The sequence below is a fragment of the Solitalea koreensis genome, from assembly GCF_900182575.1.
GTDB classification, from domain to species: Bacteria; Bacteroidota; Bacteroidia; order Sphingobacteriales; family Sphingobacteriaceae; genus Solitalea; species Solitalea koreensis.
Genome location: NZ_FXSZ01000012.1, coordinates 1 through 53,016, shown reverse-complemented (window position 1 = coordinate 53,016; position 53,016 = coordinate 1). Strand labels below are relative to the sequence as shown.

The following is a 53,016-nucleotide window of genomic DNA, read 5'->3' as shown; positions in this document are numbered from 1 at the left end:
CTGTAATCTTTTTGAGTCTTTCTTTGATAACCCTTAAATTCCTGATCTTTCATATAGTTAACACGTCTTGTGTCAACTTATTTCAGGACGCTACAAACAAGTAAATAAAAAAAGGAACCAAAACTACATTGGTTCCTTTTTTTATTTCTATCTATTTTATTATTAACTGATTTTCAATATCTTCAAAAGAAATAATTCAATCTATGGAAATTAAAATTTCAACTACTACTACAATTGAGGAGATAAAATCTTGGTTTTCGGCACAATTCCAACAGCTCAAAATTGAATTTTTTCTTGATGAAGATCACGATGGAAGATTCAGCTCGGAGGATATGATAATGGATAACAATGTTGAGATCGGAAGCATTCGAGAAACAGGATCGGATGGAGTTTTGAAAATCAGTCGCAAAACCACAGTATCTGCATTGGAAAGATTATTTCAAGAAAGCTTCGGCGTAAACGTGGAAGTTTTTCGCAGATCAGGTAACTTATGGTTACTAACCATTGCTACTGATAATTTAAGCTTAAGCGAACAAAATGAATTGGCTGCTGCTAGCTTAAAAAAACCAATCCATGAATCCCAAATCGACTATATCGATTTAAATGAATTAGAATAAATAATTTTCGCTCTCTAATAAACAAGAAGCCTGCAAGACAGTATCATCTGCAGGCTTTCGCATTTATTTTAATCTGGTAATTTACGCAAACCAAGCTTTTACTTCATCAATACTCGGATTCTTAAGATCCAATTTCATTTTCTTTTTCATTCCACCCAAATCGTTGAATACTTTATTTGGATTTGCAGCTTTCAGATCATCAACCATATTAAAGCCCATTTTACGAACAACCTGTACCCATTCTGCCGGAATACCAATTGCCATAAAGTCTTCATCGGTACTCATTTCCACCTTCTTCTCAGGACGCATTTGAGGGAAGAATAATACCTCTTGAATAGTGCTTTGATTGGTCATCAACATGGTTAAACGATCAATACCAATACCCAAACCCGAAGTTGGTGGCATTCCATATTCAATGGCGCGTAAAAAGTCTTCATCCATGGCCATTGCTTCATCATCTCCACGCGCAGCTAATTTGAGCTGTTCTTCAAAACGCTCACGCTGATCAATCGGGTCATTCAACTCTGAATAGGCATTGGCAATTTCTTTACCGTTAACAAACAGTTCAAAACGCTCTACAAGCCCTTCTTCAGTACGATGCTTTTTAGCCAAAGGAGTCATCTCAATTGGATAATCAGTAATGAACGTAGGCTGAATAAGATTATGTTCTACCTTTTCACCAAAAATAGCATCCACCAATTTGCCTTTACCCATGGTGCTGTCTACATCTACGTTTAATTGTTTACACACTTCACGTAGTTGAATTTCGTCCATTTTGGAAACATCAATGCCGGTGTATTTTTGAATAGAACCATACATGCTTAAACGCTCGTACGGGCCTTTAAAATCAATTTCATTTCCCCAAGCCTGAATTTTGGTAGTTCCGTGTAAGGTCATCGCAATTTTCTCAATCACCTCTTCCGTCATTTTCATCATCCAGATATAATCTTTGTAAGCAACATAGATCTCCATTGATGTAAACTCCGGGTTGTGAGTGCGGTCCATACCTTCATTGCGGAACATTTTACCAAACTCGTACACGCCATCAAACCCAGCCACAATTAAACGTTTCAGGTATAATTCGTTCGCAATACGCAAGAACAATGGCATATCCAAGGTGTTATGATGCGTATTAAACGGACGCGCCGCCGCGCCGCCATGTACTGCTTGCAATACCGGGGTTTCTACTTCCAACCAACCGTGAGCATCAAAATACTGACGCATAGTGCTGATCAGTTTTGAACGGGTAATGAATATATTTTTAAACTCAGGATTTACTGTTAAATCAACATAACGCTGACGGTAACGCAATTCAGGATCTGTAAATCCATCGTAAACATGCCCTTCTTCATCGCGTTTTACCACAGGAAGTGGCTTCAATGATTTAGAAAGAACTTTCAATTCTTTAATATGAACAGAAATTTCACCTGTTTTGGTCAGAAACACAAAGCCTTTGATTCCGATGAAATCACCGATATCCAGAATCTTTTTGAAAACAGTATTGTAAAGCGTTTTATCCTCTCCCGGAGAAATATCATCGCGGTTAACATATACCTGAATTCTTCCGGTTGAATCTTGCAGTTCGGCAAAAGATGCACTACCCATTATACGACGGCTCATTATTCGACCGGCTAATGCCACTTCTTGAAAATTGCCTTTTTCAACACTAAACTCCTTTTTAATTTGTTCAGCATGTGCATTAACAATAAACTCTTCAGCAGGATAAGGATTAATGCCTAGATTTCTCAGTTCTTTCATCGCCTCACGGCGTAAAATTTCCTGTTCGTTTAACATATTTATTATGAAGCTTATTTAATATTATAACAAAACCTTCCATTTTATTGAGAAGGTTTGCAAAGTTAAAATTTTTATCGGGAATGAAATTGGCTTAATGCTATATCTAAAATCTGGCTTGAATTGTTAAATAGAAACTCCTACCGTCAGATGGTAAAATACCAGGGCCAGGATAACCTGTTGCTCTGCGGGTATAATATATTTGGTTGGCAAGATTATTCACGCTTCCTTCAAATCGAAGAAACTTATAATCATAAGAAGCTGAAAAATCCATAATATAATACTTAGGAATGACACCAATTGTACCCGTATTGGGATCAGGTATTAAAGCATTAGTTGCATCAGTAAATTGTTCGGATAAATATGAGTATTGGAAAGAGGTTTTAAATCCTTTATAACCAAATGACATACCCGTTTTAAGATTCATATCAGGTACAAATTCAACTTCTTTGCCTTTCACTCCAGGAAGTTGGCTTTCAGTATATTCTGATTTTATAAAAGCTAAATTCCCAAACACACTCCACTTCAAATTTTCATTCTGGCTCTTAACTACTTGCATTAAATTTAATTCAGAATATGACTCTACTCCTACTATTAATGCATTGCCGATATTAGCACGTTTACGCTTTACAAATTTACCATCATCAAACTGAACCTCTCCTATCCTATCTCCATACTTCATTGCAAAAGCACTAATATCATAGTTTACAAACCTGCCTTTATTCCCCCGAATTCCAATATCGGCTGAATATCCATTCTCATCTTTAATATTAGGATCAATAGTAAATGAAGGGTTAACTATTCGAATATCATTGAAAGTAATTGAACGGTAGTTTTGAGAAGCATTCGCATACAACTCTAAGTAATCCTTTGGTTTATAACTAGCCCCCAATCCCAAAAGCATAAAGCTTCTTGGTCTGTTTTGGGTTTCGTTGATTTGCTCATTCAAAATAACATTGCCTGCCAAATCAGTCGCAATGTTTCTGTAGTAGCCATCAGAAATTGTTCTTATATATTCAAAGCGAAAGCCAGGTGTAATAGAAAACTTTGAACTTAAGTTGAAGACGTTTTCTCCAAAAAGAGCTATATTTTTATTGGGGAAACGATAATCAGAAAGCAACTCATCTTCTTTATTAACAAACTTAAAATCTGCATCAGAACCATCGCTGCCAGCACCTTGTTTGCTTCTGTTTAACCCTTCATAATAACGTGTTCCTAAAAGCAAAACAGATGGCAGCTCTTTAATCATATAACGATTTAAAAAACGCGTTTCAATACCCCAGTTAGTAAATTTTCCGTCGATCAAATCGCGCGGACCGCCATTATCAGGTGTAGCTGGACGATTGGGCCTGAAACCTAATGATTCACGCGACGCAACAAGTCCGAATCCCTGTACCGCAATTTTACTACGTTCGGATAATTTATGTTCCAATTCCAGATCAAACAAATTCCAATTCACGTTGAACCAATTACGTTCGCGATTTGATTGAAGAGGATCAGCATAAAACATTTTATCGGTTAACCCACCAGCCTGCTGAGCTAAATAGTTCATATGCGTATACTGTCCGTTAACAGAAGTATTCTCTGTAACTTGGTATTTCAGATTGATATAACCGGTATAAGCATTAAAATTAGAGTTTGGACGGAAGCCATCTCCTTGTTTGTATTGGAAAAATGCGTAATACCCTAATTTGCCGGTAGTTCCTGAGATACTGTTAAATGAATTAAAAAAACCAAATGAGCCGCCAGATTGGCGTGTAACAACTTCAATTGGTTTATCTTCAACAGGCTTTTTCATGATAAAATTGAGCAAGCCTCCAAACTGAGTTCCGTATTGTAAAGAAGCTGCACCTCTAACAATTTGAATGCGATCAATTGCTTCAACCGGCGGCGTATAATAACTTTCAGGATAACCTAAAGCATCAGCGCTGATATCATAACCATTTTGACGAACATTAAAATTAGCCGTACGATTTGGGTCCAAACCTCGCCCTCCAATGCTTAACTGTAAGCCAGCTCCATCATTTTCATAGATATTTAAACCCGCAACTCGCGAATATAGCTGACGAGCATTGTTTGTAGCCAAATTTACGGTCATATTTTCAGGGATAATCAATTCAGATTTTTTGCCTGCAAAAATGGCCATGTTTTCTACTGATCGTAAACGACCAATGCCGAATTCATTATTCTTGTCTTTTATCTGTACTTCTTCAAGATCTTTTTGAATCTCTGACAGGCTAAGATCAAGTTGTATATCTTTACCAGAAATAACTACCTGTTTTGAAAACTGGGAATATCCAAGTAAACTAAAAACGAAATCATAAGTTCCATCAGAAAGATTGTTGACGATGAACCTTCCTTCTTTATCGCTTTTTGATACCACTTTTGAAGGAGCATTTTTGGGCTTTAAAACCACCACAACATTTGGCAAAACCTCTTTAGTAACAGCATCGTTCACCTTACCCAAAACTTTTACCTGTGCAGCTGAGTGAAGTGCTAAAAAGGTAAAAAATAATATACTAAAAGCCTTTAATCGTATCATTAAATGGTAATATCCAGTTTTTATGTTTAAAAGAATCTTCTTGCGTTGCCAGATCAACGTGCGGGTCAATGAACTGAGCATTTTTTCTGCCATTAAGTGTTACGAACACATCCGCAAATACTTTGGGATTTTTAAATCCTAATGCCACATAATGATTTTTAAGGAAATGGGCGTATTGCAGAATCATATCGGTTTGCGTAGACATCATTTTTTCCTGCAAAGGAGTTAAAAATTCATAATTATTAACAATTACCTTTTTGTCCGAAGCCGAATCGTGAACATAAAAAGTTGCATATCCATTTTTCTCCATGAGCATTACTCTCCAAGAAAAACGATAGCCCTCTTCAGTCCAAAACAATTCTCCGGGATATAATAAATACCTAAACGGTACTAATAATTGAACAACAATGAGAACCGAAAATATGGTTAGAATTACTCTATTTGTGGCCGGAGTATAATTAAACGATTTATTAGGCGCTGTAAAGCTGTGGCCTAACTTCAACATTTTCCCAATTTTATTGATAAGCTTTTGATGAAAATCAGCTGAGAAAAAAATTAATGTTGCAACGATCATCACGTAAGGAAACATGCCTATTTGAAACAGCAATGCCGTTAATCCATGAAAAACAATAACTGTTACATAAGCAAATAGCCTTGTTTTTCGATACGATAAAAAGAATACAATGGTAAGATCATAAGCAGCTCCGAACCAACTAAAAACATAAGGAATCCAAGCAGTGCTTAATAAAGGGCCAATAACTGGTAAATCATTTTTTGTAGGAAGCCAAAATTTTAACGGCATAGCATTCAAAAGCCAATCAGAGTTGAGTTTTGCTAATCCGGCATAAATATAAACTGTAGCTAATAACAGTTTTAAAATATCAACGGTCCAGGCAGGAACCTTATCAGCTAAAATTTCTCTGTTTTTCCAGGCATCGGCAGAAAAGCAAACGTTAGCCGGAAGAAAAATCATTACCAAACATGTTAAACTCACAAAATAATAGTGGTTCAAATAGGTGGTTTTATCCATGAGTTCTATGTAGGTAAAACTCAAAAAAAGCGTAATGATCGATATTCTATATTTCCAACCCATAGCAACCAACAACGCCGAAAGCCCACAAATGAAAAAAAGCAAATAGGTGGATGTTCCGATTGGCTTTATCCAATCAAAACCATAATAAGAAAAGAAAATATGCGGCTTTATGTATAACTCTTCAATCCAATTATTTAACCAGAAACGAAGAATACTTATACACAACATCAGCCCGAAAGCAATTCGAAAAACTGCTAAAGGGGCCGATGATGATTGCTTCATAAAATATTGACGTAGCGACAAAGCCATAACTCTTAAATCAAAAAATCAGAATCGGGTTCTGAAAAACTTGGCTCATTTTAGTCGCCATCATTATCTGTATAAGTAATTACAATACCCATAGCGGATGTCATGTCAAGTTTCATATAACGAACGGCGAGTTGCATTTCATCAAATGTAATCGTCATTTTTGTTCGGTCAGTTTGAATCTGTTGCATAAAATACGGTGATAAATCATTCAACTTAGCCAATGCTTTAACAAACTGTTCATCTAATACATCGGCCAATAACTTTCCGTTGTTATCCTTGGTATTTAAAGCTGCGAAATAGCTTTTAATCGAAGGTCCGGTTGTACTTGAATTAAACGCTTTTCCTCTATAGAAATCCAATACTGCTTGTTGCGCTATTAAAGCCAAGTCTTTTGATAAATCTTTTTTGTAATACGCTTCAATTTTTTCAGGAGATGGAGTTATTAAAGTTGAACCCATTATTCCGGAAGGAATTCCTATTTTCCCGGAACGTACGTATCGCTCATAGTTTAAGATGTAACCATTTAGTAAAACAGCTAATGATGAACTGGCATCTGTTCCAGATTTGCGAATAAACTCATCACGGTAGCCGGTTGTCCAAGGGGTATATACCTTGTTAAAAATGACATTCATTTGAGCGGTAAGCTTTTTTAAATAAGCAATGCGTTTGGCGGCATCACTTGCTGTAGTATAAAAAGCCACAATATCAGCATCACTTCCGGCTAAACCATTTATTAAATAATCCAAAGCAGGAAATCCTTGCTGGGAGTAGGTTACAGGCAAATCAAAATTGATTGTACCGTTAGCTATATTAGCATTTATTGCCTCTACATTAGTGGGGTAAATGTTAAAAAAAGATCGTATGGTTTGAGCCTGCGAAGGACCAACATCTATCATCTCAATTTTTTGCCATTCTTTATAAGCATCTACCCAGGCTGTTCTAAAATCTGCTAAAGAGGTGACAGTTGGAGCAGCTGTAAAAGCATCGCATTTACTCACCATTAAATCCAATTTAATCTTAAAACCCGCATAAGAAGGAATGATAATATTATCAGCAAGATTGGTTAATAAAGCTTTTCGATCAAAACTCGGGTTGAGATCCACAGGTTCAGAATTATCTTTTTTTGAACAAGCATAAATGCTTAACATTATTAAGCAAACCATCCCTATTTGTTTAATATTTAATATTCTCATCTGGCGGAGTATTTTCACCTATTAACGATAGAGGTGGGTTACTATTCCTATAGAATCAGCAACCCACTTATTTAATTTTAAATCTTTTAATTAAAGCGCAAATTTAGCTCTTATTGCAGCATCTGCAGCATTTATTTTATCATTGGTTAAATCCCAGTAACCACCAGAAGATCCAACTAAAGCACTAAGGATATCATCAGAGAATTTTGCATTAGCGCCATGAATGGTTGCAAAACGTAAAGAATAAATAAATCCTAAGCCTTCTCCAATGGCATGAGCACGGGTACCTTCATCTGTACCTGTTTTCCATTTACCTAAATAACCCAAAGCTGCAGCCGCAATAGCTTTTTCCATTTGAGTTCTGATAAATAATGCCTGTGCTTTCAATTCAGTTTTGTCATTATTAACAATGGCAGCGCGACCTTTTAAGAAAGCTGGATAAATTTTAGCATAATTAGCTTTGTTGTACTCCCAAATGTATGAACCTAGAAATGATTCAGCAGTACCTTTTTGCGAATCAGTTGAACCTGCCAAATAGATCGGATTAAGCGTTAATGAACCGTAAGCTTCATCCCAATTTTGCTCTAATTGGGTGTAATTTTTACCAGCAACTAACGTGTAATTATCAGCATCTAAGCCTTTATTTAACAATACATTTGAAATATAATCTAAGCTAAATGCACCGATTAATCCTTTTTGAATAATCTGAGTAGTTTCAAAGCCTTTTGTATCTACTAATGTTTTAGCATTAGATGCATTTAATACATAACCGGCAACACCCCTTACTGCAGGAATATTAGCTGAAATGCTTATTGTAGCGAGTGTAGTAAAATCTGACTCTATTTTTGTGCGAACTGCTTCTGCATCAGTAGCAGATAATGATGCGGCAGTTACATTACGTAATTGTACACCCGAAGCGTTTAACGCAGTATAATCAGCAGGAGCTGGGTTTGTTGTTGCAGTAAATGGATTATCAGTGTTAGCAAACATCTTTTTTAACACGTTAGCATCTACTGTTTGAGTTTTCCAAGTATTTGCATAGGTATTAATACCCTGAAATACTCTGTAACGGAAGTTTCCTGTGGAAACATCAACAGTTGAGGCTCCGGCAGCGTCAACAAATAAAGTATTAGTATTGTCGTACTTGGTATCCTCTACCAATTTAGTATATACAACCGCCGGACGTAAAGACGGTTTTACATCATCCTTTTTGCAAGATGTAAAACCGGCCAGTAGTAATGCAGAAGTAGCCCCTAATAGGTAAACGTTATTCCTTTTCATACAATGTAAATATTAAGATTTTTATTTAAACTGATTTTAAATTGCAGGGCAAAGATAACTCTATTTATAATAAGTCCAAATAAGATGAAAAAAAGTAAGGTTCTATTTACGTTGATGAAGGAAGGTTTTTATTAATTTTAACAGATGGAAGAAATAAAAAAACACAAATCGTTTGATGAGTTTTATCTTTTTTATCTTACCGAACACAGCAATCCTATAAGCAGAAGATTACATTTTATAGGTACCGGATTGGTTTTACTTTTATTACCTGCAGCAGTACTTTTTCACGCCCCTAAACTATTGTTACTGATTCCTGTGGTGGGTTATGGATTTGCCTGGATTGGTCATCTCTTCTTTGAAAAGAACAGACCTGCAACTTTCAAATATCCATTATGGAGCTTAGCAAGCGACTTTAAGTTATTTTTTGAGATTTTGTCAGGCAAACAGAAAATTTAACGAAGACCAAAAAAATGTTGGATGGACATTAATTTGCCCATCCAACGTAGTTAATAATTCAATAATATCAGCTACTAACGATACTCCGAAGCTTCTTTTTTCAGATCGATTAAATTATCCTCCAGATCTTTGTATTGAGCCTGCAATTTTTTATAAGCATCTTCTAAACCGATTTGATCTGCCCGTACCGCTTGGCGTTTCTCTCCGGGAATATCCACATCATCTACCACACTTTTATGATCCGTAACCAATTTACCCATTGAATCAATAACAATCTTTTGGCGTGCCATATACCCACGAATACGACCTCGAAGTTCATTGTAAGCACTATCGTTCCTACTCTTTGCTAAGACCATCAACGAGTCTTTTTGAGTAATTGTTTTTACTTGATTATTTATAAGTTGATTATAAACAGAATCCATTGCCGCTATATCAAATAATGATTTTGCATGAGCGTCTTCTAGTTTCTTTTCTTTCTCAGCATTGGTACATGCCGCAGCTACAAAAATGGAAACAGGTATTAGAATGGAAAATAATTTTTTCATAATGATTAGCAGTTTGTTATCTAAATATAATTTAAATTTTACTAATCTAAAACAATCAAAAAAGAAGCCATTCCTTTTGAGAATGGCTTCTTAAAAACTAAACACAGCATTATTATTTTCTTCTTTTCAACTCTTTAATGATCAAGCCCAACTCTCGGCCCATTTGACCCGCAATAGCCGTATTTTCTTGAGCTCTACGGAACAAATAAGGCAAAACAGCTTTCACAGGACCATAAGGAACATATTTGGTTACATTAAACCCGGCATTAGAAAGATTGAAACTTAAGTTATCACTCATTCCTAATAATTGTGAAAAGTACACTGATGGATTTTTTGATTCAATACCCTGCTCTCTCATCATGTTTACCAGTTTCATACAACTGTTTTCATTATGGGTTCCAGCAACAAAAGCAACAGCTTTTAAATTATCCATGCAAAACTTGACTGCATCGTCATAATCACGATCAGAAGCTTCTTTATTAGGTTGAATTGGCGACTCATACCCCATTTCCAAAGCTCGTTTGCGCTCTTTTTCCATATACGCACCACGCACTAATTTGGCCCCAACTGCATACTGGCCTTTTTGTCCGTCCTGAACATTTTTCTTTAAAAATGCCAATCGATCGTGTCGGTACAGTTGGTACGTATTATACACAATAGGATCAATACGATTGTATTTCTGCATCATGTCAATTGCTAAATAATCAATTGTATCCTGGATCCAGCTTTCTTCGGCATCAATCATAACAGGAATCCCTGCTTGATAAGCAGCATGACAAATATTCTCAACACGTGTTTTCACACGCTCCCATTCTTTCTCCTCTTTTTCAGTTAGTTTTTCCTCTTTCTGAATCTTCTCCAATAACTCAAAACGACCTACGCCTGTAACTTTGAATACCGAAAAAGGAACTTTTTGATCTTTCGTAGCACGATTAATGGTTGAAATAACTTCATGAGCTGTTTCAACGAAAGCTTTTTCGCTATTCTCTCCTTCTACCGAATAATCAAGAATAGTACCTACGCGATACTTCGCAAGGTTATTAATTGTGCTTTCGCAATCTTTAATTGTTTCTCCCCCGCAGAAATGACTAAAGATGGTATTGCGAATGATACCTGTAATCGGCAAACCGATTTTCATAGCAAAATTGGTCATAGGAGGACCAATTTTCACTAAGAAATTCACATTAATTACTTTAAACAGCCAATAGGCTTTTTTCAGCACTGGGTCCGACATGTGAGAAAAAGCAACTTCAGTATTGTCGAATGATAGCGCTGACGGTTTATTGATGATTGGATCGTCTATCATGCTGCAAAGATATGTTTTTGACCCACGCTCTTCAAACATTTCCACTCAACTAGCCTCAAAAACATATTATTTTCATGAAAGAACAAAAAATGAATGCTATGGTTTACTCCAATTAACCGATGGTATTTAATCAGAAATTGTAATTTTGGAAACTATGACTCTAAATTCTATTAAAAGCACTGGATATGAAGTAGTTTTTGGTGATGCATCAGAACTATTGATTGATTTCTTGAACAAGAATAGCTATTCCAAAATATTTTTCCTGGTTGACAGCAACACTTCTGAACATTGCTATCCGATTATTGCTATGAATTTAGCCGGAGATGTTGAATACGACATTATTGAAATTGATGCGGGCGAAGAAAGTAAGAACATTGACATCTGCATTGGAATTTGGAAAATGCTGCTTGATTTTGGTGCAGACCGCAAAGGATTGATGATAAACTTAGGCGGAGGCGTTACTACCGATATGGGAAGTTTTGCGGCCGCCACTTATAAGCGAGGCATTGATTTTTTACAAATCCCTACTACCCTACTTTCGCAAGTAGATGCTTCAGTTGGGGGGAAAACAGGAATTGATATTGATAACATCAAAAATATCATCGGCACATTCAGCAATCCCCAAAAAGTGATCATCGACACTGCCTTTCTCGAAACTTTACCTAAACGTCAACTGGTTTCTGGTTTTGCCGAAATCATTAAACACGGCTTGATTATGGACAAAGCTTATTTTGAAAAGACAAAGGCGGCAGGAATTGAAAAAATTGATGATGAACTTATTCATCGTTCGGTAGAAATAAAGAATGAGATCGTAACGGAAGATCCGCATGAAAAAAATATCCGCAAGAAATTAAATTTCGGGCATACGATCGGTCATGCAGTTGAAAGCTACTCTTTGCAAACAGATGAAAATCCGTTATCTCATGGTGAAGCTATTGCAATCGGCATGATATGCGAAAGCTGGCTATCAGTTAAACATTCAGGATTAAGTCAGGAGGAGTTTAAAGAAATTTACGATTATATTCTTTCGGTATATCCGGCTTATAAAGTGAATGAAATGGCATTTGCCGAGATCATGGCCTACATGAAAAATGACAAGAAAAACGAAAGCGACAAAATCAATTTCACCCTGCTAAACAGCATCGGCACATCCTCTATAAATTTCTATTGCGAAGAAGATGAGATCGTGGAATCAATAAAATTTTATAACGGATTGATCAAATAGCTTTTCTTAGAAAAATCAGTATTCCAAATTGTGAGCGGATATACGACTTCAAGTCGTGTATCCGCTGAGCTAAGGCGAGAGCTGGACAGTGCAGGTTTTCTAAAAACTGCTCAACTTCAACTTAAGAAGACAATCATTTTGACATATATAAACTCATCACAAAACCTCAAAATCATTAAGACAATTACCAAACAAATGCTAAATAATTAGCAAATCAACAACAAAACACACAAAAGCATTTATTTTTATTATTTATTATTGAAAAACTTTTGTTTTTAAGAAAAATAAGTATAGGTTTGTATTAATCGAAAAACAAAAAATGAGATCACACAACGCATATTGGTTTGGTTACTTTTACTTTTTTAGTGAGAGCCGGGACTAGTATGTAGGTACACATAAGATACACACATAAAAAAGTCCCGGCGCAAACGCCGGGACTTTTTTATTTACAAAGCAATTATGAACACACCCAGAGTAGCAATACAAGGAATTAAGGCTTCTTTTCACGAAGAAGCCGCATTAAAATATTTTGGTGATAACGTGGAGGTTGTAGAGTGTACAACCTTCAAACAAACCTGCGAAGCCTTAAAAAACAATAAGGCAGATTTTGCAGTCATGGCCATCGAAAATTCAATTGCAGGAAGTTTGTTACCTAATTATAATCTTTTACGTGAATACAACTTTCCAATTGTTGGTGAAGTGTATTTACACATTCAGCTACATTTACTGGCATTACCCGGAGTAAAATTTGAAGATGTGAAATATGTTCATTCACATCCTATTGCCATCCGTCAATGCGGGGAGTTTTTTGAAGAGTTTCCAAATTTGGAAGTACTGGAAAAAAGTGATACCGCCGCTTGTGCTCGCAACATTCGCGAAAACAACTTATTAGACACAGTGGCCATTGCTAATCTTTCTGCGGCAAAACTTTATGATCTTGAGGTTTTAGAAAGGAGAATAGAGTCCAATAAAAAGAACTTCACTCGTTTCCTCATTTTGGCTAAAGATCAACAGGATATTGCAGGAGTAAACAAATCTTCCATTTGCTTTCAAGTTGGACACACAATTGGCTCATTAGCAAAAGTTTTAAACATTTTCTCTGAAAACCATATTAACTTAACTAAGATTCAATCAATGCCAATTATTGGCAAACCGAGTGAATATAATTTCTATGTGGATTTGGAATGGGAAGAAGAAAAGCAATACGACCATTGCATGCGAAAGTTACTTAAGGCAGTTACGAATCTGGCGGTAATGGGAGAATATAAAAAGAATCCCATGAAATAGGAATTCAGACTTGAAGGTTAAAAGATGAAAGTTAGAGTTGAATGGCCGATAGGGAAAGATAAACCCAACAACAACTCGTAACTCGTAACTCGTAACCCATAACCCAAATTTAAAATTAATTACACACAACCCGTAATCATATAATAAAGCCCACACACATTATGAAAGTATTCGACATCACCCCAATTAACGAATGGTTCCCATCGGTAGGCAACCCTCTCCTGATCGCCGGCCCTTGTAGCGCTGAAAGCGAAGAACAGGTTTTAGCTACTGCAAAAGAGTTAAAACGAACCGGAAAAGTAAGCGTTTATCGCGCTGGCGTTTGGAAACCGCGTACTCGTCCGGGTGAGTTCGAAGGCCATGGCACGATTGCTCTTGAATGGTTAAAAAAAGTAAAAGCAGAAACAGGCATGCCTGTAACCTGCGAAGTTGCAACTGCCAAACACGTAGAAGAAGCATTGGAAGCCGGGGTGGACATGTTATGGGTTGGTGCACGAACTACGGTAAATCCTTTTTCAGTACAAGAAATTGCTGATGCCTTGAAAGGCGTTGACATTCCGATGTTGGTTAAAAACCCTGTAAACCCTGATCTTTCATTATGGATTGGCGGCATTGAGCGCCTCTACAATGCAGGTATTAGAAAAATTGCAGCCATTCACCGTGGATTTTCTTCATTCGAAAAATCAGCTTTCCGCAATGAACCAATGTGGGAAATGGCAATTGCCTTGAAAACTCAGCATCCTGAATTACCAATCATTGTTGACCCAAGTCATATTTGCGGCAATCGTGAGTTAATTTCATACATCTCACAAAAAGCGATGGATCTTGACATGCAAGGCTTAATGATCGAAAGTCATATAAACCCTGCAGCAGCATGGACCGATGCCAAACAACAGGTAACTCCTGAAGCGTTATCAAAACTGATTGGCAATTTAACCCTGCGTAAAGCTGAATCAGAAAACATTGAATTTGTAAGTAAACTAGAGCAGCTACGTCAGAACATTGACAAGTTAGATGATTTAATCATTCAGAAAATGGCTGAACGTATGCAAATCGTTGAAAAAATTGGGGAGTACAAACGTGATAATGACGTAACGATTCTACAGGTTAATCGTTGGGAAGAAATCATTGCAAAACGCACCGCATTTGCACAAGCATTAAACTTAAGCGAAAATTTCACTCACCGTTTATTGGATCTAATCCACAGCGAATCAATTCGTCGCCAAACGGATATCATGAATGAAAAACCGGTAGAGCAATAGAGTTAATAGTCCATGGTCAATAGTCCATGGAATTTAAAAAATAAAACGATTTATTTCCATGGACTATGAGCAATGGTCCATGGACATTATACTATGAACACAAGCATCCTCGTAAGCAAATCGGACAAAATTATTAAAGGCGAAATCTCATTGCCTGGCTCAAAAAGTGAAAGCAATCGTGCGCTTATTATGCAAGCCTTATGCAAAAAACCTTTTGAGATAAGAAATCTGTCGATAGCTGATGATACCGTTACTTTATCAAAAATCCTGAACGTTGATATTAAAACTCAACAAACAACAATTGATGTAGGTCCTGCGGGTACAGCCATGCGATTTCTTACTGCTTTTTTATCGGTTACTCCAGGAGAATGGATCTTAACCGGAACTCATCGCATGCTGGAGCGCCCGGTCAAGTTATTAGTTGATGCCTTACGATTATTAGGTGCTGATATTGAATATGCAGGGAACGAAGGCTTTCCTCCTTTGCGCATCCGAGGTAAAAACCTTGAACTCACCAATGAAATTTCGATTGATGGAAGTGTAAGCAGTCAGTATATTTCTGCTTTGCTCATGATTGCTCCTACACTACCAAAAGGTTTAATTCTGAATCTAATAGGAGGTGTTGCCTCTCGTCCGTACATTGAAATGACCTTAGCAATGATGGCTGAATTGGGCATTAAACACGATTGGACCGGAAATACAATTAGTATTAGCAAGCAGGAATATCAACCTAATGATTTATACATTGAACCCGATTGGAGCGGCGCTTCGTATTGGTATTCAATGGTTGCCTTAGCTGATGAAGCTGACATTAAGCTTATCGGTTTAAAAGGCCATAGTTTACAAGGAGACAGTGTAGCGGCAAAAATCATGGAAAACTTTGGAGTGAGTACCGAGTTTCTAAAAGATGGAATACGACTAACAAAGGAAAACAGACCGATTTCTGTTGACTTTATCGACTTTGAACACTGCCCGGATATTGCTCAAACATTGGCTGTAACCTGTGCGGCTTTGAAGCATAACTGTACGTTCACCGGCTTGGAAAGTTTAAAGATTAAAGAAACCGACCGGGTTTTAGCCTTACAAAATGAACTAGCCAAGTTTGGCGTGTCGATGACTCAAGATGAACTCAGCTATCACATAGATTGCGATAGTATTCAAATCAAAAGTGACAGCATGGCTTTTATCAATACTTACCACGATCATCGTATGGCAATGGCTTTTGCTCCCTTAGCGATCACCAATGGAAGTCTTGAAATTGAAGATCCTGCTGTAACAGGTAAATCCTATCCTTCTTTCTGGGAAGATTTAACAAAAGTAGGGTTTGAGTGTAAGGAGCTAGAAACTGAAATAAGGAACTGAAACTAACTTAATTGGATTAAGAATTATTATTTTTGTTAGAAAGAGTTAAGAGATGAATATTCAAGCGGAAAAAATAGAACTAGCAAAATTGGTATTAAACACCAACGACCCTAAGATTATTCAGTCAATTAAACAAATCTTCAAAAAAGAAAAAACAACTGATCTTTGGGACGAGTTGACTCCAATCCAACAAAAAGAGATCAAAGAAGCTTCTCAGGAAATAGACCAAGGAAAAACTACCGACTACGAAACCTTTATGGCAAAACATAGATAATGGGTAGAAAAGTAGTTATTTCAAAATTAGCTGAAAATAAATTAGAAAACTTATTCAATTATCTGATCGAAAACTGGTCATTAAAAGCCAAGCGTGATTTTGTAAAAAAAATTGATCAATTTATTGACGTTATTAAAGAACACCCCGAAAGTTTTCCTGAGTCACAAATTGAACGAGGTTTACATAAATGTGTGATAACTAAACAGACAACCTTATATTACCGATTTGACTCCAAGCAAATTAAAGTAGTTACCATTTTTGACACCCGACAAAATCCCCAAAAAATAAAAAAGGATTTATAACGTACAAATCAAGACAACACTCCCAACTGAAACCTGATTTCTAAATACTCAAATATCCCAATACTAAAAAATGGCTGGAAATACATTCGGACAAGCATTTAAAATAAGCACTTTTGGTGAATCACATGGAGTTGCAATCGGAGTCATTATTGATGGCTGTCCGGCAGGCTTGAATATTGACTTAAATCAAGTTCAATCAGATCTTGATCGCCGTAAACCCGGCCAATCAAAGATCACGACCCAACGCAAAGAGTCGGATACAGCACAAATTCTATCCGGAACATTTGAAGGAAAATCAACGGGTACGCCTATTACTTTTTTGATTCCGAATGAAGATCAACGCTCAAAAGATTACGACCATAACGTTGGCGCTTTCCGTCCTTCGCATGCCGATTATACCTATCAGGCTAAATACGGCATTCGCGACCATCGCGGTGGCGGACGGTCATCTGCCCGCGAAACGGCCGCTCGCGTAGCAGCCGGTGCGGTAGCCAAAATGTTCTTAAAGCAAGTAGCCGGTATTGAAATTAACGCCTATGTTAGTCGTGTAGGAAAAATGAAACTCGACAAGACTTATCAAGAGCTTGATTTAGCATCTGCCGAAAACAACATTCTGCGTTGCGCTGACCCTGAAATGGCCGAGCAAATGATTCAATACATTGATCAGGTGCGTAAAGCCGGAGATACCGTTGGCGGAGTGATTACCTGCGTGGCTAAAAAAGTTCCGGTTGGATTAGGTGAACCGGTTTTTGATAAGCTCCATGCCGATTTGGGCAAAGCCATGCTTAGCATCAATGCTGTACATGGTTTCGAATACGGATCTGGGTTCGATGGCGCCAGCATGCTAGGTTCTGAACACAATGATCTTTTTGAAACCGATTTTTCTACCAAAACTAATTACTCAGGAGGTATTCAGGGAGGAATCTCCAACGGACAGGATATTTTTTTCAATGTCGCTTTTAAACCGGTGGCCACCATTATGCAAGGTCAGGCTACGGTCGATAAAGATGGCAATGCGGTTGAACTGCATGGCAAAGGCCGGCATGATCCATGCGTAGTCCCTAGAGCGGTTCCTATCGTGGAGGCCATGACGGCACTCGTTTTAGCCGATCATTGGTTACGCAATAAGAATTCAAAAATTTAAACAGTAGGCTGTTTCTCAAAAGTATCATGGAAACCATCAAAGTGACGCGAAAAGCTTAACACTTTGGAGATCCAGTGTTTTTTAAGCGAAAGGTAAAAATCTATAGTGAGTTTTTTAGGACAACCTGCTTTTATTACTATTTAACGCAACATCCAAATAGATATGGACATCCCTAAGTTTGACGAAACATTTTTACCAATACTGGAAACTTTAAAGACAGGTAAAATCTATAAAACCCGTGACCTAATAGACGAAGTAAAGGCAAGATTTTACTCTGAACTATCCGAGGAACAACTGAGACAAGAAACAAAATCAGGTGATTTGCTTATCGACAATAGAATAGCTTGGGGGAAATCCTATTTAAAAAAGGGTGGTTATGTTTTTTTTCCTGAAAGAGGTTATGTGCAAACAACAGAAAAGGGCAAAAACCATTCTGCGAGTTTGAATGTAAGAGACTTGGAAAATGAATCTTCGCTTTTTGACTTTTATAAACAAGAAACTGCAAAATCTAACACAAATACAATTTCTGAAACTAACGTTTCATCTCCACAGGACTTAATTGACGAAGGTTTCAAGAGAATTGACGATGATGTAAAAACTGAATTATTAGCTAAACTCAAGGGAACTAACCCATACTTTTTCGAAAAGGTTGTTTTAAGGCTTCTTAAAAAAATGGGATATGGAGAATTCATTGAAACAGCCAAATCAGGAGACGGCGGAATAGATGGAATTATTAATGAAGACCAACTAGGCTTGGATAAAATTTATATTCAGGCTAAAAGATTTAATGATGGTAAAGTAAGAGAGACCGATATTAGGAATTTCATTGGAGCGATGAGTGGCGACACTAATAAAGGGGTGTTTGTCACTACTTCAGATTTTGATAATAAGGCTTTGGAGAAAGCTCGCTCTGCACATCACAAAATCATTTGCATTGATGGAAAAAAGTTGGTTGACTTAATGCATCAATTTAATGTTGGAATACAAGTAAAAACGACTTACGAAATTAAACAGGTTGACGAAGATTTTTTTGATGAGCAATAACCCCCCGTTCTACGAAGTCTTCCACAGGGTGACTTCGTAGTTCTGAATAAAGCTTAGCTTGAGTCAGCCTCACTATTCTTTGTTTTTTATTGAACTTACTTTATGGAAACCATCATCTCAATTTTACGAGGCATCAATGTAAGCGGGCATAAAAAAGTTCCGATGGCAGAGTTAAAAGCTTTGTACGAGGATTTAAATTTCAAAACCGTTCAAACTTACATTCAAAGCGGAAACGTCGTTTTTAAAAGCGAGCAGAGCAATGACCTCTCGATGCGGATTGAACAAAAGATTTTTGAACAATTTGATTTTCATGTGCCGGTATTAACACTAACGGTGAGTGAACTTCAGAAAGTAGTAGAAGAAAATCCTTTTCTTAATCAGAAAGATGTCGATCCGGATAAACTCCACGTTACGTTCCTAACTGAACAGCCCAAATCAGACAATTTGGAAAAGCTAAAGAATATCAATTATGAACCCGATCGGTTTATTATTTCGGGTAAAACAGTTTACCTATCGTGCCCGGAGGGTTACGGGAACACTAAATTAAACAACACCTTTTTTGAAAACAAACTGAAGGTGACCGCTACCACCCGCAACTGGAAAACAGTGAATAAACTTTACGAGATTGCTCAAACTATATAAATGAAATCGTGCTTAGGCAGTTTTTAAGTCCTTTTTCAATAATATCACGGCGCAGTTTTTTACCGATAAAAACTATTTTGCTGGTTCGAACCATGCCATCCTGCCAATCCGTTCCTAAGGTAATCGCCGCGTTATTTCTCACCGATTGAACAATACAGCGCTCATCCATTCCTTCGAAATTCAACACGCCTTTCACCCTGTAAAAACTTTCTCCCTGAATCATCAACAGAACATTTAACCAGTGTCTGAATTTAAGCAGATCAAAGGGCTGTTCGAATGTAAAACTGTGCGAAACGATTTCATTGTGCACATTTTCGTGATTCATGGCCACAAAACGCATTCTATTTTCCACTTCGCGCACTTTGTACGAACCAAGATTAAGAAGATCATATTGGGTTTGGGCGCCAAATTCAGCTTGCACACAATCAGCAAAAGGGTTAACTTTTTTTATGGTCGCAACAATCGATTGAAGTTGATCTTCTGTTGCGGTATCCGCTTTATTAATAACAATCAAATCCGAAAAAGCGATCTGTTTACTCCCTTCTTCCCTATCCTTCAACATAGCTTCAACATTTTGCACATCCACCAAACAGATTACACTATCCAGCCTGAAATTCGATTGAATCAGATTATCGCCTATAAATGCAGCGGCAACAGCAGCAGGATCAGCAATGCCGGTAGTTTCTATCACCAAATGATCGAACTTTTTATCCATTTGCATCAAACGCTGAAGCACCTCACCGAACTCCCCATTCATTGAACAGCAAATGCAACCGTTGGAAAGTTCAAAAATATCATCGCTGGTACTCGTTACCAGTTCACTGTCAATACCGATTTCTCCGAACTCATTCTCCAGAATCGCAATTTTAACTTCAGGATTTTGTTTGATGAGATGATTAAGCAAAGTAGTTTTTCCGGCGCCTAAAAAGCCCGTGAGTATAGTAACAGGAATGGGATGGTGATCATTTAACATGAGGGGCAAAATTAGAAAAATACTTTGACGATACAGCTTCGACTCACTCAGTATGGCACAATTGAGCGTCACGGTCGTCAGCCTGAAAACTATTTAACCGCGGACTGAGTGGAATCAAAAGTATGGAAATTAGAATAAAACAGTAAATAATAAAACACAGCCGTTGCAAAAAAGCAGGGCTGTGTTTTATCTGATTTACTTATTAAAAACTAAGCTTAGCCCCTCCGTTTACCACAAAACCATCTAAAGGTGCGTAAACATCTGCAAAAACAGGAGCATCAGGCGTTCCTGAATAAACCGTACTAAATTTAGTCTGGCGGATATCGGTAAAGTTTTCGAAGTTGATAAATAAACCAAAATGTGAGAATTTCTTTTCGGCCATAAAACCGCAAACCCAATAAGGTTGCCCTTTATTACCATTGTTGAGTAACTGCTCACTGAAATAATAAGCTTCTAAACCCATTCTGAAGCTCCCTTCTTTTTCATACATCAAAACAGTATTAATGCGATGTTTTGGGGTAAGCTTTTTTATTACTTGAATAGCATTAAAATGATCTTTTGCATCTGTAAAACTATAGCCTAAAAACAATTTCAACTCATTGTAACCCAATTTTAAATTTGTTTCGAAACCACGACTATCAATATGTCCGTTGGCATTAGCATATGAAAAAGAGCCAATTCCTGATGAATCAGAAAGAACTAATGGATTATTTAGATAGGTATAATAGAACAATTGGTTGAGCGATACAGTGATCTTATCAGCAATAATACCTCGATAATTAAAATCACAGTTCAATCCATAGGAGTGTTCGGATTTGACTTTTGACGGATCAATTGGATTGAGATTTCTGAATCCAATTTTTTCAGCATCTTCAGTAAATATAGTTGGTGTTTTATAACCTAAACCACCGCCTAACCTTGATGTTAAATATTGAGCCATACGGAAAAAAGCAGAAACTCTTGGCAGTACAAAAACTTCGGTGCGTTGTTCATGATAAATGCTTCTCCAGTTCACTACATCCGTACGCAAGCCTCCTTCTAAACTAAACCAATCTTTAAACTTTATAGTATTCTGAACAAAACCCCCAGTCGAAATCTGATGCATATTAAGTTTTGAACCTGATTGTATTTTTTGCTGATTGAATTTTTCGGTTGATAAGTTCAAACCTGTTACCCAATCCATACCCTTGGTGGTTCCCGCTAAAGTCAATTCCGAAAAACTTAACAACTGATTGCCATAAAACTGATGATCACGATAGTCGATACTGCGATCAAACCAACTAAAAGCATTTTTGATTTGAAGATGGGTATTTCCTTTTAGCGAATTATCGTAACATAATTGACTCCCTATCCGTTTTGACAGATTACGTTCATAATAACTGCTCTCATTCCTATCTCCGGAAATATAATTCATATAACCACCCAGGCGATTTTCTGTAGAAGCATCGATCCCCACCATTAGTTTCTGGTTAGACGATAAGCGTTGGTAAAGCCTTGGGTTAATTGTAAAACGGCTGAATTGGGGAATAGCAGAAAATCCGGTATTTGATGGATCATACGCTTTTTGAAGATTAACGGCCGCATAGGTTGTAACACCGGTTTTACCATATTGACTCGCATAAAACCCGCTTGCGTCAAAACCTTTAGCCGAAGTTCCGTTAAACATAAAACTATATTCAGGTTCAGCTTCTGGCCGTCGGCTGATCATATTCACCAAACCTGCAATGGCTCCGCCGCCATACAAGGTTGAAGCCGATCCTTTTATTACTTCCACCTGACTAAGGTCGAGTGGTGGAATTTGCATTATGCTTAACCCGCTGGCAAACCCTGAGTAAACCGGAAAACCGTCTTTAAGTAATTGCGTATATCGGCCGTCCATACCCTGAATTCTGATGGTTGCATTAGCCGAAGTAGCAGAAGTTTGTTGCACCTGGATACCTGTACTCTCAGCCAACAACATTTGAATACTTCCCGGCTTCATATTGGCCTTTTCAGCGAGCTCCTCACCACTAATTGCCTCTACACGTGTAGGCAAGTCAGAGATACTACGGCTGCGTCGCGTTGTGCTTACAACGACTTCTTCAATTTCTTCCTGCTCTGGATTAAGTACTACTTTATGTTCGGTAGTTTTATTTTCTGAAACAACAACGGTGTCGATTTTTGATTTGAAGCCTAATAATTTGAACTCCAGTATTTGTTTGCCGGAGGGGACGTTTTTCAAGATTAATATACCTTCATGATCTGAATATGCAGAACGATTTAAACCTTTAATCAAAGTTGTCACTCCTGCCAATGGTTCGTTCTTTTCAGCTGAGCGTATAGTAATTCTCAGAGAATTTTGCGCGTAAAGTAAATTGCTCATGCCCATGAGCAGCAATAAAATAAATATCTTCCTCATAAAATGAAAAGTTAAAACGATAGAATTGATCCAATGGATCTTAGAAATTAAACTATGGAATTAGCTTAATTGAGGTGGTTGCCAGATGGGATTAGAACGTTGAAGACTGTAATGGTTAATGTATTTCACTAAAAGAGGTACCGGATTAATGGAAGGCAGCTCAATTATAATACTTACAGCGGCATTAGTTACAAAACCACTACACGATGAACAGGCGAAAAATGGAGAACAAGTTCCTTTGCCTGTTTCGTCATTGGTGTGAGATTTTTTATCATTTCCTTTAATAGTCGTCACAGTATCCTCAGAATCACAATGATCCCAAGCACAACAAGGAGTAACTGATAAAACCATTACCCAAAAAGTCCATATGTACAACAGGTACTTCACCGTGCAAATGTAAAAACCTTTTCCTTAAATAATCACTTTACCTTGGTCCAAACCGTAATTCATTTTGTACTCACAATCAATATATAAGTGGCCCATTAATTGATTCATTTGTACAATTGCATTTATTACATTATTTTCAGCATGAAAAACCCGAAGACCGAAACTCGGCCACGGGCGTGAACGTTAATGGCGTCCCGATAATTATCGGAATTGATAGGCATTAAAAAGCAAAATGCAAAACATTCATGACTGCCTTTTAAAGCTATTAACTCACGAATAATTACTTCAGAAAAAAGGTCTAAATTAAGCATGAGAAATAGTACACTTCTTGTTTTACTAATTGTTACAACAGGTTGTACATCTTATCAAATTTCAACCGACAAACACCTAAAAGCTGATTTTTCTACTTATAAAAGCTATGCATGGCTCCCCCCTACTGATACCATCAAAAACTCTGCTATCGACAGAAAAAAGTTGATTAAGTCTGTGTTTGTTTATTCCAACACGCAGCTTAATGCTCACGGGATGATGATCGATACTCAAAATCCCGATTTGTTGATTCGCTGTTACACCATGGTTCAAAATAAAAATGGGTATAAATACAACAGCCCAATAAAAAGAGGCATTGATTTTAATAAAAGGTATAAGAAAAATGACTTTCCAGGTATGTATATAAATGTGAGTCCTGAATACTCTGCGTTAGCCGATCATTCAGTTGAGTATGAGGAAGGCACTTTATTAATTGAAACCATTGATTTACAAACCCGTAAGATTATTTGGTCTGGAAAATCAGGAAATGCGCTTGCAAAAACCAGAAAATTAGATGAACGCTTACAAAAAGCGATTGAAAAAATTTTCAAGCATTTTCCGGCAAAACCACGTAAAAAATAATTCCAGTTTCACCTTAGACTCCCTTTGCTCTTCTTTTTTATTTTTGATAATACAGCACAACAACATGATTACCCCTATAAAAACCGGACTTTGTTCATTTGGCTCTTCAGGCGAAGTATTTCATGCACCCTTAATCTCATGCTCAGAAGGGTTTGAGCTTCATGCTGTGGTTGAACGTCATTCTGATCGGGCTATTGCAAAATATCCGTCAATTAAACATTATAAGGATGTACAGGAGCTCTTTGATGATCCGGAATTGGAACTTATTGTTGTAAATACACCCAACAATACCCATTTCGATTTTGCAGCAAGAGCATTAAAAGCGGGTAAACATGTACTTATTGAAAAACCATTTTCAAATTCTGTAGAAGAAGGAAATGAGCTTATTAATTTGGCCAAAGTACGGCATAAAGTTCTCACCGTATTTCATAACCGACGCTGGGACGGTGATTTTAAAATAATCAAAGAGGTTATCGACAATGGAGTTTTGGGCCGTTTAGTTGATGCTGAATTTCGTTTTGAACGATACCGCCGTACGCTTAATGTAAAAAAACACAAGGAATTAATCGGACCGGGATCAGGTTTACTTTATGAATTAGGCACTCATATTTTTGACCAGGCACTTGTATTGTTTGGAAAGCCGGAAACCGTTTTCGCTGATATTCGAACAACCCGAGACAACTCATTAATTGATGATTATTTTGATGTTCTGTTCTTTTATCCTCGCTTCCGTTTAAGGCTTCGAAGCAGTATGCTGGTAAAAGAAGAAGGGCCCGGATATGTGCTTAATGGAACGATGGGTTCTTTCCGTAAAAACAGAATGAACCTACAAGAAGATTCCCTAAAAGCTGGCATGTTACCTACTGACGAAGGTTATGGTATTGAGCCCAAAAAGCAATGGGGATTATTAAACGCTGAAATCAACGGAAAACAAGTTCGCAAACACCTCAAAACTCCTCCCTCAAATTATATGGACTTTTATAATGCTTTATATGAGTCAATTCGGGAAGGCAAAAAAGCACCTATTGAACCTCAAGATGCATTACTTGGGATAGAGCTTATTGAAGCCTGTTATCAAAGTCAGCATGAAAAGAGAATTATAGCTATTAGATAGCAACCTTTTATACATTAAAATTAAACATGACAAAACAATCAGAATACGGAATAGGTGTAGATATTGGTGGTTCACATATTACAAGCGCAGCAATTAACTTGGAAACAGGGGAAATATTCCCGGAAAGTCTATTCCGAATGCGTGTAAATTCACAAGGCAAGGCTGAGCATATTTTATTGGTATGGACAGAATGCATACAAGCTTCTATGAATACGGTCGGGAAAGAAAATGTGAAAGGCTTAGGTGTTGCCATGCCGGGACCATTTGATTATGAAAATGGGATTAGCCTTATTAACGATGAGAATCAGAAGAAATATATTTCTCTCTATCAATTAAACCTTCGTGAGCACTTAGCACAACGACTCAACATTCAGCCCGGCCAACTATTTTTCAAGAATGACGCTGCTTGTTTTTTGCTAGGAGAAGTATTTAACGGCGCAGCAAAAGGCACCCATAATTCAATCGGAATCACGTTAGGAACAGGACTCGGTTCTGCCATAATGATCAATGATGATTCGAAAGATGCTGAACTATGGTGTTCTCCTTTTCGTAACGGAGTTGCCGAAGACTACATTTCAACACGTTGGTTTTTAAAAAGATATTATGATTTATCCGGCCGTAATGTAGCCGATGTAAAAGAATTAAGTTCTTTAATTCAAATTGACAAAACGGCAAAACTGGTTTTTGACGAATTTGGATCAGCTTTAGGCGAATTTCTAAAACCTTTGGTTCTGAAATATAATCCAGAGGTCATCGTTATTGGTGGTAATATCGCCAATGCCTGGCCGCTATTTATTGATCCTGCGACTAAAGAAATCGAAAGTGTTTCAAAGGACATTAAAATCCAAAAAGCTATCCTTGGCGAAGAAGCAGCATTAATTGGAGCCGCCAGTCTTTTAGCTTAATTGAGTAATAAAATCCCCTTATTCTTACTTTAACAAAAAGTTAGAATCGAAAACTGTATTAAAATGGCCCTATCAAGCCTGAAATACAGTTTTAGATTTTTTTGCTCACTTTTTGCGCCATTTTTTAGAATAAAACTTGGCGTTATGAAAAAGCTATTTTTTTTATTGGCCATACTAACGATGGCAACATGTAAAAAGGATAGTATCGATACGGATGCTATAAATCCAACAGATACAGTTGTAACAACAAAGCCAACTGATACTGCAACAAATCCAATTGATACTACGATAAATCCAATTGACACTACAATAAATCCAATTGACACCACCTATACACTCATCGTATCAACTCTTGCAACAGGCCTTGATACTCCCTGGGAAATGGCGGCACTGCCTGACGGTAGAGTTCTAGTAACCGAACGACCAGGAAGGATTCGTGTTATTACTAATGGCACGCTCTCTCCCACTCTATGGATGGATTTAACTTCAATAGTTAAAGAAAATGGTGAATCAGGTTTAATGGGCATTTCTGCCGACCCTGATTTTAGTACCAATAAATATGTATATGTAGCCTATGCCTATACCAACGCCTCCGGAAAGTTTAGCATAAGGTTAGTTCGATTAAAAGAAGATGCTGCTCAAAAAGGAATTGAAGATAAAATCCTGATCGACAATGTGAGCGCAAACTCCATACACGATGGCGGCGCTGTTAAGTTCGGACCGGATAGAAAATTGTATTGGAGTGTTGGCGATGCCAATCAACCTTCTGAAGCCCAAAACAAAGCTTCTCTTAATGGTAAGATTTTACGACTGAATTCAGATGGCAGTATTCCGACGGACAACCCTTTCTCTAATTCATATGTCTATAGTTATGGTCATCGAAACCCTCAAGGTTTGGCCTGGCAACCGGGCAGCAATCTATTGTTTTCCACCGAGCATGGACCATCTGGAACACCAGCCTGCTGCCGTGATGAATTGAACTTGATTGAACCTGGTAAAAATTATGGATGGCCTACTATATATGGAACTCTTACTGCTGCCGGAATGCAAAACCCTCTGATTTATAGCGGAGATAATTACACCTGGGCCCCTGGCGGCATCATCTTTATTACCCAAGGCAAATGGAAGGGTTCAGCCGTTTTTACAGGACTAAGAGGACAAAGCTTATACCGGGTGGTATTTGATCCTGCTAATAATCGTAAAGTACTAAGAATAGAACGTCATTTAGAAAACCAGTATGGACGTTTACGCGATGTAAGAGAAGCTCCAAATGGCGATTTATGGATTGCTACGAGTAATCAGGATGGCAGAGGAACGCCAATGGCAGGAGATGATAGAATTTTGGTTTTAAAAGTTCAATAGAAGTGAATAATTGATTTCAAACATTTACTTGTGAACTAAGCGGAGGCTACGACAAGCCTCCGCTTCTGTTTCTATAACACTGCTTCATTTTATTGATTGTAACTGTTAAATTGTAATATAACTCGAGAACTTATGGATACAAAAATCAGAGAAGCGAACCTGGAAGATCTTGAACGCTTATACGAACTTTGGATTGAACTGATTAAAATTCACAAGGACCATCATCTCATCTTTAAAATCACTGACCATCCAAAAGATTCAATTATATCCAATTTGAAAACCCGTTTTGCACAAGCTGATACAAAAATATTTGTGTGCACCGTTGACAATAATGTTGCCGGAATGATGATTACTAGTTTTTCAACAGGAACTGAAGCTTTCCTGCTTCACAAAAAAGGCTATATCGCTGAAACCATAATCAGCGAAAAATACAGAGGATACGGTATTGGAAATTTGTTATTTAAAGAAGCTGAAGACTGGTTGATTAAGAAAGGCGCAGATCATCTCGAATTACAAGTTTCTGCAAAAAACCATACCGCCTTAGAGTTTTGGTCTACCCAAGGATTTACGGTATCCACCAATCACATGATTAAAGTTCTGAAAAAATAAGGAATGTATGTTCAGTAATTGCACATCGATCATGGATCATGATGAGCGAAGTCGAATTGGTAAAAAGCCTTCGACTCCGCTCATTTTCTTTTAGTTTGCTATCACTTTTTTCTTCTTCTTTAAATAGAAAAACACCAATAAAGTACAGCCTAAAAGAGTTGCAAGTAAATTTCCGAAAGCTGCAATGATCGTTATCACATCTCTGGTGGTTTTGCCCAGGGCATCGGTAAAGTGAAATTTATGCAACATGGCAAAACTTAAACCTTCGTGTAAATCTTCATCATCAATACGAGTTGATAGCTTTCCGGTAGACGTTTCTACATAGAACCTTTCATTGTGATTGGTATTGAATTGCACTTTCATTACAGGCAATCGTTTATTTACAAAACCATATTCCCCTTCAAAATTTGTGACCGGACTGGATGATACAAATTTTGAAGCATCATTCCCACTAAATCGAGCTGCCATATAATTTGCATAGATTGCGTCACCATTTTTCAGCTCGTTAAGCTCAGGCAGTGAGTAGTAATGAACTGATGATTTAAAACCTTTGCCTTTCATGCCCATCATTTCAGAGGCCATATTCATTTTCTCACAGCAGTCTTCCCTCTGCTTACCATTATCACTTACACGCAGAAAATTTTGATCCTCCATCTTCACTAAAGAAACATTTACAACTCCTCCTTTGGCAAAAAAAGCTGACTTACTAAAAGCTAAATCTTCCGCATTGAAGGTATCATCCATAAAATAATCCGCTCTTGTATCAGGCTCTATTTTTTTTAAAGCATGATAGGCTCCGCTAGAAGTGAACATCAATGTAGTAATTGAAATACTTACAGCAACCCGACGGTGCCAACGGCGGTATTTCACCTGGCTATTCGCAGCTGTTTTAGCTTTGGTAATCCTGGAAATATAGATCCCCATAATAACCGTTAAAAAAGCAATCGATGCTAATGCCCCCAAAACGAACAAACGAAAGCTCCCGAAGAAATGCAAAAACTCCCAACTATGAAAATTGCGAAAAAAGCTATTAAAAATCGCTCTTTTATTATCCATGGCAAGCCCCAAACGATCTGAAGAGGTGTCGACATATAAGCGAATACCATCATTTCTGTCAAAACTCACTTTGTAAACAGGTAACAACCGATTGATCTCCACGTATTCCTTATCAAACGATTGGACAAACTGGGTTGAAGTTATTTTTGATTGATCATCACCCAATAACTTTGCCGCCAGCTGATCAGCATAATATTGATCGCCACTTTTAAGCTCCTGACCAGTTTTAGCATTAAAATAATGTAGCACAGCATCATGCTTAAGCTTTACTTGATAAAAAGAAGCTTCATTCATCTGTACGATCCTGAAATTACTGATCGCCTTTATCTGATTTTGCAGTAATACCTTATCAATTCCAATTGCTAATGATGCACTGTCAATGGGCTTAGCATACAGAAACTGGTTCTTGATTTTCGGTTTTATCGTAGTCATCAATGGGTGCATGATGCCACTGATCGTCCACATGATAACCGGTAAGGCTATAAGAATGCTCAGACTACGATGCCATTTGTAAATATTTCTTTTGATCATTTTTTATTGATTCTGGCGGCCCCTAAACTGATAGGTTAATCCGATGGTTAATGTTCTTGGCGAAGCCGGTGTAAAACTTTTTCCAAATGCTCCTAAAGTTGCATTGTTTGCATATAGCTCATTACTTACATTCATGAGATTACCAAAGATTTCAATCCCTTTCAGATTGTAACCAGCGCGAAAATTCATCGTACTCACTCCCTTTAAACCAAATAAGGTACGATCATTATAACGTTGAGTGTTACCATTATCTAAGAAATAAGAACTGATTCGTTGCCATTCAGTAGCCACACGAAATCCCTTTAAAAAGCTAGGACGATACGTGATTTCAGCATTTGCAATAAAATGAGGCGCTTGAGGCATTTCTTTACCATTATAGTTTAGGGTTGAGCTTACTTCATAGTTCACATACTGATGAACAACATTTGAACCTCCGAAACGAAAACTTAATTGATTGTTTGGCGTGAAATTCAAGCTGTACTCAATTCCTCTATGCAAGGTTTTACCAGAGTTTCGTGATTCAGTTGAATTATCAACCAAACGGTACGATACCACTTCGTTAAAACCATTCATTTGGTAGAAACTGAAATCAACGTATAGCCATTTTTTTAATACGGTTGCCCAACCACCAATTTCATAGTTATCAAATTTTGAAGGTTGCAATGAAGGAACTTTGACGCCACTGTATAATTGATTTACACTTGGCGGACAAAAACCACGGCTATAATTTGCATAGGCACCTAAATCGGGATTAAAGTTGTAGGTTAGTCCGACTTTGGGTGTAAAACTATCAAAGCTATTTTTTGAATCCGGAGCGCCGGTAAAAGCTGTTGAGGGCAGATAATTATCAAAATTATAACGGATGTTATCATAACGGCCACCCAACACTATTTTCAATCGTTGAACCGGAGAAAACTCATATTGAAAATAAGCACCCAGATTCGCAATATTGGCTTTATAGTTGGCTAGCACTGAGTCAGGATGTTCAACCGCTGATGGATAAAAACCTGTTTTTGTATCACGAGTAATGCTAACATAACTTGCCCAATAAGTATTAGGCGAATAATCATAAGAAAGGCCTGTAATAAGTTTCGAATTAAGAAACTTAAGTTTAGTGCTATTCTGCGAAACAAAACCAATGCTTTTAAATGCATTATCATTGTGTTGGCCGTGTGCAATTGTAGGATTATTCAAGTCTTTTTTAATGGCATAACTTGGCAGTTGTTCAATATCATTATTACGGATATATAAAGAAGTAACCAGCTCCGAGTTTTTATTGATCTCAAATTCATGTGTTAAACGTATACGCAAGGCATTTACATTTCTAAAAGTGAACTCATTGTTTGACTGATACTTGCGATTATAAAATCCGCTACTATCAACCGATCCGGTCATTTCAGTTCTGTACTTATCGATTGAACCAGCTAAAATCAGTTTTGAGCGATCATTAATCCGGTAATCAGTGCGTAAGTTAAAGCCGTACTTGTTGTAATCACTGTAGGTTAACCAACTGTTGCGTTGTTGGGCAACAAACCCGCTTGCCACAAAACCAAGATTTTGATTCACATAACTACCTCCGCTAAACTGAGTGCGTACATAGCCGAAATTATCACGTTGAATACCTATACGCACAGTTGGAATAGCCGAAGGTTTAAGCGTGATGAAGTTAACTGCACCACCATTAGCTTCGCTGCCGTATAATGAAGAAGATGGGCCCTTTATAACTTCTACTGAATTCAAGGAATACATATTCATCTCCAAAAGAGCATTGTGATTAAATACACCTACCGGACGAATAGGAATTCCATCTTCCATGTATAAAAAATAAGGGCTTGTGGTCATCGGCTGGCGTATTGCCATCATGTGTTGCTCATTAGTTAAATTGGTCATTATCACCCCCGGAACCTTATTAATCAATTCGTTGATAATGGTAGGTTTGGTTTCTTCAATTTGTTTTGAGCTTATTTTACTGATTGCAATGGGAGCCTCACGTCGTAATTGAACTTCACGACTAGCGGTAACCACCACCTCTTGTATGCGATTACTTGTTGGCGAAAGTGCGATCGAAAGCTCTTTTCCGGTAAGAGTCACCGTAACAGATTGGTAACCGGCAAAAGCAACTTGAACTTTTTCAATAGTGAAATGGGTTGTAAAATTAAATGCGCCCATTGAATTGCTATGAGTCCCTTCATTGCTGTTTTCAACAAAAATGCTGGCTCCTGCAAGTGGTTCCTTAGTTATAGCATCGAAAATTTTTCCTTTAACCGTTGTTTGTGCCCAGGTATTAAGAGCCACAAAAGTTAATATGATAATGATATATAGTTTTTTCATAAAAAACGACTAACAGACCTCATCAACAAATGCTTGTCATGCTGAGGCACGAAGCATCTGTTTAAACAAAGCTATTTACCAGTGGATCCCTCGAACCTAGGGATGACACTAAATTTAAACTGTTTAAAAAATTGATTGGATACACAAAGCACATAGAAATTCCATGATATGCTAAAACGTGTACCTGAAAAAGAAAGTAATGTTAAGCTACTTGTGGAGGGTGAAAAATATCAGTATAACACGAACTGATTGAACCAATAATCAGGTATTTGGGTTGTACGTTAAGTTCAAAATAGGCACTCGCAAAAGGAGAAGAATACGCTGTTTGAGTAAAAACCTGTGTTTCGAATTTATCTCGTGAAGTTCCCGTTTTACCTTGTTCTTCTTGTGCATCCTTCTTCAATTTCTTCATCAAATAGCACTGACCATGACAAGCGAGTTCGGGTCTATTTTTGTTCTCGCAAAGGTATTTTTCAATAAAACTTTTATTGGCTTGGTACTCGGCATAAATAACCCATTTACTAAACGTTTGGGTTAGCAAGCAAATGAGAATTAATATGGAGAATGCCTTTTTCAAATTCGGGGCAAAGGTAAGCAAAATGAAAAGACAGTCAAGAAATTTGAATTTTATCTTAAATCATTTTCTAATTCAAAAAATTAAATTCAGGTAACTTAAAGGCGGTTTTCAAAGTAATCATTACCTCAATTGGAGCTGGTTCGTTGACCTTACCGGGGCAGTGAATTAGCATTTCAGGCCCAAAAGCCTATTTTTGCAACTTTCGGGCACATCCTTACTTTTCTGTTAAGGGTTATAATCAAATTTTTTTATTTAAAAAAAACGCTATATGAAGGTAGGACTTATTGGATTTGGGAAAACAGGAAAAGCAGTAGCAAGTGTAATTCTTCAAAATACAGAATTCTCTTTAGAGTGGGTTTTAAGAAAAAGCACGAAACTGGAAAGCAGGTCTGTTTCAGAATTTTTAGGGACAGAATCAGAGGATCCGGGACATATTTTTTCATTGCAAAACATTACTATATCTGAATTGCTGGACCAACATCCGGTGGATTTTATAATTGACTTTTCATCAGATCTAGGATTGTACATTTATGGTCAGGAGGCAAAAGAAAGAGGAATAAAAATCATATCTGCCATTTCACATTATCAGGAAAAAGAAATGGTTTTCCTAAAATCACTTTCAGAGCAAACAACCGTTTTTTGGTCGCCAAACATCACCCTGGGAGTAAACTTTTTAATGTTTGCGAGTAAGTTTTTAAAAAAAATAGCTCCATTTGTTGACATTGCTATTATTGAAGAACATTTTAAAACGAAAGAAGATGTATCAGGAACTGCTGTTAAAATTGCTGATTATCTGGAAATAAACAATGATGATATTAGTTCTATTAGAGCAGGCGGGATCGTGGGTAAACACGAGGTAATCTTTGGTTTTCCGTACCAAACAGTCAGGTTGGTACATGAATCGATCTCCAGAGAAGCATTTGGTAACGGTGCAATATTCATCGCTCAAAACTTAACGGATAAAGAGCCTGGTTTTTACAAATTTGAAGACATCTTATTGCCTAACTTTTTTTCATAAAACAAACACAACGGATAATTAGCAGGGACTTCTCTTATGCAGGGAAGTTCCTCTTCATCCGTTCCACCACCTCAAAAACCGCAGGGCAAATGGGAATATTCTTTAAGGTAAGGTTCAAAATTTGGTGCATTTGTTTGCGATCTGTATGCGGGTATTCACGACATGCTTTCGGCCGATCTTCATAGACAGAGCAGTAATTATCGGCTCCCAAAAACGGACATGGAACTGATTGCAGTACATAATCGTTATCCTCATCGATTCGCAAATACCGATCAACAAACGCTGCAGGCCGGATACGAAAATGCCCTGCCAAACGCTCAATATCTTTTTGTGTGAACAATGGCCCGGTTGTTCTGCAGCAGTTACCACATTTCAAGCAATCCACCTCTGCAAAAACCTCTTCGTGAAGGGCATGAAAAGCATCATCAACCTCTTTCGGCTTTTTATTTTTCAACCGGTCGAAGTATTTCTTATTGGCCTTCTTACGGTTATTGGCTTCATGTTTTAGTTGGCTCAGATCCATCATCTGCATAAAAAAAAATACCTCACCTTTTCAGATGAGGTAAAAGTTATAATACGATTATCTGCAGAAAAACAAATTATTGCTTTTCATTAGGTGTGATAATACCGTTAACAGCTATACAACTTACTACTACACCTGCAACCAAAATGATATTTGCTATGGTTGATGACAATGACGAGTCAACGATAAAGCGTGAAAAAGTACCAATAAGGCCTAACACTACACCAACTGCCAATAGCATTACTTGTTTATCTGTTTTAGTTTCCATGTTCATGTTAAATTTCTGCAAAAATAATAAAATGATTGAATGAGAGAAGAATTGAGTGAGAGAATGAGTGTTCATCTGCCAACCATTCAATTCCAACATTCGCTTCTTCATTGATATTAATTCTTCCACTTTCCTTTCAAAGCAGCTAACATCGCATTCATATCCTGCTCTTCTCGAGGTTTCTCTTGTCTTTGAGATGCCCCTGAATTCGCTGATCTGTTTGAACGGTCATTTCTTGACTTTTCTTTCTCAGATTTGCTTTTAGGTGCCGATACCGAATCATCTTTCATGGTTAACGCAATTCGTTTACGCGCAATATCAACTTCGGTTACTGTTACCATTACTTTTTGCTGAACTTTAACCACTTCGTTGGCATCGGTAATGAAACGGTTTGATAATTGACTCAAATGAACCAAACCATCCTGATGAACGCCAATATCAACGAAAGCACCAAAATTGGTTACGTTGGTTACAATTCCCGGAAGTTTCATTCCCACTTTTAAATCGGAGATTTCGTTAACAGTCTCTTCGAATTTAAATACCTCGAATGATTTGCGCGGATCACGGCCCGGTTTATCCAATTCCTGTATAATATCATTCAGAGTCGGCAAACCAACCGTTTCGGTAACGTATTTTTTCAGTTCTATTTTTTTACGAAGTTCTTTATTGGCGATCAAATCTTCTACTTTACATGCAAGATCTTTTGCCATCGACTCTACAACCGAATAACTTTCAGGGTGAACAGCACTTTTATCAAGCGGATGCTCACTGTTCATAATCCGCAAGAAACCGGCAGCCTGCTCAAATACTTTTTCGCCCATACGTGGCACTTTCATTAAAGCCTTACGCGACTTGAATGGCCCATTTTCATTTCTATAGTTCACGATATTTTGAGCCAGCGTTGGGCCAAGACCTGAAACATAGGTAAGCAGTTGTTTACTGGCTGTATTTACCTCCACCCCTACTCTGTTCACGCAACTTTCTACAACTTCATCCAATTTGCTTTTCAAGGCATTTTGATCAACATCGTGTTGGTATTGACCTACACCAATCGATTTTGGATCAATTTTAACCAACTCAGCCAAGGGGTCGGCCAAACGACGACCAATCGAAACCGCTCCGCGCACAGTTACATCCTCATCCGGAAACTCTTCACGGGCAACTTCTGAAGCTGAATAAATGGACGCACCACTTTCATTTACCGAAATCACAACAATTTCTTTAGGCAAATGAGCAATAGAACGAACAAATGTTTCTGTTTCACGCCCTGCTGTACCATTACCAATGGCAATTGCTTCAATAGCATATTTTTGACAGAAAGCCAAAATCACGGCTTCCGCTTCCATCATTTTTGCATGTGACGATGCAGTAGGATAAATAACAGTGTTCTCTAATAATTTACCTTGCTGATCAAGTGCTACTACTTTACAACCGGTACGGAAACCCGGATCGATTGCTAAAATGCTTTTCTGACCCAATGGAGATGACAACAACAACTCTCTTAAATTATCGGCAAAAACAGAAATTGCTTTTTCATCGGCAAGTTTCTTGGTGAGCAAACGCATTTCCGTTTCAATAGATGGAGCTAATAAACGTTTATAGCAATCATCAATGGCGATCTTTATTTGCTCGGCTGCAGAACCATAGCCTTTCACGAATAAGGTTTCAAGAATTGCAATTGCATCTTCTTTTTCAGGAGCAATGTCAAGGCTCAGAATCATCTCTTTTTCACCACGACGCATAGCCAACAATCGGTGCGAAGGTGCCGACATCAACGGCTCTGACCAGTCGAAGTAATCCTGGTATTTCACGCCTTCTTCTTCCTTGCCTTTCATCACCGAAGATTTCACCACTGCTTTTTCTTTGAAAAGCGAGCGCATTTTCTCACGTGCCGGAGCATCCTCATTCATCCATTCAGCAATAATATCACGGGCACCTTGCAATGCTTCCGATTCATTATTTACTTCCTTCTCAACATCAATAAATTTTGAAGCTTCTGCTTCTATATCTTTTATTTCCTGTGCAAAAACGAGTACGGCCAACGGCTCCAAACCACGTTCGCGCGCGATCGTTGCTTTTGTACGACGCTTCGGCTTGTACGGGAGGTATAAATCTTCCAATTTGCTCATGGTTTCAGCATCGTTGATCTGCTGCTCAAGCTCTTCGGTTAATTTACCTTGCTCACGTATCGAATTCAAAATGGCTTCCCTGCGTTTATCCAATTCGCGCAAACGTACAATCTCATCACGAATTGCACCGATCGCTACTTCGTCCAAACTACCGGTTAATTCTTTACGGTAACGTGAAATAAACGGAATGGTCGCTCCATCATTAAGCAATTTAACTGTAGCTTCTACCTGGCGTGATCCAATACCCAGCATAGATGCTATCTTCAGGAAGTAATTCTGTTCTGACATGGTCAAAATTTTTCGGAATAGTTTAGTTTTAAATGCCCTCAATCCTGATCGTAATCGGGGAGGGTTTTAAGGCTGCAAATATATACTTGCGTTTTTAGCAAAAGAGATAAATTTTAAAAAGAAAAACATCAATTTAGCTTTCTGCCATTAACTCATTCGCTATCATAAAAATGAAAAATTTAATCAGGCTGGAAGAATTTAAGCTATTGATTGACCTTTTAATACTAAACCATGCCTAAAATTTATAAAGAGAGGGCCATTTTAATAGGATCATTTCTGGGAGGCCCCATCGCCGCAGGGTATCTCTTAGCTCAAAACTTTTCAACCTTTCATCAGCCTAAAAAAGAAAGAATCACATGGATAATAAGTGCTTTATTAACGATTTTACTACTTTGGGCCACACTCACATTTGAGTTCATGCAGCAATTGCCCTACGGCCTTTTACCGCTTTTATACTGCGTAATAGCATTTGCAATAGTGTTCGTTTTTCAATCTAAAAACATCGGGCAGCATTTAATGGCTCAGGGCGGAACCTATTCCAATAGACAAGCAATGCTCATCGGAGTCTTAGCGGCCATCTTTACGGTTGGCACTATGGCATTAACCGGTTTCGTGGCTGACGTTAAAACCGAACGACAAACGTTTGGTATGCTGAACCATGAAATTCTGTATCAAAAAGCAAAAATCGCCGATGACGAGGTAAAACAAATGGGCTTGCTGCTTACCAAGGAAAACTTCTTCGACACTATTCATCTGAAATCTATTTATCTTGAAAAACAGGAAAGCAAGTTTATCTTGTACATTCCGGTTTTAAACAAAGCATGGAATAATGCCGATATGCTGTATTATTTTCAAGACTTAAAAAGATCGCTTCAAAGCCAATATCCAAACAATAAAATTGAAATTAAACTGTGCGATACTGACATTCAACAGGTAATGAAGGTGATCGAATGAGCCTTGTTTAAAGAACGCACAAAAGCCGAAACTCTCATTCCGGCTTTTGTCTTTTATCTTGATTCTTTGACCTAGAATCTGATTCAGAAACTACATTCGCTTGCGGCCCTGGTAGCTTTGCATACCTACTTTTTGCATACCAACTTGTCCCATTTGGCCTTGCATCATTTTAATCTGATCGGTAAGCATTTTATTCTTATCTAGTTTTTTTGCATCAGCAAGTAAGTTTTGAGCTTCGCGCTTATTACCTTTTGCCATCGCCACACCTGCCAAACTCAATTTAGCCATCGCCAAATCATGATCCATACGCAAGCCTAACGACAATGCTTTCTTAAAGTATTTTTCTGATTGAAAAATGCTTTTTTGAGACTCAATTGTACCCATTAAGAAATTATAGTAAGCTGCTTGTCCTTTGCTTAATGTTTCATCCGCATTTTTGATTCTTCTTAAAAAATAATCGGCACGCTCCATATTGTTCTTTCTCATGTAAAAGAAGGCGGCTAACATGTTTTCATTTCTAAAAAAGAATAACACGAACAAAGCTGAAATTAAAATGAGCAAAAGCCCCAAACTGATCTGGCTAATGGTAAACAAATAAACGGCAAGCCCTAATGCCAGAACGGCCACTGCTAAACGGCTATATCTTGAAATCATTTTAAAAAACTATTATATAAATTCTAATTACTAAACGCTAAACTCAAAAAAATAATTCTAAAGCCTAAATCCGGAACCTAATAAATTCCTGGGAATCGGCTTGAATCAACCTCCTGCATCATTTCATAAACTGCATCAAATACATCTTCAACACTCGGTTTTGAGAAATAATCACCGTCGGAGCCGTAGGCCGGACGATGTTCTTTCGCTGTGATGGTGCGAGGTTCGGTATCTAAATAATAATATCCCTTTTGCACCTCAATTACCTGTTGCATCATGAATGCAGTTGCGCCGCCCGGCATATCTTCATCAAGGAAAATAATGCGGTTGGTTTTCTTCAATGATTCAACAATTTTATGATGTATGTCGAATGGCAATAATGATTGAACATCCACAAGTTCAACTGAAATACCAACTTCAGCTAGTTGTAAAGCGGCTTCTTCGGCAATACGAACACACGACCCGTAGGTTACCAAAGTAATATCGGTACCTTCAATAAGTACTTCCGGAACACCTAAAGGAGTTGTAAACTCTCCAATATTAGCCGGTAATTTCTCTTTTAAACGGTAACCGTTCAAACACTCAATTACTAAAGCAGGTTCATCAGCCTTAATTAATGTATTATAGAAACCTGCAGCCTGGGTCATATTACGGGGAACCAATAAATGCATACCACGTAACGCGTTGATTAATGTACCGATTGGAGAACCGGCATGCCAGATACCTTCCAAACGATGACCACGGGTACGTACAATTAATGGAGCCTTTTGACCTCTTTTAGTACGATATGAAAGTGAGGACACATCATCAGCCAAAGGCTGTAAACCATAATAAATATAATCGAGGTATTGAATTTCAGCGATTGGGCGCAAACCACGCATGGCCAAACCTATGCCCTGACCCATGATCGTTGCTTCACGAATACCGACGTCAAAAATCCGGTTTTCACCGTATTTCTCCTGTAAGCCGGCGAAGCCTTGATTTACATCACCAATACGACCTACGTCTTCTCCAAAAGCTACTAAACGCGGGTCACGAGCAAATGCTGCATCAAAACAGGCTTGCAAAATTTCACGACCATCCACATTTTTGGTAGTTTCATCATAAATCGGTTTTACCTCTTGCACTTTCAGTGCCGACTCATCGGTATCGGTGAACAAAAAGGTATTATAGCGATCTTTATTAACTTCTTTTGCTTTAGTATACCAGTTAATCAGCTTCTGTTTCCCACTAATCTTTTCATTGCGGACAGCACGTAACACTCTTCGCAGGTTTGAAATAATATCCTTTCGCGTAGGGTCAATTGTTGACTTAAGTACGTTTTTATGATATTTTACATCCTGAGCATGGCTGCTTTCAGCTTCGATTTCGTCAAAAATAGCAGCAACTTCAATAATTTCCTGTTTTATAGGCGCGTTAAAATCAGCCCATGCTTCTTTTTGCAAGTCACGAACATGTTTTTTAGCGCTATCTTCAATTGCATCCAGCTCTTCAGCAGTAGCAATTGCTGAGTTGATAATCCACTCACGCATTTTCTTAATACAGTCGTGATTAGCTTCCCAATCCAAACGTTCACGAGATTTGTAGCGTTCATGCGAACCTGATGTAGAGTGGCCTTGAGGCTGAGTAACCTCTTGTACATGCACTAAAACCGGACGGTGATGCTCACGGCAAATAGCTGCCGCTTGCTCATAGGTTTCACACAGCGCTGCGTAATCCCAACCTTTTACACGTAAAATTTCATATCCTTCACCATGTTCATCGCGTTGGAAACCCTTCAGAATTTCTGAAATATTCTGTTTAGTGGTTTGATATTTCTGACTTACTGAAATACCATACCCATCGTCCCAAACCGACATTAGCATTGGCACCTGAAGAACGCCCACTGCATTAATGGCTTCGTAAAAATGACCTTCGGAGGTGCTTGCATCTCCAATGGTACCAAAAGCAATCTCATTGCCGTTATTTGAGAATTGAGTTAAATGTGCAAGCTCTTTGTTTTCACGGTATAATTTTGATGCCTGCGCTAAACCCACTAAACGAATCATTTGTCCGGCTGTACATGAAATATCAGCCGAAGAATTTTTCATTTCTGTTAGGTTCTTCCAGCTACCATCCTCATTCAAACTACGGGTTCCGAAATGGCAGGTCATACCACGGCCTGCTGTAGAACTTTCAAAGTTTACATCCGCATGGGCGTATAACTGTGCAAAAAATTCTTTAATCGTATAAATTCCGGCAGCGAAGTGAAAAGTTTGATCACGGTAATATCCGGAACGAAAATCTCCATTCTTAAACACCTTTGCCATAGCGATTTGAGCAAGTTCTTTCCCATCTCCAAAGATGCCGAATTTCGCTTTTCCGGTAAGTACCTCTTTACGGCCAAACAAACTTGCCTGACGACTTTCATTTACCAAACGGTAATCGTCCAACACCACCTCCCTGAATTCAGAAAAGTTTAATTCCTTATTTTCAACCATAGAAGACTCATTCTTATTTACTTCATTTTGCATAAACGGTTCATTAAAAGGTGGCGCAAAATTAATAAAATTAAGCCACCTGTTGGCATCATTGACATGTAATATTATTTAATGAACTTTTTTGGTATAAATTTTGAAATTTATTGTAACATTGAATCCATTATCTTTGTATAACATAAAAAAAGATTAAACCATGAAAAAATTGCTTTTAGTAGGATTTATGTTAGTAGCGGGCTTTACCGTTGCCAAAGCACAACAAGCTGAATTTAAATTTGAAAAAGAAGTTCACGACTTTGGCAAAATTAAAGAAGGTACGCTTGCTTCTTACGATTTTAAATTTACCAACGTGGGTGACGAGCCTTTAATTATTACAAATGTTACTGCTCCTTGCGGTTGTACAATTCCAAAATGGACGAAAGAACCAGTTAAAAAAGGAGAATCAGGTATTGTAACCGTTTCTTATAACAGTGCAGGCCGTCCGGTTCCATTTAACAAGAATGTAACGATTACTTCTAATTCAAAAACCCCTCAAAAGGTTCTTTATATTAAAGGAGAAGTTGATCCTGCAACTAAACCTGCCGGAAAATAAAATTCGGACTACCTACAATATTTTAGAATAAAAATCCGCCAAATACTGGTGGATTTTTTATTTTTGGGTATGCCTAAAATATCAAGTACCGGGTTTTTGATGCCCGCCTCCCCTATCCGAAAACTAACTCCTTTTGCTGAAAAAGCTAAACAGGAAGGGAAAATTGTTTACCATCTTAACATCGGCCAACCTGATATTGAAACGCCTGCGGGCATGATTGAAGCCATTAAACATATTGATTTCAAAATTTGGGCCTATACACAATCAGAAGGCACTCCTGAATACCGCTCCAAACTTTCTGAATACTACCATAACCATGGTTACCATATAACACCAGAAGATATTATTGTAACAGACGGTGGATCGGAAGCATTGACAATAGCAATTAGCGCCTGCATTGACTATGATGAAGAAATCATAGTTCCTGAACCATTTTATGCGAATTACAACGCGTTTACTTGTCTTGCCGGCGTAACCGTAAGGCCTATACGTTCTTATATTGAAAATGGATTTGCGCTGCCTCCTATCCATGAATTTGAAAAACTAATTACAAAAAAGACAAAAGCAATCCTCATTTGCAGTCCAAATAATCCAACGGGTTACCTTTATTCGAGGGCGGAGTTGGAAGCGCTCAAAAAACTTGTTTTAGAGCACGATCTGTTTCTAATTGCAGACGAAGCCTATCGGGAATTCTGTTATGATGGACAAGAATTTGTTTCTCCCGGACATTTAGATAGCCTGGACAATCACTTCATCATGATTGATACAGTTTCAAAAAGATACAGCGCCTGCGGCGCACGCCTGGGAGCCTTGATTACCAAAAACAAGGACGTTCATGCTGCTGCATTAAAATATGCACAAGCCCGACTTGCCCCTCCTGCCGTGGCTCAGATAGCAGCAATCGCAGCCGTTGACACGCCTCAATCCTATTTCGACAAGGTGATTAATGAATACACGGAGCGAAGAAACCTGTTAGTTGCCTCCTTAAATAAGATGGAAGGCGTTTTTTGTTCTAATCCGGGTGGGGCATTTTACGTAGTGGCCAAACTCCCGATTGACGATTCCGATGCATTTTGCGAATGGCTGCTTGACGAATTCGACTATAAAAACCAAACGATCATGCTTGCTCCTGCTACCGGCTTTTATTCAACCCCTGGAGCCGGCAAAGATGAAGTCCGCATTGCCTATGTGCTCAACACCAATGCGATTGCTCGTGCAATGGAATGTTTGGAAATAGCGCTGAACGTTTATCCTGGAAGATTGCTTTCAACAAAAGATGTACATGAAACCATAATTCATTGATTATATACTTCCATGAACTATCGACCTCACTATACGCATGAAGTTTTGCGATACGCTTGCAATACGCTATATTTGCAACTATACACAAATGGGGTTGACCGGAATTGACAGGATGGAAGATTTGTGTGTAAGCATGCAGGGCGTTGTGGAGAGTGCCCGTTAAAGAAAATCCTCAAACAACAAACGGCGAAAATAACTACGCTCTTGCTGCTTAATTATATCGGAGATATAATGGCCTAGTTCCAGCTAAGAGTTGGAAGCGAGATGTTTCCCGGAAGCGCAATCCTGCCGCGTCCGATCCGGAAGCACAGAAAAGTGGGATTAAGGTTTGTAATGCTTTTAATCAAGCCCGACAATTAAAAAAGCTAAGCTGTTGTTAGCCTGTTTGTGGGCAGACCTCAGTCGAAAATTAAACACAAAATAAGCATGTAGAAAGCGCATCAGGTCCCATGTTTGGACGAGGGTTCGAATCCCTCCAGCTCCACAGAAAATTTTAAAAATCCGCATTTTTAATATCATTAATGCGGATTTTATTTTTTCTACATACGGCTTTACATACATTTTTTGTAAATTTTTCCATTTTTCCCGAATAATCGTTTCATAGTGGTTTTCATCATTTCAAATAAGCCGAGATTTCCAAATTTGAAGATTATTTTCAGCGTTAATTAACCCAACTAATACAATGTAGAACTCCTGAAAATTTAGATAGTTCATCACAATTGATAGAAACTACATTTTCAAAATATTGGTTAAACACCTCTTTGTTAATCAAGTTGTAATCTCTTTTATCTGATTTTGGTAAAGTGTATTCTGGTATTATGACCGTATTATTTAAAGCCAAATAATTCACATATATACCTCTTGAACCATACATACATTTTTTATCCTCTCCATAAACACAGCACCCCATTTCATCAATCGGCCTTTCATAAATAAGATCAATCCTCATTTTATTTTTAAGGGCTATATCCTCCAAGTATTTTAAATATTTATTATCCTCACTTAAAAAAGCCATATCTGGATATTGGCTAACCAAAAGAAGATCGTCATTGATAAATTGCATGTAGCCATCCGTATGACCCATTTTATCATGTTTATATCTATCTACAACAATTGGTTCAATTCCTAAAAATTCTTTAATTATCCTGATCACCTTTTCCTCATCCAGTCCTCTATTATCCTCTAAAATCTTTTTGGTAATAAAACCAATATTGCCATTCGTAACCAAACTACCACCATCCATTACTATCGGCATCCTTTCAATTGGTTTATTAATCGTTTCTTTAATAATATCATCAATATTATTATCCAATTCAATCAGATCTAAGAAGGAAAATTGACAGCTACAATAGTTTGGATGATAGTATGGTCTGATTATTTTATCTCCTACATTAAATCCCATCATATCCCTTAGCCATATCTCATTAAAACCATCGATAATAATTACATCCATATTTTTATTTGGATACTTAAAGCAAATAGTATTCTTAGCCTTGCTGTTATTTACAATTACGAATAGGTGAATACTATCTGGTATTATTCCAACTAACTTCTGAATGAAAGGAGATAATGAAGAATAATGATTTTCAAAGCCTTCTGGGTAGACTAAAAATAAATCCGTGACTTTGGAGAAGTCTGTTTTTAACATTCAGGTGCCGATTTTTAAGAACCTGCAAACTTAAAAAGAGGATTTTCGATTCAAAATCCTCTTTAAAAACTTTTAAATATTGTTAGTCTAAGTATGCTTCTGGTATAGCCCATTGTTTTTCAATTAATAAAGAAGGATTACCATTTGGCATTTTACACAATGAAATAAGATACATCTTGCCATCTTTTTTGACTGTATAATCTAATCTTACTTCTGAAAATCTTTTGTAACCCACAATTGTATAAATGGATAGCTTTTTTCCAAAGAATACTTTAAAATTTTGTTTGGTGTGAATGACTTTAACATTTTCTACAACTGGGTTGTCTCCAGCTTCACCAAAACTTTTATATGCTTTGGAGTTAATCCAATAGTCTGATTTATAAACCATTTCATCTTTGGATTGTGATTGAGCAGAAATAGCTTTTGTGGTATTCTTAGGGATTTCGTCTAATTCAATTACATCTAAGCCATTGCCAACATAAACCTTTTCGCCAGGTTCAAAAGTGATTTCCTTTACGCCTAGGTTGCTTATTTCATTTTCTGTGGTAAGATCACTTAGTGAAAAATTTTCATCAACAAAGGTTATAGGCTTAATATTATAAGAGTAATCATTGCTGAAAGGTATTTTTTCAAGCTCTTTAAATATAATTGTATAAAGCTTAGATGGTTGTCCATTTTCACCAACCGCAATACTATATAAAAATTTAGGGTTGGATAAGAATAACGCATTGAATTTACTTCCGCGCTCTAAAGTTAATTTTGATACTTCAACCTTCACTTTTTTAGAGATGTTTAGTCGCCAAATTTTTCCAGCTGGAACTTCCTTTGGGTATCGATTAATAATAACTTTTTTGAGTGTTTGTGAATACAGTGTGTTGACTGAGAATATTAAAGCAGTAAGGATAAATGTTTTTTTCATATAGATTAATTTAAAATTCAAAACTATTAAAATAACGCATATATGCGTCTATTATATTTATGAACACAGGGCAATTTGCCTTTGTGATAAATATTAAAAATGATAAAGTGATAAAAGCTTTCGGCGAGAGGGTAAGAGAACTGCGAAAGGAGAAAGGCCTTTCGCAAGAAGATCTTGCCAACAAAGCAGATGTTCCTTTGTCTCAGATTGGGAGAATTGAAAGAGGGGAAGTAAATACTACAATTAGTACAATGTATTCATTAGCTACAGCTCTGGAATTAAGCCTTAGAGATCTATTTGCTTAAAAAGCTAATTCTTGTTTTTATATAGTTAATAATCAGCTGGTTAATATTACATATAATTAAATTTATTTATTTTTGTTTATTTTGCCTTATTATCTGTATGTGGAAAAAATAATCTCCCTGTGGCAAGAACAAAAAAAATTAAATTAACAAATCTGTTAGTAAATACCGAGAATTACAGATTTGAAACGGTAGCAAGTCAAAAAGAAGCATTAGATAAAATGCTTGATAATCAAAATGATTTTTTATTCAATTTGGCTGAGCATATCATGGAATTCGGATTAAACCCCAATGATAGTATTCAAGTAATTGCATCCGCCCATGATAAAAATTATTACATAGTATTAGAAGGAAATAGAAGGACCACTTGTTTAAAATTTCTTAATAACCCTGATTTAATTGAGGGTGCTAAATATTTATCTTTAAAAAGGAAGTTTAAGAAACTTAATGAAGTAAACAAGGATCGTTTAGTATCTGAAGTTGACTGTGTTATTTATGATGATCCAAAAGAAGCAGATATTTGGATTGGTTTAAAACACGGTTATGGAAAATATGGAACTGGTACTGATGGTTGGGATCCACTTCAAAAACAAAGATTTGGTGAAAAAACAGAAGGTAAAACGTCTACGTCAATTCAAATTATTAAATTATTAAAAGCCTCTCCAGATGTTCCAGCGGAAATAAAAAGTAACGTAGAAAAAATAAATACCACTAATTTAGATAGGTTAATTGATGATCCTGATGTTAGAACATTTTTAGGAATCGAATTTAATAACGGTACAATTCAATCAAAAATTGATGAGAAGGAAGTTGTTAAAGGTTTAACCCAAGTAGTTAAGGATATACTAGATCCGAAATTTACTGTTAAAAAGATATATGATAAGGATGCAAGGAAGGACTACATTCAGAATTTTCATAAAGCAAGTATTCCTGATACATCGATTGCAGCAGGAAAACTATGGCAAATTAATTCCTCTTCATCAGCCTCTCCTGTTGTTGCAAGTAAGCCAGCATCATCAATAAAATCCAAACCTATCCCAACAGAGCGTAAGAAATTAATACCTAAAACTTGTGGAATGAGCATAAATAATCCTAAAGTGAATGCTATATATCATGAGCTCATGGATATTGATGTAACAAGACACACAAATGCAGTTGCTGTTCTTTTCAGGGTTTTTGTTGAGCTTAGTGTGGATAGTTATGTTGAAGAACATAGTTTAACTCCAACACCCTCTCCATCAGCTGCAAAATCAGGAATGAATCTACAACAGAAAATAAATGTTGTTGCAAATCATCTTGATACAAAAAAATGGGCAGATCAGGCAATATGTAAAGGGGTTAAATCTTCTGTTAAAGATAGTAATGATATACTTGGTCTTGATACATGGCACGCTTACGTTCATAACAACAGATTTTCACCTAAAGCTGAAAATCTCATTATAACTTGGGACAACATGCAAGACTTTATGGTAATATTGTGGAATAATATTAAATAATAAGCATGGATTTTTATTCACCATTAAGATACCCAGGTGGTAAGGGGAAGGTAGCTGAGTATTTTAAACAAATTTTTAAAGAAAATTTGCTATATGATGGTGTGTATATAGAGCCTTATGCTGGTGGTGCATCTGTAGCTCTTTCACTTTTATTTAATGAGTACGCCTCAAGAATTGTTATTAATGATATTGATCGCTCTATATTTTCTTTTTGGCATTCAGTTATCAATAATACAGATGAATTATGCCAATTAATTCATGATACACCTGTAACTATGGATGTTTGGGAGCAACAAAAAATAGTTCAAAAAGAAAAGGAGCAGTTCGGACTTTTAGAAGTTGGTTTTTCAACCTTTTTTCTCAACCGAACAAACAGATCAGGAATTTTAAATGCCGGAGCTATAGGTGGACGTCAACAGCTAGGAGATTGGAAAATTGATGCTAGATTTAATAAAACTGATTTAAAGAAAAGAATAGAACGAATAGCTCTTTACAAAGATAAAATAGAACTACATAATTCTGATGCTGTTCAATTGGTTAATGCCCTCCAAAAAACGTTACCTGCAAAATCACTTTTCTATTTAGATCCCCCATATTATGTTAAAGGTAAGGACCTCTATTTAAACTTTTATCAAGATAGTGACCACAAACAAATTGCAACAGAAATAAGTAATGTTTCTCAACAAAAATGGATAGTTACGTATGATAATGTTCAGCAAATTCGTCAGTTGTATGAAAATTTCAGACAAGTAAAATATACTTTAAATTATAGTGCAGCGCAAGCGAGTAAAGGAGAAGAAGTCATGATTTTTTCAGACAATCTTTTTATTGCTGAGCATCCTTCTCTTATACTTCTGGACGAGACATCTACCTACAATAAATTTGAAGCTAATGTGTAATATAGATTGGGATATCGTCCAAAAATTTGTTCATACTTTAGTATGGCCAGGGTTAGTTCTAGGGTTATTTCTTACTTTTAAGAAACAGCTAACAAATTTAATCAACCGAATTTCTAATGAGAGCGCAAATATTGAAATTGGCGGTTTGTTTAAAGCTCAATTAACTCAAATCGAAGAGATTAAAAAAACTATTAACACAGGTACGCCGCTCTCTTCTGAACAAACCCAAAGACTAGTTTCAACAACTGTTACAATTCAAGTTGAAGGAATAAAGTTGTTAGGAGAAGAATATCTTAATTCTTCTTTTGATCAAAGAAGAATTATTGAAAGTAATATTAAGGAGTTTATTATTGGGCTAACGATTGATGATATAGGTTCGCTATTAATTTCAACTCATACGGGACATCGAATCGCTGCTGCAATTGCACTAGAACCAATTCTACAAAGAAACAATATTGACCCATCTGCGAATGTGGTAGTGAAAAATTTTATAATAAAGGCAATTGATGATGATAATTCGTTTCTTCGACATGAAGCTATTCAACTTGTTTTTCAAAGTTCAATTCTCACAGAGGAGTTAAAAGAGAAGCTTACAAAGAAGAGGCTAACTGAAACTAATCATACTATTAAAGCTATTTTAAATATGTATTATTTGATCTAATAAGCTTTGAATAATTACTTCGATTCAAACAATTACACTACTTTATTTCTAATCCTTTTATATTAATTAAAATAATAAGGATAGAGTTTCTGTGGCTAATCACCTTGTAGTCACTCTGTTGTATATAGGCTAACCCGCTCCCTAGCTTTGTCAACCTCTTCTCTAACCTTATTTTCTAAATAATTAGGTAGTTAAAATTCATTAATATCTTATACAATTTGTTAAAAATATATAATTATGAGGAGTTATTTCATTCGACTATAGTTGCACCGCATTAATTTGTGTGCTGTATAATCGACTTACTCTGAATCTTCGATAAAGATCGCGTCTGCTAATTATAATCGTATAGTACAGCACTACAGTAAGTACTATACATAAAAAGGTCTGCAAACAGACCCTTAATAAAAACTTCAATATTATTTTTTCCTCATTATAGTTCCATTAATATTTTATTATAGAAAATTTAATTTCATATATAGCATTAATTTTTCCAATTTATAGCACCGTTTGCAATATGTATTACACACAATGCAAACGGTGCTAAATTTACCTAGGGTAATCAGTTTTTGATATTTTTCTACCATTTTTAAGACTAAATTGAATCATAAAAAATAATGTTTTCAATTATTTCAAATCATCATTTACTATTTTTTTAGTGTTTTGACGGCTTAAGATGCTGTTTTTCCGGAAATTATAATTTAACCTCAATGTAAAACTTCGCATTTGAGAAGACCTATAGCTAGATTGTTCAAATTCCGGGCTCATTAATAGGGCTTCGTCTATTCGCTGCTTTTGAAAAGGAGAAGTTACCGAGGCAGTAAAGCTTAACTTTCTTTCAAAAAAACTCTGCGAAATATCAAAACTGTGTGAGGTGTAGCCAGCCACTTTTAATTGTCCGAGCACCATCGCTCCGTTAGAAAATAAGCTAGAAGAAATAGACGGCCCCTTGCTAAATGAGTAGCTGACACTTCCTCCATAGCCCGTGGAAAAATCTTCGATGCTTATGTGTTTACTTTTGTAATTGCTCCAAACTTTCCGGGGCATTACATTAAAACTGAATCGTAACTTTTGATTCAAAAATGATTTATTTACATTGAATGCCAAGCCAAGCGATTTTGAAGTGGCTGAATTAGCATAGGATCTGTGCGTAATTGAATCGGTATTGACCCAATAAAAATCTTCCAGCGCATTATTACAAAACTCATGCTCCAGAGCAAAAGATAGGTTTAGCCCTTTTGGTCCCAGGTAAGTATACTCCGTCTTAAAAGAATGTGCTTTTTCAGGTTTTAATTCAGGGTTGCCATACCTGACGGTCCATTCATTAAATTTAGTCACTGCCGGATTAAGCATGTCGAAGGCTGGTTTTCTGCCATTCATTCTGTAAGAAAAGCTAATGCGGTTGGACCAGTTCGCCAGGTACGACAAGTTAAAAACGGGCATCAGGTAAAAATTGGAGGTTGAAAACGGTACCTGCAGATCATTGTTGGCTTTCGATATGCCTTGCCCCCTGCTGTATTCAATCCGTGAACCAATGGAGATCACCAGCTTTTTAAAACTCTCTGACAGACTCACATAGCCGCTATACACCTGCTGATTGTACCCAAATGAATAGTTTGAAGTCGGTTGCAGTTCAAATTCCCCACTATTAAATTGCTCTGGATAAACACTCTTGTATGAGACATTATCCCTTACTACTGTTTTGATGCCTGTTTCAAAAGTAAACTCCCCTTTTCTTTTTTGTTTAAACGTGTAATCGGCCTGAACGGTGTATTCTCCGTTGTTTTCATCATTCGTGTTTTGATTACCCAACATGGTGGTATTCCCTGCAACATTAAATTTACTATCTGATTCACTAGCATTATTCGCATACCGATAGGCAATGCTTAATGACGATTCAATTTTTCGGGAGGTATCGGGCTTAAATACATATTGGTAATCGGCATCTATAAAATAATTGTTTTTATTGGATTGCGCATTCGAAATACGGGAGTAGGTCCGAAGGAGCTCGTTGTTGTTAAGCGCAGTGGTTGTATTAAATGAATTAGCTTTTAAGTCCGATTCCATATTCCCCAATGAACAAGACAGATTGAATAAATGCTTCTTATTAAGATCATAACTAAGGTTCAATCCATACTTGACGTTGTTGTTATTGGTGTTTTCAGTTTTATTTTCGTCTCTATTGGAAATGCCATTAATATGATCATTGGTAATCGCCCAACCTGAATCGCCCGGTAAAATGCTATTATTGGCAGAGGAAGACACACCGAAACCCCAAACTCCTGATTTCATCATAGCCGCCCCCCCCTCCTAAAGCACCAAAACTATCGCCCTTGCTGTTTAAATTAATGCTATATCCATTCTCCATTTTCTTCGTGATTACATTGATTATAATCGAGTTCCCTTCCATGTCGTACTTGGCTGTGGGTGAAGTAATGATTTCAATTTTATCAACGGTTTGTCCTTGCACGGTTTGCAGGTACATATTTGGATCGTATCGGGCTAAACCGCTGGGACGACCGTCAATAAATACTTTATAGCGTGGGGAATTTTTGTACAATAATTTTCCGTCCGATGACAATGAAAAGAACGGCAAGCGACTAACCAGTGTTTGGATATTGTTGGCTGCCGCTGTTTTATCATTTTTTACATCATATATGATTCTATCGGCTTTTAACTGCAAGAGTTCTTTATGAGCTACCACCTCCACCTCTTTTAGTCCTTTAACGCTAGGCTTTAAACAAATAAAGCCAATGGGTAAAGAATCAGTATTAGAATTACACTGTTGCAAGCTTCTTGGGTCATAAGTTTCATATCCGATCAGATTAATTGTAAATGAATTTTTTGAGCCGTTGGGGACCTCTATGGTAAATTTACCATTAGCGTCACTTGTTGTTGTTTTTTTATAAAGAGGAATAATTCGGGGTACATATCCCATGCATTGAATAGTTGCATTGGGAAGAGGTTTCTTTGTGGCACAATCTTCAATTATACCAATGAGTTTAATTTTATCTTGTCCGAGGGTGGTTTTACCTAAGACAAATAGAAATAGCAATACAAAATATTTTTTTGATCCCATATGATTACCAAATAATAAATGCCGACTGCCAATAACAGCCGGCATTTATTAATACCATTAATTATAACAAAATAGAAGTGTTTTATTTTTGAAACAATCCGACCCGGTCCACTCGCATACCTCATCTACTTCACAATATGCTAACAGTGCTTGGCAATGGTGTACAGTGGGAACGTTATGGGAATCACATGTGTAATATATATCATTACACTCATCATCAGCAATGTATACAAATTCTGGAAATCCACATGGGCGAACAGGATTACTATTCGAAGTCAGGGGGATACCCAATAACATTGCAATACCTAGTAATGCAATGCTTTTTTTTACTAATTGATTCATATTTAATTTTAAAGGTTTTTAGAAAGAACGAGCCTTTAATGAAAGGATTAAAGGTGTATTGTTATAAGCATTCGAAAAAACATACAAATTCTTATTAAACAACCCAGCCTTTTTAATTTTTAACTTGGCTTTAATAAATGAAGTAGCTCCACTAGGTATTGGCTTTCGTTCCCAATTTACCAAAGTGCATTCACAAGAAGCTATGATGTTTTTTATTATTAATGGTTTCTTCCCTTTATTTATTATTGAAAAAGCAGCTTCAACCTGTTCATTCGGTTTGACCACTCCCAAGTCACAAATTGTTTTATTAACAGCAATGTAAGGCTCATCGCTAATTTTATAGTTTTTATTAATAATAAAGTTTAATTCTGATCTAAGAGGAGTATATAGAAAGGCATCAAGTTCGTTTTTTGCGGTTAATGCCTTTTTTGCAAAGCTTATTGCTCGTATAGTATCCTTTGTGTTTACAAAATATTTACTTATCAAATAATTATTGTAGAAATAGGATTCACTTTTAATATTATTTAACAAACTATCTCTAATCCAAGTGCTTTTATAAATGTTTTTAAATTCGGCTAGTTTAACTTGTAAAATCTGATTTAAGAATTGATTTAAAGCTTTTGTAATCTTCCCCAAAAACAGCTACGATAATAAGTGTAGTAGTTTATAACTTTAGGGAAATGAAAAAAAGCAATTTTACCGAATCACAGATCATT

Annotated in this window: 47 protein-coding genes and 1 other RNA gene; 25 read left to right on the top strand and 23 right to left on the bottom strand. The window is 37.0% G+C overall.

What is annotated here, in order from left to right:
- Nucleotides 1-203: 203 nt before the first annotated feature.
- Nucleotides 204-617 (top strand): hypothetical protein, encoded by a 414-nt coding sequence (locus tag FN756_RS13495; protein WP_142604642.1) that lies wholly within the window; start codon nt 204-206, stop codon nt 615-617.
- A gap of 81 nt (nt 618-698) precedes the next feature.
- Here FN756_RS13495 and lysS read toward each other — a convergent pair whose 3' ends face one another.
- The 5 genes from lysS to FN756_RS13470 form a co-directional block, all read right to left on the bottom strand.
- Complete coding sequence (gene lysS / locus FN756_RS13490) at nt 699-2,411, bottom strand: lysine--tRNA ligase (protein WP_142604641.1); 1,713 nt, start codon at nt 2,409-2,411, stop codon at nt 699-701.
- A gap of 106 nt (nt 2,412-2,517) precedes the next feature.
- Nucleotides 2,518-4,953 carry a TonB-dependent receptor domain-containing protein gene (locus tag FN756_RS13485; RefSeq protein ID WP_142604640.1) on the bottom strand — a complete coding sequence of 812 codons (2,436 nt, stop codon included), beginning with the start codon at nt 4,951-4,953 and terminating at the stop codon, nt 2,518-2,520.
- Complete coding sequence (locus FN756_RS13480; RefSeq protein ID WP_246085476.1) at nt 4,931-6,268, bottom strand: HTTM domain-containing protein; 1,338 nt, start codon at nt 6,266-6,268, stop codon at nt 4,931-4,933. Before FN756_RS13480 ends, FN756_RS13485 begins: the two co-directional genes overlap by 23 nt.
- 77 nt (nt 6,269-6,345) lie before the next feature.
- On the bottom strand, nt 6,346-7,488 hold the full coding sequence (locus tag FN756_RS13475) for an imelysin family protein (RefSeq protein WP_142604638.1): 1,143 nt from the start codon (nt 7,486-7,488) through the stop codon (nt 6,346-6,348).
- A 90-nt stretch (nt 7,489-7,578) separates the two neighbouring features.
- A complete protein-coding gene (locus tag FN756_RS13470) occupies nt 7,579-8,769 on the bottom strand; it encodes a DUF4856 domain-containing protein (RefSeq protein ID WP_142604637.1) in 1,191 nt (396 codons plus the stop codon).
- A 144-nt stretch (nt 8,770-8,913) separates the two neighbouring features.
- Between FN756_RS13470 and FN756_RS13465 the strand changes: the two genes are divergently transcribed.
- Entirely contained in the window at nt 8,914-9,225 is a 312-nt protein-coding gene (locus tag FN756_RS13465) for a DUF962 domain-containing protein (protein WP_142604636.1), read from the top strand.
- Between the two features lie 74 nt (nt 9,226-9,299).
- Here the strand turns inward: FN756_RS13465 and FN756_RS13460 are convergent, their stop codons facing one another.
- On the bottom strand, nt 9,300-9,770 hold the full coding sequence (locus FN756_RS13460) for a hypothetical protein (RefSeq protein ID WP_142604635.1): 471 nt from the start codon (nt 9,768-9,770) through the stop codon (nt 9,300-9,302).
- 112 nt (nt 9,771-9,882) lie between these two features.
- Nucleotides 9,883-11,076, bottom strand: a complete 1,194-nt coding sequence (locus tag FN756_RS13455) for a proline dehydrogenase family protein (protein ID WP_142604634.1) — start codon at nt 11,074-11,076, stop codon at nt 9,883-9,885.
- Nucleotides 11,077-11,230: 154 nt separating this feature from the next.
- Between FN756_RS13455 and aroB the strand changes: the two genes are divergently transcribed.
- The 9 genes from aroB to FN756_RS13410 all read left to right on the top strand — a co-directional run bounded on the left by aroB (nt 11,231) and on the right by FN756_RS13410 (nt 19,618).
- Entirely contained in the window at nt 11,231-12,301 is a 1,071-nt protein-coding gene (aroB, locus tag FN756_RS13450; protein WP_142604633.1) for a 3-dehydroquinate synthase, read from the top strand.
- 459 nt (nt 12,302-12,760) lie between these two features.
- Complete coding sequence (locus FN756_RS13445) at nt 12,761-13,588, top strand: prephenate dehydratase (RefSeq protein ID WP_142604632.1); 828 nt, start codon at nt 12,761-12,763, stop codon at nt 13,586-13,588.
- Nucleotides 13,589-13,749: 161 nt separating this feature from the next.
- On the top strand, nt 13,750-14,850 hold the full coding sequence (locus FN756_RS13440) for a chorismate mutase (protein WP_142604631.1): 1,101 nt from the start codon (nt 13,750-13,752) through the stop codon (nt 14,848-14,850).
- 93 nt (nt 14,851-14,943) lie between these two features.
- The gene (aroA, locus tag FN756_RS13435; RefSeq protein ID WP_185955292.1) at nt 14,944-16,212 is read left to right on the top strand and encodes a 3-phosphoshikimate 1-carboxyvinyltransferase; all 1,269 of its coding nucleotides are present in this window, start codon (nt 14,944-14,946) and stop codon (nt 16,210-16,212) included.
- A gap of 52 nt (nt 16,213-16,264) precedes the next feature.
- Nucleotides 16,265-16,486: a hypothetical protein gene (locus FN756_RS13430; RefSeq protein WP_142604629.1), complete on the top strand. Its 222-nt coding sequence runs from the start codon at nt 16,265-16,267 to the stop codon at nt 16,484-16,486.
- Complete coding sequence (locus FN756_RS13425; RefSeq protein ID WP_142604628.1) at nt 16,486-16,788, top strand: type II toxin-antitoxin system RelE/ParE family toxin; 303 nt, start codon at nt 16,486-16,488, stop codon at nt 16,786-16,788. The genes FN756_RS13430 and FN756_RS13425 overlap by 1 nt, the downstream gene beginning before the upstream one ends.
- A gap of 70 nt (nt 16,789-16,858) precedes the next feature.
- On the top strand, nt 16,859-17,932 hold the full coding sequence (gene aroC / locus FN756_RS13420) for a chorismate synthase (RefSeq protein WP_142604627.1): 1,074 nt from the start codon (nt 16,859-16,861) through the stop codon (nt 17,930-17,932).
- A 162-nt stretch (nt 17,933-18,094) separates the two neighbouring features.
- Entirely contained in the window at nt 18,095-18,976 is an 882-nt protein-coding gene (locus FN756_RS13415) for a restriction endonuclease (protein WP_142604626.1), read from the top strand.
- Between the two features lie 102 nt (nt 18,977-19,078).
- The gene (locus tag FN756_RS13410) at nt 19,079-19,618 is read left to right on the top strand and encodes a DUF1697 domain-containing protein (RefSeq protein ID WP_142604625.1); all 540 of its coding nucleotides are present in this window, start codon (nt 19,079-19,081) and stop codon (nt 19,616-19,618) included.
- On the opposite strand, the gene FN756_RS13405 is transcribed toward FN756_RS13410, so the two are convergent.
- The 3 genes from FN756_RS13405 to FN756_RS13395 form a co-directional block, all read right to left on the bottom strand.
- Nucleotides 19,611-20,591 carry a CobW family GTP-binding protein gene (locus FN756_RS13405; protein WP_142604624.1) on the bottom strand — a complete coding sequence of 327 codons (981 nt, stop codon included), beginning with the start codon at nt 20,589-20,591 and terminating at the stop codon, nt 19,611-19,613. The genes FN756_RS13410 and FN756_RS13405 overlap by 8 nt on opposite strands.
- Nucleotides 20,592-20,793: 202 nt before the next feature.
- Complete coding sequence (locus FN756_RS13400; RefSeq protein ID WP_142604623.1) at nt 20,794-22,989, bottom strand: TonB-dependent receptor; 2,196 nt, start codon at nt 22,987-22,989, stop codon at nt 20,794-20,796.
- 60 nt (nt 22,990-23,049) lie between these two features.
- The gene (locus tag FN756_RS13395; protein WP_185955291.1) at nt 23,050-23,376 is read right to left on the bottom strand and encodes a hypothetical protein; all 327 of its coding nucleotides are present in this window, start codon (nt 23,374-23,376) and stop codon (nt 23,050-23,052) included.
- Nucleotides 23,377-23,685: 309 nt separating this feature from the next.
- Between FN756_RS13395 and FN756_RS13390 the strand changes: the two genes are divergently transcribed.
- From FN756_RS13390 to FN756_RS13370, 5 genes are all read left to right on the top strand, one after another.
- Complete coding sequence (locus tag FN756_RS13390; RefSeq protein WP_142604621.1) at nt 23,686-24,267, top strand: DUF4136 domain-containing protein; 582 nt, start codon at nt 23,686-23,688, stop codon at nt 24,265-24,267.
- A gap of 64 nt (nt 24,268-24,331) precedes the next feature.
- A complete protein-coding gene (locus FN756_RS13385) occupies nt 24,332-25,381 on the top strand; it encodes a Gfo/Idh/MocA family oxidoreductase (RefSeq protein WP_185955290.1) in 1,050 nt (349 codons plus the stop codon).
- A gap of 26 nt (nt 25,382-25,407) precedes the next feature.
- Nucleotides 25,408-26,286 carry an ROK family protein gene (locus FN756_RS13380; RefSeq protein ID WP_142604619.1) on the top strand — a complete coding sequence of 293 codons (879 nt, stop codon included), beginning with the start codon at nt 25,408-25,410 and terminating at the stop codon, nt 26,284-26,286.
- Between the two features lie 144 nt (nt 26,287-26,430).
- Entirely contained in the window at nt 26,431-27,648 is a 1,218-nt protein-coding gene (locus FN756_RS13375; RefSeq protein WP_185955289.1) for a PQQ-dependent sugar dehydrogenase, read from the top strand.
- Nucleotides 27,649-27,780: 132 nt separating this feature from the next.
- Complete coding sequence (locus tag FN756_RS13370) at nt 27,781-28,257, top strand: GNAT family N-acetyltransferase (RefSeq protein WP_142604617.1); 477 nt, start codon at nt 27,781-27,783, stop codon at nt 28,255-28,257.
- Between the two features lie 90 nt (nt 28,258-28,347).
- Here the strand turns inward: FN756_RS13370 and FN756_RS13365 are convergent, their stop codons facing one another.
- The 3 genes from FN756_RS13365 to FN756_RS13355 all read right to left on the bottom strand — a co-directional run bounded on the left by FN756_RS13365 (nt 28,348) and on the right by FN756_RS13355 (nt 32,752).
- A complete protein-coding gene (locus FN756_RS13365) occupies nt 28,348-29,844 on the bottom strand; it encodes a PepSY domain-containing protein (protein WP_142604616.1) in 1,497 nt (498 codons plus the stop codon).
- Between the two features lie 3 nt (nt 29,845-29,847).
- Nucleotides 29,848-32,175 (bottom strand): TonB-dependent receptor, encoded by a 2,328-nt coding sequence (locus FN756_RS13360; protein ID WP_142604615.1) that lies wholly within the window; start codon nt 32,173-32,175, stop codon nt 29,848-29,850.
- A 202-nt stretch (nt 32,176-32,377) separates the two neighbouring features.
- Nucleotides 32,378-32,752 (bottom strand): hypothetical protein, encoded by a 375-nt coding sequence (locus FN756_RS13355; protein ID WP_142604614.1) that lies wholly within the window; start codon nt 32,750-32,752, stop codon nt 32,378-32,380.
- Between the two features lie 268 nt (nt 32,753-33,020).
- On the opposite strand from FN756_RS13355, the gene FN756_RS13350 reads away from it, so the two are divergent.
- Entirely contained in the window at nt 33,021-33,770 is a 750-nt protein-coding gene (locus FN756_RS13350) for a 4-hydroxy-tetrahydrodipicolinate reductase (RefSeq protein WP_142604613.1), read from the top strand.
- Nucleotides 33,771-33,804: 34 nt separating this feature from the next.
- Here FN756_RS13350 and FN756_RS13345 read toward each other — a convergent pair whose 3' ends face one another.
- From FN756_RS13345 to FN756_RS13335, 3 genes are all read right to left on the bottom strand, one after another.
- Nucleotides 33,805-34,296 carry a YkgJ family cysteine cluster protein gene (locus tag FN756_RS13345; RefSeq protein ID WP_142604612.1) on the bottom strand — a complete coding sequence of 164 codons (492 nt, stop codon included), beginning with the start codon at nt 34,294-34,296 and terminating at the stop codon, nt 33,805-33,807.
- A 73-nt stretch (nt 34,297-34,369) separates the two neighbouring features.
- Complete coding sequence (locus FN756_RS13340; protein ID WP_142604611.1) at nt 34,370-34,672, bottom strand: hypothetical protein; 303 nt, start codon at nt 34,670-34,672, stop codon at nt 34,370-34,372.
- Nucleotides 34,673-34,677: 5 nt separating this feature from the next.
- Complete coding sequence (locus tag FN756_RS13335) at nt 34,678-36,978, bottom strand: Tex family protein (protein ID WP_142604610.1); 2,301 nt, start codon at nt 36,976-36,978, stop codon at nt 34,678-34,680.
- A gap of 231 nt (nt 36,979-37,209) precedes the next feature.
- On the opposite strand from FN756_RS13335, the gene FN756_RS13330 reads away from it, so the two are divergent.
- On the top strand, nt 37,210-37,932 hold the full coding sequence (locus FN756_RS13330; RefSeq protein ID WP_142604609.1) for a hypothetical protein: 723 nt from the start codon (nt 37,210-37,212) through the stop codon (nt 37,930-37,932).
- A gap of 90 nt (nt 37,933-38,022) precedes the next feature.
- Here the strand turns inward: FN756_RS13330 and FN756_RS13325 are convergent, their stop codons facing one another.
- Complete coding sequence (locus FN756_RS13325; RefSeq protein WP_142604608.1) at nt 38,023-38,586, bottom strand: DUF2892 domain-containing protein; 564 nt, start codon at nt 38,584-38,586, stop codon at nt 38,023-38,025.
- Between the two features lie 77 nt (nt 38,587-38,663).
- Nucleotides 38,664-41,099, bottom strand: a complete 2,436-nt coding sequence (locus tag FN756_RS13320; RefSeq protein ID WP_142604607.1) for an alpha-ketoacid dehydrogenase subunit alpha/beta — start codon at nt 41,097-41,099, stop codon at nt 38,664-38,666.
- A gap of 160 nt (nt 41,100-41,259) precedes the next feature.
- On the opposite strand from FN756_RS13320, the gene FN756_RS13315 reads away from it, so the two are divergent.
- From FN756_RS13315 to ssrA, 3 genes are all read left to right on the top strand, one after another.
- Nucleotides 41,260-41,655, top strand: coding sequence for a DUF1573 domain-containing protein (locus FN756_RS13315; RefSeq protein ID WP_142604606.1), 396 nt, complete (start codon nt 41,260-41,262; stop codon nt 41,653-41,655).
- Between the two features lie 69 nt (nt 41,656-41,724).
- Nucleotides 41,725-42,957 carry a pyridoxal phosphate-dependent aminotransferase gene (locus FN756_RS13310; RefSeq protein ID WP_142604605.1) on the top strand — a complete coding sequence of 411 codons (1,233 nt, stop codon included), beginning with the start codon at nt 41,725-41,727 and terminating at the stop codon, nt 42,955-42,957.
- Nucleotides 42,958-43,047: 90 nt separating this feature from the next.
- Nucleotides 43,048-43,444: a transfer-messenger RNA gene (gene ssrA, locus FN756_RS13305) on the top strand.
- 174 nt (nt 43,445-43,618) lie between these two features.
- Here ssrA and FN756_RS13300 read toward each other — a convergent pair.
- On the bottom strand, nt 43,619-44,605 hold the full coding sequence (locus tag FN756_RS13300) for an agmatine deiminase family protein (protein WP_142604604.1): 987 nt from the start codon (nt 44,603-44,605) through the stop codon (nt 43,619-43,621).
- Between the two features lie 82 nt (nt 44,606-44,687).
- On the bottom strand, nt 44,688-45,524 hold the full coding sequence (locus tag FN756_RS13295; protein WP_142604603.1) for a hypothetical protein: 837 nt from the start codon (nt 45,522-45,524) through the stop codon (nt 44,688-44,690).
- Nucleotides 45,525-45,583: 59 nt separating this feature from the next.
- Between FN756_RS13295 and FN756_RS13290 the strand changes: the two genes are divergently transcribed.
- The 4 genes from FN756_RS13290 to FN756_RS13275 all read left to right on the top strand — a co-directional run bounded on the left by FN756_RS13290 (nt 45,584) and on the right by FN756_RS13275 (nt 48,882).
- Nucleotides 45,584-45,829 carry a helix-turn-helix domain-containing protein gene (locus tag FN756_RS13290; RefSeq protein WP_142604602.1) on the top strand — a complete coding sequence of 82 codons (246 nt, stop codon included), beginning with the start codon at nt 45,584-45,586 and terminating at the stop codon, nt 45,827-45,829.
- A 119-nt stretch (nt 45,830-45,948) separates the two neighbouring features.
- A complete protein-coding gene (locus FN756_RS13285) occupies nt 45,949-47,322 on the top strand; it encodes a hypothetical protein (RefSeq protein WP_142604601.1) in 1,374 nt (457 codons plus the stop codon).
- Nucleotides 47,323-47,327: 5 nt separating this feature from the next.
- On the top strand, nt 47,328-48,221 hold the full coding sequence (locus FN756_RS13280; protein WP_142604600.1) for a DNA adenine methylase: 894 nt from the start codon (nt 47,328-47,330) through the stop codon (nt 48,219-48,221).
- Entirely contained in the window at nt 48,214-48,882 is a 669-nt protein-coding gene (locus tag FN756_RS13275) for a hypothetical protein (protein WP_142604599.1), read from the top strand. Before FN756_RS13280 ends, FN756_RS13275 begins: the two co-directional genes overlap by 8 nt.
- Before the next feature lie 624 nt (nt 48,883-49,506).
- Here the strand turns inward: FN756_RS13275 and FN756_RS13270 are convergent.
- From FN756_RS13270 to FN756_RS13260, 3 genes are all read right to left on the bottom strand, one after another.
- Complete coding sequence (locus tag FN756_RS13270) at nt 49,507-51,174, bottom strand: outer membrane beta-barrel family protein (protein WP_142604598.1); 1,668 nt, start codon at nt 51,172-51,174, stop codon at nt 49,507-49,509.
- Nucleotides 51,125-51,958, bottom strand: coding sequence for a peptidase associated domain and porin domain-containing protein (locus FN756_RS13265; protein ID WP_142604597.1), 834 nt, complete (start codon nt 51,956-51,958; stop codon nt 51,125-51,127). The genes FN756_RS13270 and FN756_RS13265 overlap by 50 nt, the downstream gene beginning before the upstream one ends.
- Before the next feature lie 360 nt (nt 51,959-52,318).
- Complete coding sequence (locus tag FN756_RS13260; RefSeq protein WP_185955288.1) at nt 52,319-52,831, bottom strand: DUF1573 domain-containing protein; 513 nt, start codon at nt 52,829-52,831, stop codon at nt 52,319-52,321.
- Nucleotides 52,832-53,016 lie beyond the last annotated feature (185 nt).

Bases quoted from the DNA above. Each gene is read 5' to 3' on its own strand.
- FN756_RS13495 (WP_142604642.1), top strand. From the start codon at position 204: ATGGAAATTAAAATTTCAACTACTACTACAATTGAGGAGATAAAATCT.
- lysS (WP_142604641.1), bottom strand. From the start codon at position 2,411: ATGTTAAACGAACAGGAAATTTTACGCCGTGAGGCGATGAAAGAACTG.
- FN756_RS13485 (WP_142604640.1), bottom strand. From the start codon at position 4,953: ATGATACGATTAAAGGCTTTTAGTATATTATTTTTTACCTTTTTAGCA.
- FN756_RS13480 (WP_246085476.1), bottom strand. From the start codon at position 6,268: ATGAAGCAATCATCATCGGCCCCTTTAGCAGTTTTTCGAATTGCTTTC.
- FN756_RS13475 (WP_142604638.1), bottom strand. From the start codon at position 7,488: ATGAGAATATTAAATATTAAACAAATAGGGATGGTTTGCTTAATAATG.
- FN756_RS13470 (WP_142604637.1), bottom strand. From the start codon at position 8,769: ATGAAAAGGAATAACGTTTACCTATTAGGGGCTACTTCTGCATTACTA.
- FN756_RS13465 (WP_142604636.1), top strand. From the start codon at position 8,914: ATGGAAGAAATAAAAAAACACAAATCGTTTGATGAGTTTTATCTTTTT.
- FN756_RS13460 (WP_142604635.1), bottom strand. From the start codon at position 9,770: ATGAAAAAATTATTTTCCATTCTAATACCTGTTTCCATTTTTGTAGCT.
- FN756_RS13455 (WP_142604634.1), bottom strand. From the start codon at position 11,076: ATGATAGACGATCCAATCATCAATAAACCGTCAGCGCTATCATTCGAC.
- aroB (WP_142604633.1), top strand. From the start codon at position 11,231: ATGACTCTAAATTCTATTAAAAGCACTGGATATGAAGTAGTTTTTGGT.
- FN756_RS13445 (WP_142604632.1), top strand. From the start codon at position 12,761: ATGAACACACCCAGAGTAGCAATACAAGGAATTAAGGCTTCTTTTCAC.
- FN756_RS13440 (WP_142604631.1), top strand. From the start codon at position 13,750: ATGAAAGTATTCGACATCACCCCAATTAACGAATGGTTCCCATCGGTA.
- aroA (WP_185955292.1), top strand. From the start codon at position 14,944: ATGAACACAAGCATCCTCGTAAGCAAATCGGACAAAATTATTAAAGGC.
- FN756_RS13430 (WP_142604629.1), top strand. From the start codon at position 16,265: ATGAATATTCAAGCGGAAAAAATAGAACTAGCAAAATTGGTATTAAAC.
- FN756_RS13425 (WP_142604628.1), top strand. From the start codon at position 16,486: ATGGGTAGAAAAGTAGTTATTTCAAAATTAGCTGAAAATAAATTAGAA.
- aroC (WP_142604627.1), top strand. From the start codon at position 16,859: ATGGCTGGAAATACATTCGGACAAGCATTTAAAATAAGCACTTTTGGT.
- FN756_RS13415 (WP_142604626.1), top strand. From the start codon at position 18,095: ATGGACATCCCTAAGTTTGACGAAACATTTTTACCAATACTGGAAACT.
- FN756_RS13410 (WP_142604625.1), top strand. From the start codon at position 19,079: ATGGAAACCATCATCTCAATTTTACGAGGCATCAATGTAAGCGGGCAT.
- FN756_RS13405 (WP_142604624.1), bottom strand. From the start codon at position 20,591: ATGTTAAATGATCACCATCCCATTCCTGTTACTATACTCACGGGCTTT.
- FN756_RS13400 (WP_142604623.1), bottom strand. From the start codon at position 22,989: ATGAGGAAGATATTTATTTTATTGCTGCTCATGGGCATGAGCAATTTA.
- FN756_RS13390 (WP_142604621.1), top strand. From the start codon at position 23,686: ATGAGAAATAGTACACTTCTTGTTTTACTAATTGTTACAACAGGTTGT.
- FN756_RS13385 (WP_185955290.1), top strand. From the start codon at position 24,332: ATGATTACCCCTATAAAAACCGGACTTTGTTCATTTGGCTCTTCAGGC.
- FN756_RS13380 (WP_142604619.1), top strand. From the start codon at position 25,408: ATGACAAAACAATCAGAATACGGAATAGGTGTAGATATTGGTGGTTCA.
- FN756_RS13375 (WP_185955289.1), top strand. From the start codon at position 26,431: ATGAAAAAGCTATTTTTTTTATTGGCCATACTAACGATGGCAACATGT.
- FN756_RS13370 (WP_142604617.1), top strand. From the start codon at position 27,781: ATGGATACAAAAATCAGAGAAGCGAACCTGGAAGATCTTGAACGCTTA.
- FN756_RS13365 (WP_142604616.1), bottom strand. From the start codon at position 29,844: ATGATCAAAAGAAATATTTACAAATGGCATCGTAGTCTGAGCATTCTT.
- FN756_RS13360 (WP_142604615.1), bottom strand. From the start codon at position 32,175: ATGAAAAAACTATATATCATTATCATATTAACTTTTGTGGCTCTTAAT.
- FN756_RS13350 (WP_142604613.1), top strand. From the start codon at position 33,021: ATGAAGGTAGGACTTATTGGATTTGGGAAAACAGGAAAAGCAGTAGCA.
- FN756_RS13345 (WP_142604612.1), bottom strand. From the start codon at position 34,296: ATGATGGATCTGAGCCAACTAAAACATGAAGCCAATAACCGTAAGAAG.
- FN756_RS13340 (WP_142604611.1), bottom strand. From the start codon at position 34,672: ATGAAGAAGCGAATGTTGGAATTGAATGGTTGGCAGATGAACACTCAT.
- FN756_RS13335 (WP_142604610.1), bottom strand. From the start codon at position 36,978: ATGTCAGAACAGAATTACTTCCTGAAGATAGCATCTATGCTGGGTATT.
- FN756_RS13330 (WP_142604609.1), top strand. From the start codon at position 37,210: ATGCCTAAAATTTATAAAGAGAGGGCCATTTTAATAGGATCATTTCTG.
- FN756_RS13325 (WP_142604608.1), bottom strand. From the start codon at position 38,586: ATGATTTCAAGATATAGCCGTTTAGCAGTGGCCGTTCTGGCATTAGGG.
- FN756_RS13320 (WP_142604607.1), bottom strand. From the start codon at position 41,099: ATGCAAAATGAAGTAAATAAGAATGAGTCTTCTATGGTTGAAAATAAG.
- FN756_RS13315 (WP_142604606.1), top strand. From the start codon at position 41,260: ATGAAAAAATTGCTTTTAGTAGGATTTATGTTAGTAGCGGGCTTTACC.
- FN756_RS13310 (WP_142604605.1), top strand. From the start codon at position 41,725: ATGCCTAAAATATCAAGTACCGGGTTTTTGATGCCCGCCTCCCCTATC.
- FN756_RS13300 (WP_142604604.1), bottom strand. From the start codon at position 44,605: ATGTTAAAAACAGACTTCTCCAAAGTCACGGATTTATTTTTAGTCTAC.
- FN756_RS13295 (WP_142604603.1), bottom strand. From the start codon at position 45,524: ATGAAAAAAACATTTATCCTTACTGCTTTAATATTCTCAGTCAACACA.
- FN756_RS13290 (WP_142604602.1), top strand. From the start codon at position 45,584: ATGAACACAGGGCAATTTGCCTTTGTGATAAATATTAAAAATGATAAA.
- FN756_RS13280 (WP_142604600.1), top strand. From the start codon at position 47,328: ATGGATTTTTATTCACCATTAAGATACCCAGGTGGTAAGGGGAAGGTA.
- FN756_RS13275 (WP_142604599.1), top strand. From the start codon at position 48,214: ATGTGTAATATAGATTGGGATATCGTCCAAAAATTTGTTCATACTTTA.
- FN756_RS13270 (WP_142604598.1), bottom strand. From the start codon at position 51,174: ATGATGAAATCAGGAGTTTGGGGTTTCGGTGTGTCTTCCTCTGCCAAT.
- FN756_RS13265 (WP_142604597.1), bottom strand. From the start codon at position 51,958: ATGGGATCAAAAAAATATTTTGTATTGCTATTTCTATTTGTCTTAGGT.